This is a genomic window from Falsiroseomonas stagni DSM 19981, assembly GCF_900114315.1.
GTDB lineage: Bacteria > Pseudomonadota > Alphaproteobacteria > Acetobacterales > Acetobacteraceae > Falsiroseomonas > Falsiroseomonas stagni.
Genome location: NZ_FOSQ01000009.1, coordinates 1 through 56799, shown reverse-complemented (window position 1 = coordinate 56799; position 56799 = coordinate 1). Strand labels below are relative to the sequence as shown.

Sequence of the window (56799 nt, the reverse complement as noted above, 5' to 3'; positions counted from 1 at the left end):
AGAGCGATTTCATCGACGCCTCCGCCCGCGCGACCGCGATCCATCTGATGGGCGCGGCGGGCGATGACATCCTCTCCGCCGGCGATGGCGCGGATACGCTCGACGGCGGCACGGGCAGCGACCTGCTGCTGGGCGGCAAGGGCGCGGACCGGCTGCTGCTTGGTGACCTCGATGGCGGCGATGTCGTCGATGGCGGTGCCGGGGTCGACACCCTCGCGCTGGATATCGGCGGTCGTCGCGTGGCCGCGGGGCTGCTGTCCGGCGTGCAGGGGATCGAGGTGCTGGAACTCTCCATGCAGGGCGGGCGTGTCGCGCTGCCGGCCGGCATGCTGACGGGCAGCGAGGGGCTGGAGGTCCGGGTGCTGAGCGCCGCCGCCTCCGGCGGGGCGGTGAACGCGGCCGCCCTGGCCCGCGTCACGCTGCTGGGCGGGGAAGGGGCGGACAGCCTGCTGGGTGGCACCGGCGCCGACACCATCAATGGCGGCGCGGGCGCCGATACCCTCGCCGGTGGGCGCGGGGCCGATCAGCTCGACCTTCGCCTCGGCGGCGCGGACACGCTGCGCTATGGGGCCCCGGCCGAGGGCGGGCTGCTCAGTGGCGGCAGGACCATCGCCGCCGGCGATACGGTGATCGGCTTCGGGGGGGATGACGAGGTGGTCCTCCTGCGCAGCGGCTTCGCGGGGCTCGGCACGGGCGGCGCGCTCAATATCGTCCAGGGCTCGAGCGTGCTGCTGGGCGACGCCGTCCTGCTCGTCGATACCTTCGGCGCCATCAGCGATTTCCGCAGCCTGGCCGCCTTGAATGCCGGCTTCGGCGGGCAACTGCGGGCCAATGGCCAGACCGGCGACAGCGCCTTCATCCTGGCGCGCAACGAGGCGAGGGACAGCGCCGCGCTCTACTGGCTGCGCGACGGCAACGACAACGCGATCATCGATGCCGCGGACAGCCTGTCCCTGCTGGCCGTCTTCACAGCCGGTACGCTGCCGACCGCGGAGGATTTCCGCCTGATCTGACGGCGGGGCCCGGGGGGCGCCACGCCCCCCGGCGGGGGTGCGGGGGCAGCGCCCCCGCCAGGCGTCGCCCTACGCCGAGGCCAGCCGCGCCAGCAGCCGCGCATGGCTGCGCGTGCCCTGGTGGAAGCAGCGCATGTCGAACTTCTCGTTCGGGCTGTGCACCTGGTCATCCTCCAGCCCGAAGCCCATCAGCACGGTGTCGAGGCCGAGGACGTCCTTCAGGGAAGACACGACCGGGATCGACCCGCCGCAGCCGATCATGGCGGCGGGCTTGCCGTATTCATCGGCCAGGGCCACGCGGGCGGCGGTGACGAAGCCGCTGTCGGCCGGCACCTCGATCCCCGGGCTGGCGCTGCCGCCCTGGAAGCTGGCGGTGGCGTCGGCGGGCAGGCGGGCGTGGACGAATTGCTTGAAGGCGTCGAAGACCTTGTCGTGGTGCTGGCCGGGCACCAGGCGGAAGGTGATCTTGGCGTGCGCCTCGCTCGGGATCACGGTCTTGCTGCCGGGGCCGGTATAGCCGCCCCAGATGCCGTTGATGTCGGCTGTGGGACGTGCCCAGAGGCGCTCCAGCGCCCCGCGGCCCTTCTCCCCGACCGGGACCGAGAGCCCGATGGCGCCGAGGAAATCGTGTTCCGAGAAGCCGAGCGCCTGCCACTGCGCGCGCAATTCGGGGGAGACTTCCGGGATGCCGTCATAGAAGCCCGGCAGTTGCACGCGGCCTTCGGCATCATGCAGGTCGCCGAGGATCTTCGTGATGAGGTTGTTCGGGTTCAGCGCGCTGCCGCCATACATGCCGGAATGCAGGTCCCGGTTCGCCGCCTTGATGTCGAGCTGGACGAAGACCATGCCGCGCAGGCGGGTGGACAGCGCCGGCGTGTCGATGTCCCACATGCCCGTATCGCTGATGATGGCGACATCGGCCGCGAGCTCCGCGCTGTTCGCGGCCATGAAGGGGGCGAGGTTGGGGGAGCCGATCTCCTCCTCCCCCTCGATCACCGCGGTGATGGCGCAGGGCGGGCCGCCGGCGATGCTGTGCCAGGCGCGCATCGCCTCGATCCACATCAGCGTCTGGCCCTTGTCGTCCACCGCGCCGCGCGCGACCACGCGCTTGCCATGGGGGCCGTCCACGATCACGGGCTCGAAGGGCGGGCTGGTCCAGAGCTCCAGCGGGTCTGGCGGCTGCACGTCGTAATGGCCGTAGTAGAGCAGGTGCGGCGCCTTGGCGCCGGTCGCGGGGCCGGGGTGGTGCGCGACGACAACGGGGTGCTTCGGCGTCTGCCGCAGGGATGCGGTGAAGCCGATCGCCACCAGCTGGTCCCGCACCCATTCGGCCGCGCGGACGCAATCCGCGGCATGGTCGGGCTGGGCGCTGATGGAGGGGATGCGGAGCCATTCCACTAGGCGCCCCACGGCGGCGTCGTGGTCCGCGTCGATCGCGGCCAGCAGCTTGTCGGTCAGGTCCATGCTCACACTCCGGTCTTCAGTCGTCGGATCAGGGCGAAGGCGGCGGCGACGGTCGCGGCGCGGATGGCCGTGCGGTCGCCGGGAAAGACGTGGCGTTCGACCAGCGTCAGCGACGCGCTGGCGGCTCCGATATAGACCAGGCCCACCGGCTTCTCCGCCGAACCGCCGCCAGGCCCGGCGATGCCGGTGCAGGAGACGGCGATGGCGGCGCCGGACCGGGCGCGGGCGCCTTCCGCCATGGCATGGGCCACCGCCTCGCTCACCGCGCCCACCGCCGCGATGGTGGCGGGCGGCACGCCGAGCATGCTGGCCTTGGCCTCGTTCGAATAGGTCACGAAGCCCGCCAGCACGGTGGCGGAGGAACCCGGCACGGCGGTCAGCGCGGCGGCGATCAGCCCGCCGGTGCAGCTTTCGGCGGTGGCCAGCGTCTCCCCGGCCGATTGCAGGTCAGCGAGCAGCAGGGCCGCATCGGCTAGCGTCGTCTCGGGCAGCATCAATCGAGGATCCCCGGATAGAAGCGGGTGAAGGCCAGCAGACCGGCGGCGCCGATCAGCCCCGCCAGGATGTCATCCAGCATGACGCCCAGCGCGCCGGGCTGCGCATCGGCCCAGGAGATGGGCCAGGGCTTCACGATATCCAGCGCGCGGAACAGCGCGAAGGCCAGGAACACGCCGGGCAGCGTCGCGGCGGGCAGGGCGGCCAGCACCAGCAGCATCCCCGCGCCTTCGTCGGCCACGAACCAGCCTGGGTCCTCCGTCCGCTCATCCAGCACCTGGGTCGCGGCCCAATAGCCCGCGATGGCGATGACCAGCGCGGCGCCGAGGCACCAGACGGGGCCGGCCAGCGCCAGCGGCAGCACCACCAGGCTGCCCCAGGTGCCGGGGCCGGGCCGCAGCCGCCCGGCGCCGCCCAGCGTCGCCACCAGGGTTGCCACCCGCTGGGCCGGCGTCACGCGATGGAATCCAGGAAGCGGTCCAGCGCGGCGATGGCGAGTGGTTCCTCCAGCGTCGGGCAGTGGCCGGTGCCGGGGATGTTCACGAAATGCAGGTCGGGGCGTTCATCCTGCATGCGGCGGGCCGTTTCCACCGACAGCAGCTCCGACACTTCGCCCCGCAGCAGCAGCGTCGGCGCATGGGCCAGCGCGCCGAAGGGGCCCCAGAGGCTCGGCAGCGTGCCGCCGGCCGACATGGCCTGGGCGATGCGGATGTCCCAGCGCGGGTGCCAGCGCCCGTCATCGCCGCGCGCATAGGTGCCGGCGGCCATGCGGCGCCAGCCTTCCTCGTCGATCGTCAGCGGCGGCAGCACGCCCTTCAAATGCTCCACGCAGCGTTCCAGCGTCGGCAGCGCGGGATCGCGGGCGACGAAATTCTGCACGTGGTCGAGCCCCACGGGTTCCAGCACCGGCCCCACATCGTTCAGCACGGCACCGGCGATGGCGCCGGGCCGCAGCACCGCCATGATCATGGTCAGGATGCCGCCGAAGCTGGTGCCGACGAAGACCGCGCGGTGGCAATGCAGCGCCGCCATGGCGTCCAGCACGTCGCGCAGGCTTTCCTCGATGGCGTAGCGGGAAAGCTGGTCGGGCCGCGCGCTCTCCCCATGCCCCGCATGGTCGAGGCAGAGAACCCGACGCTTGCCGCCATGGCGCGCCGCCAGCGCGGCGAAATCGTCGGAGTTCCGCGTGATGCCGGACAGGCAGAGGATCGGCGTCCGCGCCGGGTCGCCCGGAAAATCCTGCGCGGAGAGCCTGAGCCCGTCCCGCGCACTGAAGAAAACCCTCACGGCCGGCCCTCCAGCAGCGCGGCCAGGGGGTGGGGCAGGGATGCCGTCTCCGGGTTCTTCGCGCGATACACCACGACATTCTCGATCACGCGCTGCACGTAGTTCCGCGTCTCCGTGAAGGGGATCTGCTCGATCCAGTCGCGGATATCGGGGCCGGAAGACACGCGCGGATCGCCATAGGTGCCGAGCCATTCATCGACGCGCCCCGGACCGGCATTGTAGGCCCCCGCCGCGAGCGGCATCGCACCGCCATAGCGGCCCAGCATGTCGCTGATATAGGCGCTGCCGAGCCGCATATTGTGCGCGGCATCCGTCGTCAGCATCCCGAGCTGGTGCGGGATGCCGAGCCTGCGCGCCACCTGCGCCGCGGTGGAGGGCAGCAGCTGCATCAGCCCGCGCGCATTGGCGGAGGACACGGCGGAGAGGTCGAAATTGCTCTCCTGCCGGGTGATGGCGTTCACCAGCGCGGCCTCCGCCCCATCCGGCGGCGCGGGGTAGGGGGCGGGCCAGCCATCGTCCAGCAGGATCACGCCATCGGCGCCGGCGCGGCGCGCCACCCACACCGCATGGTCGGGCCGCCGGATCGCCACGGCCAGCCGCGCGATCAGCCAGCGATCCGCCGCATCCGGCGCCAGATCCTCCATCCGCAGCAGGAAGACCCGCGCGCGGTCGGACTGGCCGAGATCGGCCAGGGTGATGACGGCCCGCGCCATCTCCCGCCCGATGAAATCCGTGGCCACCTGGGCGGATGGCGCGGGGGAGGGATGGCGCGCGATCCGCGCGCTCATCGCCGCCTGGGGCTCCCCCAGCGCCAGGCTGGCGAGTTGGCCGTAATAGGCGGTCGGCAGCGAAGCGGCCTCCGCCCATTGCGCCCGGGCCTCCGCGGTGCGGTTCTGCGCGGCCAAGGCGAGGCCCTGCCAATAGGCGCTCCGGGCGCGGGTGATGACGGAGACGCTGCCCTCCCCCACCCGCGCGAAATGCCGCTGCGCGCCGGCGGCGTCACCCAGCCGCCGCAGCGCGATGAAGCCGGCGAGGAACTCGCCCTCCTGCCGCGGCTCGCCCGGCTCCGCCTGGCCGTGCCCGGCGGCGACGCGATAGGCGTTCGTGGCATCGCCGAGGCGCAGCAGCTTGCGCGCCAGCACCTGGCGTTCCTGCCAGATGGCGCGCGCGGCCTCCGGCGCCAGGTCCCGCTGCAGGGGTTCCGCCGCGATCCAGACGGCGGCGGCCTCCGCATCCCGGTCCTTGCGGCGCAGCATCCGGGCGCGGTCATGCGCCACGCCGATATCGCGCGCCCGCGCATCGCCGTCGCGATCCGCGCGGAAGGCGAGGCGCGCCTCCGCGATGGCGCGGCGGGCGGGGTCCAGGCGCGGCATGGTGCGGCCGGCGGCGGTGGCCTGGTTCTCCCAGATCAGCCGGTCCACGCGGCGCCAATGGTCATCCGCGGTCAGGGTGGCGGCGTTGCGGTCCAGGAAGGCGGCCTCGGTCGGGGCATCGGCGGGGCCGTCGCGCCAGGCGGCGCGCAGCATCGGCACGGCCTGCGCGGCCTGCCCGCCATTCGACAGCGCATTGGCGAAGCGCCGCGCCCCATCCAGCGTGCGGGGCGGGCTGCGGGTGAAGTGGCGCAGCACGAGCGCGTCATCAGCCTCCGCCACCAGCAATTCCTCGGCACGGCGGGCGATGGTGTCGGGGAAGGGCCAGGCGGGGTTCTCCTCCAGCCAGGCCAGGACCTCCCGCGCGCTGGCGCCCGATCCCCGCGCCTGGATGCGCCACCAGGCGATGATCTTGCGCGCCAGCGGGTCCGCCGCCAGGGCCACGCTTTCGGCTTCCAGGAACCGGTTCTGCTGCGCCGCGGCCAGGGCCTGGCGGCCTGCGAGGCGCGCCCCCTCGGTCGCCCAGGGCTGTGCGGCGGCGGGAAGCGGGAGCAGCAGGGGCAGCAGGATCAGGATGCGGCGCATGGGGCCAGACCATAACCCGAAGCGGCGGGGATTCCCCATCCCCTACCCACGACCTTGCCCCGGCGCGGCCGCGCCACTAGTTTCCACGCCCCACACGAGGCACGGATAGAAGCAAGATGTTCAGGGGTTCGCTGGTCGCGCTGATCACGCCCATGCAGGCCGACGGGTCCCTGGACGCGAAAGCCTTCTCCGACTTTGTCGAATGGCAGATCGCCGAGGGCACGCAGGGCATCATCCCCTGCGGCACCACGGGCGAAAGCCCGACGCTGTCCCACGCCGAGCATCACCAGGTCGTGGACCTGGCCATCAAGGCATCCAACGGCCGCATCCCGGTCATCGCCGGCACGGGCAGCAACAGCACGGCGGAAGCCGTGGACCTGACGCGCCACGCCAAGGCGGCCGGTGCCGACGCCGCCCTGGTGGTCACGCCCTACTACAACAAGCCGACGCAGGAAGGGCTCTACCTGCACTTCATGGCGATCGCCGATGCCGTGGACCTGCCCATCATCATCTACAACATCCCCCCCCGCAGCGTGATCGACATGACGGTCGAGACGATGGCGCGGCTGGCGAAGCACCCGAACATCGTGGGCGTGAAGGACGCGACGGCGAACCTGACCCGCCCGCTGCACACCCGCGCCGCCTGCGGCCCTGATTTCTGCCAGCTGAGCGGGGAGGACCACACCGCGCTCGCCTACCTCGCCGCCGGCGGGCATGGCTGCATCAGCGTCACCGCCAACATCGCCCCGCGACTGTGCCGGGAGATGCATGACGCCTGGGCCGCCGGACGCGTGGCGGAAGCCATGGCCATCCAGGACCGGCTGGTGCCGGTGCATGACGCGATGTTCTGCGAAACCTCGCCCGGCCCGGTGAAGTACGCCGCCAGCCTGCTCGGGCGTGGCACGGACCATTGCCGCCTGCCCCTCGCGCCGACCGCCGATTCCACCAAGGCGCGCGTGCGCGCCGCGATGACGGGAGCAGGGCTGCTGAACTGAGCGCCCCGCGCCCAGTCGCCCGGACAGCATGGCGGAACCCCGCAAGAAAGGCCTGATCAGCCACGGCATCGCCTCGCAGAACCGCAAGGCGCGCTACGACTACAAGATCGGAGACACCGTCGAAGCCGGCCTGCTGCTGGTGGGGCCGGAGGTGAAAAGCCTCCGCGCCGGGCGCGCGACCCTGTCCGAGGCCTGGGCGGGGGAGCGGGAAGGGGAGATGTTCCTCTTCAACGCCTATATCCCGGAATGGCAGGCAGGCAGCTTCGTCGCGAATTTCGAACCGCGCCGCCCGCGCAAGCTGCTGCTGCACAAGAAGCAGATGGTGACCCTGGCCAGCGCCATCGCGCGGGACGGCATCACCCTGGTGCCCATGCAGATCCACTTCAACGACCGCGGCATGGCGAAAGTCCTGCTCGGCATCGGCGAAGGCAAGAAGAAGCACGACAAGCGCGCCGCCATCGCGGACCGCGACTGGCAGCGCGACAAGGCGCGGCTGATGCGGAACCGGGGGTAGCGCGGGCTGCGCTGGTGGCCCGGGGAAGAGGCTCCGCCCCTTCCCCGATACCCCAACCCCGCCAAGGGCCAGCGGGCCCTTGGAACCCATGTCATTGGAAGGCGAAGGGAGGGGCACAACGCTCGCTCCTGTTCGGCGCGCGCTCCGCGCCCCTCCCTTCGCCTCCCAAAATCCTCGCGGTCCAGGGGGCCGCTGCCCCCTGGCGCGGGAGAGGTGCGGAGAGGGGCGCGCAGCCCCTCTCTGCGGCCACCCGCCCAACCCCTCGACATCCCCGCCCCATCGGCGTCACGCTCCGCCCGCTGATCGGGGGCGTGCATGCGGCTGTCGGCTTTGTTTCTCCTGCTGGTGTTGGCTGGCTGCGCCGCGGCGCCGGCGGGGCGGGAGGAGGTTCATGCCGTCCCGGTTCCGGGCGCCTTCCAGTCCATCGTGGTGAAGCTGTGCCGGCCGGGCGTGCCGGGCGTGGTGCCGCTGGCCGTGATCAACCACGGATCGCCCGCCCAGGCGGCGGAGCGCGCCAGGGCGCGGGTGGCGGAGTGCGGGTCGGAGGCCGTGACATGGTTCACCCGCCGCGGCTTCGCCGTGCTGCTGCCGCTTCGCCGCGGCTATGGGGAGTCGGGGGGCGACTGGGCGGAGGGCTATGGCCGCTGCGCCGACCCCTTCTACGCCCCGGCGGGGCGGGAGACGGCGCGGGACATCCGCACGGCGATCGATTTCGCCATCGCCCTGCCGGACATCCGGCCTGAGGGGGTGCTGGTGGTGGGCCAATCCGCCGGGGGCTGGGGCGCCATCGCGCTGGCGGCGGAGGACCCGGCCATGGTCGGCGCGGTGATCAACATGGCGGGCGGGCGTGGCGGCTGGGCGCAGGGGCGGCCCAACACCAATTGCCGGCCGGAACGCCTGGTCTCCGCGGCCGGGGATTATGGGCGGACGGCGCGGCTGCCGATGCTCTGGGTCTACACGGCCAATGACAGTTTCTTCGATGCTGACCTGGCGCTGGCCATGCACCAGGCCTTCACCGCGGCGGGCGGGGCGGCGGAGCTGGAGATGCTCGGCCCCTTCGGCCGGGACGGACATTCCCTGTTCTTCGGCCCGGGCGGCAGCGCCACCTGGGGCCCGGTGGTGGAGGCTTTCCTGACTGCGAATGGCTACGCACCCCGTTCTGCAACACGCTGATGGCATCGGCCTTGCATCCGGCGGGCGCAACGACACCTAACGGCGCCGAGGAGCAACGACATGGCCGACGAGGACGACGTCCCGCTGACGGGAAAGGTCCGGGACAAGCTGGTGGAGGCCAAGCAGGGCTGGGCCCGTGACGGCCGGCTGCTGACCGGCACCACCAGCACGCTGGAGCGGGATCGCCTGCCCCCCGGCCAGCGCCTGGTGAATGATTTCCCGGTCCTTGACCTCGGCGTGCAGCCCGATGTGAACCGGGCGAATTTCCGGCTGCGGGTGGAGGGCCTCTGCGCCGCGCCGCTGCGCCTGACCCTCGATGAATTCATGGCCCTGCCGCAGCAGCAGAGGGTGAACGACATCCACTGCGTCACCCAGTGGTCGCGCTACGACAACCTCTGGCAGGGCGTGCCGGTGCTGGACCTGCTCGCCATGGCGCGCGTGAAGGATGAGGCGCGCTTCGTCTCCCTGACCAGCTATGACGGCTATACCACCAACCTGGCCATGGAGGATTTCGCCCGGCCGGAGAACCTCTTCGCCCATTCCTGGGCGGGCGCGCCGCTGGAACGCCAGCATGGCGGGCCGGTGAGGCTGGTGGTCCCGCACCTCTATTTCTGGAAGAGCCCGAAATGGATCACCCGGGTGGAATTGCTGCGGGAGGACCGGCCCGGCTTCTGGGAGGTTCGCGGCTACAACAACCGGGGCGACCCGTGGATGGAGGAGCGATATGCGTGAGGTTCCGAGACGTGTCCTGCTGGCGGCGCCGCTCCTGATGGCAACCGAGGCCAGCGCCCAGCCGGTGCAGTCCGCCTTCGACTTCACGATGGAGAGCCTGGAGGGCGGGCCCCTGAAGCTGGCCGATTTCCGCGGCCGGGCGATGCTGGTGGTGAACACCGCCAGCTTCTGCGGCTTCACGCCGCAATATACCGGCCTCCAGCGGCTGCATGACCGGTATGAGGCGCGGGGTTTCCTCGTACTCGGCGTGCCGTCCAACGACTTCAACCAGGAAAGCCGCGATGCCGCGCGCATCAAGGAATTCTGCGAGACGACCTACGGCATCACCTTCCCGATGGCGACGCTGACCAGCGTGCGCGGCCCGGCGGCGCATCCGCTGTTTGCCTGGCTGTCATCCCGCGCCGGCGGCCCGCCGCGCTGGAATTTCCATAAATACCTGGTGGGGCGCGATGGGCGGTCGGTGCGGGCGTTTCCGACCTCCACCGAGCCCGACAGCCCCGTCCTGACCCGCGCGGTGGAAGCGGCGCTGGAGGGGCGGCCGCTGGTTTGACGGCGGTGTCGCAACCTTCCGCGGGGACCGCCGTTGTTGCGGCATCACCCCGCGGAGCGAACCCCATGAACAGCATCGTCTACATCGTCGGCGCCGTCGTCATCGTCCTGGCCATCCTGAGTTTCCTCGGCATGCGCTAGCCTGGCGGGGCGGCGCGCCGGTCACCCTTTGCGCGACACGTCCCAGCGCCGCAGCGCCCAGGCGGCGCGCCACCGGGCGGCGACGACGCCGCCCAGCAGCGCGAAGGACATCACGATCCCTGCCGTGACGAAGGGCGATTCCTCCAGTAACCTCGCCACGGCTCCCTCGGCATCGATGATCGTCACCATCAGGAAGAGGCCGCCGACGCCGCCGGCGATGCCGCCGCTCACCAGGGCTTTCAGCGCTTCATGCAGCGCGCGGCGCCGGCGCGTCGGGCGGCGGGCCTGGGTGAAACCGAAGACGGCGCCCGCCATCGCGGGGATGCCGATGGCGACCGGCAGCGCCGTCCACAGCGTGCGCGACTGTTCCTCCGGCACGGATAGCGCGACCAGCAGGTAGGCGACGGCGGCCGCAGGCACGGCGAGCCCGCCCAGGATCAGCCCTTCCTTCGCCGCATCGAACCAATCGACGCGCCGCGCCGCCGCCAGATCCGCGGCCAGCGCCGCCAGGCCATCCCGCAGCGCCTCCGGCCGTTCCGGTGCGCCATCCGGCCGGCGCGGCCAGGCGCGGAGCATGGCCTCCGTCGCCCGCCGCTCCTCGGCCGGGGCCAGCGCATCGATCGCGCGGAGCAGCGTGTCGACCTCGGGCCCGAAGGGGGATGGGCGGCCCTGCCGCAGATCCTCGAACAAGCGCGCGGCTCCGGATCGGTTACGCGATGCGGGATATCACGTCGGCGGTTACCGCTTCGAACATCTCCGTCGTCAGGCGGCCGGTATTCGTGTTGTAGCGGCTGACATGGTAGCTGTCGGCCAGCAGGCGGCCATCCGGCAGGGTGTGCACCGCGCCATGGGCGAATTTCAGCCGCGCCATCGGCATCCCATAGGCCTTGAGCAGCGCGTTATGCGCCACGAGGCCGAGCGCGATGATCGCCCGCAGCCGCGTCAGCTGTGCCAGCTCCGCCCTCAGGAAGGCGTTGCAGGTGGTGATCTCGGCGGGCGTGGGCAGGTTCTGCGGCGGCACGCAGCGCACGCCATTCACGATGCGCACGCCCTTCAGCACCATGCCGTCGCGCGGATCCTCCCGGTACTCGCCCTCGGCCAGGCCGAATTTCAGCAGGGTGGCGTAGAGCAGCTTGCCCGCATGGTCGCCGGTGAAGGGCCGCCCGGTGCGGTTGGCGCCGCGCACCCCCGGGGCGAGGCCCAGCACCAGCAGCCTCGCATCCCGGCCACCCCAGCTCGGCACCGGGGCATTGTGCCAGCCGGGTTCCTTCGCCCGGTTCTCCAGCCGATAGGCCACCAGGCGGGGGCAGAGCGGGCAGTCCCGCGACGGCTCCGCCGCATCCCGCGGGGGCTCCGCCGCGTCAGGCGAAGGGCTCACTCCGGCAGGTCCGCCACCGGGTCGCGGAAGGGCTCGGCCGGCGTGGCGCGGGGGCGTTCGGGCGCGCGGGGCGCGGGCACCATGCGCGGGCGCGGGTCCAGCTGGCGGCGGGTGATGTCGGGGGCCAGGTCGGCCAGGTCGATGAACTGGTCCGCCTGGCGGCGCAGCTCATCCGCCACCATGCCGGGCTGGGTGCGGATGGTGGACAGGACGGAGACGCGCAGCCCCTGCTGCTGCACCGCCTCCACCATCCGTCGCAGGTCGCCATCCCCGGCCACGATCACGACATGGTCGAGCCGCGGCGCGAGGGTCATGACATCGACCACCATCTCGACCTCGATATTCCCCTTCACCCGGCGCCGTCCGGCGGCATCGGTGAATTCGCGGGCGGGCTTGGTGACGACGCTGTAGCCATTGTAGCCCAGCCAGTCGACGAGGGGCCGCAACGGCGAGTATTCGTCATTCTCCAGCAGCGCCGTGTAGTAGGACGCGCGCATCAGCCGGCCATGCCGCCTGAAGAAGCCGAGGAGGTTCTTGTAGTCGACGTCAAAGCCGAGGTTCCGGGAGGCGGCGTAGAGATGCGCCCCGTCGATGAACAGGCCAAGCCTCTCCTGAGAATCGAATTGCACCGTATGATCTTTCGCTCAAAGAGGGCGGAAAATAGCGGAAGCTGCTGGCAACGCTACCGGGGCGGTTCGGGAAACCCATGAAGTTGATCGTCATCGCCATCGGGGCGAACCTGCCGGGCCCGGATGGCGCCCCGGCGATCGAGACCTGCCGCCGCGCCGCCGCCGCGCTGGACCGCCTGCCGGGGTATCGCCTGGCCTCCCTGTCCCGCTGGTTCGCGACGGCGCCGGTGCCGCCCTCCCCATCCTCCCCTGACTATGTGAATGGCGTGGCACTGCTGCGGCCCGAAGGGGACGGGGATGTGGCGAATGCGCCGGCGGCGCTGCTGGCGGCCTTGCAGGCGGTGGAGGACCGGTTCGGCCGGGTGCGGCCCTATCTGAACGCGCCGCGGACCCTCGACCTCGATATCATCGCGATGGACGGGCTGGTGCGGGACGCGCCGGACCCGGTGCTGCCGCATCCGCGCGCCCATGAGCGCGCCTTCGTCCTTGCGCCGCTCTGCGATGTGGCGCCTGGCTGGGTGCATCCGCGCCTCGGCATCACCGCCGCGGCGCTGCTGGCGGCGGTGGGGGAGGCGGGGACGCGCGCCATCGGCTGAGGCCGCCTGCGGCCCGCCCCTTGCATGAACACCGCTTGCATCCGGCGCCCCGGATGGCTAGATCGGAGGTTCACCAGAGGCGGGGAGGGGTCCGTCCGTGCGCAGCCGCGCCCGGGCAGGCCCTGCACACCCCGCGGTTTACTGAACTGGAGCCGCCATGGCACGCGTCACGGTCGAGGATTGCATCCTTCGGGTGCCCAACCGCTTCGAACTGGTGCTGCATGCAGCCCAGCGCGCCCGCAACATCAGCCGGGGCGAGGAACTGACGGTCGAGCGGGACAATGACAAGAACCCGGTCGTCGCGCTGCGTGAGATCGCTGAGGAAACCGTGGATCTCGACCTGCTGAAGGCCGATCTGGTCAAGTCCCTGCAGCGCGCGCCGGAGCCGGAGCCCGCGGAGGAGGAGGTCCTCGACCTCATCGCGACCGACGAGAACATCTTCGGCGTGATGGACGTGAACGAGGAACAGGTCTCCGACGGCGCGGGCCTCGAGGATCTCTCGGCCGACGACATCGAGGCGGCGATCGCCGCCGAGCTCGGCGGGAAGCGCTGATCGCGGGCGCCTGCCGCGGGGGCACCGCCCCCGCGACCCCGGCAACGGCCTCGCGAGGCCGGGCATGAACGCGCCCGGCCCGCACCCCAATTTCGCGCCGGAGGGCCTCGCGACCGGCATCTCCGACAGCACGGGCGCCGACCTGGCCCGCGACGTCGTCGCCTATGACCCCCGCGCCGACGCGGCCACGATCGAGGCCGCCTACGCCACCGCCAAGGCCGCGCATGAGGGCCAGAAGCGGGACAATGGCGACCCCTACATCACCCATCCCGTCTCGGTCGCGCGCATCCTGGCGCAGTACCGCCTCGACAGCGCCTCCATCGTCACGGCGCTGCTGCATGACGTGGCGGAGGATACGAAGGTCGGCCTCGTCGACCTCGAACGCCGCTTCGGCAAGGAAGTCGCCCGGCTGGTGGATGGCGTCACCAAGCTGACGCGCCTCGAACTGCAATCCGAACGCACCAAGCAGGCCGAGAATTTTCGGAAATTGGTCCTCGCGATGAGCGAGGATATCCGCGTTCTCCTGGTGAAGCTGGCGGATCGCCTCCACAACATGCGGACGCTGCATTTCGTCCCGCAGGAAGCCCGCCGCCGGAAGACGGCGCGGGAGACGATGGACATCTTCGCCCCGCTCGCGGAGCGCATCGGCATGGATGCGCTGAAGACGGAGCTGGAGACGCTGTCCTTCCGGGAACTCGATCCCGACGCCTTCCAGACCATCGCCGCCCGCCGCGCCTTCCTCTACGGCCAGGGCGCGGACCTGATCGACGAGATCCGCGACGACCTGACCCATGTGTTCAAGGAAGCGGGCGTCGAGGTGGAGGAACTGACGGGGCGGGAGAAGTCGCCCTACTCCATCTGGCTGAAGATGCACGGCAAGAAGGTGGAGTTCGAACAGCTTTCGGACATCATGGCCTTCCGCGTCATCGTGCCGGACAAGGGCGCCTGCTACGCGGCACTCGGCGCCGTCCATTCCGCCTATCGCGTCGTACCCGGGCGGTTCAAGGACTACATCTCCACCCCCAAGCCCAATGGGTACCAGTCCATCCACACCGGCGTGACGGTGCCGGACAAGCGCAATGCCAAGATCGAGGTGCAGATCCGGACGCGGGAGATGCATGAGGTCGCGGAATACGGCGTGGCCGCGCACTGGATCTACAAGCAGGGCGGCCAGGTCGCGCGCGACAGCGGCAAGTTCCCCTGGGTGAAGGCGCTGCTGGACATCCTGGAACAGGCGGCGGAGCCGCAGGAATTCCTCGATGCCACGCGGCTCGAACTCCACCGGGACCAGGTCTTCTGCTTCTCGCCGAAGGGTGACCTCATCGCCCTGCCGCGCGGTTCCACCTGCGTCGATTTCGCCTACCAGGTGCACAGCCAGGTCGGCGACCAATGCGTGGGCGCCAAGATCAACGGCCAGATCAAGCCGCTGCGCACGCCGCTGGAGAATGGCGACCAGGTCGAGATCATCACGGCGCGCGGCGGCACCCCGAACCCGCAATGGGAACGCTTCGTCGTCACCGGCAAGGCGCGGGCGCGCATCCGGCGCTTCATGCACGCCGAACAGCGCCAGGCGCAGCAGCAGGAAGGCCGCGCGGCGATCGCCAAGGCCTTCCGCCAGGAAGGCGTGGAGTTCAGCGAGAAGCACCTGGAGCCCGCGCTCAAGGCGCTGAAGCAGGCGAGCTTCGAGGAGCTGTGCATCGTCGTCGCCTCCGGCGGCGCCAGCGCCAAGGATGTGGTGCTGGCCGTCTATCCGGAGCTGCGCGGCCCGCCCCGGCCGCAGGACGTGCTGCCCATCGCGCGGTCCCGCCCCCGCGCCGTGCCGCTGCCCCCGCCGGGCAAGGGCAGCCGGCGCGACGTGGCCATGGGCGTCACCGGCCTGGTCGCCGGCATGCAGGTGAATTTCGCGGGCTGCTGCCACCCGCTGCCGGGGGACCGCATCCTCAGCATCGTCACCACGGGCAAGGGCGTGACGGTCCACAAGACGGATTGCCCCAACCTCTCGGGCTTCGCGGACAGCCCCGAACGCTTCCTCGACATCGACTGGGACTATGCCGGCGGCGCGGGCAGCGGCCATGTCGGGCGGATCGACGTGGTGACGGCGAATGACCGCGGCGCGCTTTCCGCCGTGACGGACGCCATCGCGCGGCAGGATGGCGCGATCGAGAACATGCGCATCGTCCACCGCGGATCGGATTTCCAGGAGATCGCGATCGATGTGGAGGTGAAGGACCTCCGCCACCTCGGCAACATCATCGCGGCCCTGCGGGGCCTGACGGCGGTGGCGCAGGCCGAACGCGCCAAGGGATAGGACATGATCATCGGCCTCGGCAGCGACATCCTGGACATCAGGCGGATCGAGAAGACGATCGCCCGCTACGGCGACCGCTTCCTGAACCGCATCTTCACCCCCGCCGAGCGCGCGAAGGCCGAAAGGCGGACGGAAAAGATCCGCGCCGCGACCTACGCCAAGCGCTATGCGGCGAAGGAGGCAGCCTCCAAGGCGCTGGGCACCGGGTTCCGGCAGGGCGTCTTCTGGCGCGACCTCGGCGTGGTGAACCTGTCCTCCGGCCAGCCGACGCTGCGGATGACGGGCGGCGCGGCGGCACGCCTGGCGCAGATCACGCCGCCCGGCCTCGTCTCCCACGTCGCGCTGACCATGACGGATGAGTTTCCCTACGCGCAGGCGATGGTCATCATCACCGCCGTGCCGCTGCCCCGCATGGCCATGCCATCGGCACCCGGGATCGCGGTTCCTTGACAGGGCAGGGGTGGGCAGGCTCTATCCGGACCCGCAGCGACGGCCCCGAAACCGGGGGAGTCCCATAGGATGCCGGCGAAAACTCCCTCCATGGTCAAGAAGCAGACGGGCGGCTGGCTCGAATCCACCAAGACCGTGGTCTATGCGGGGCTGATCGCCATCGGCATCCGCACCGTCGCGTTCGAACCCTTCAACATCCCCTCCGGCAGCATGATCCCGACGCTGCTGGTGGGCGACTACCTCTTCGTGTCCAAGTACAGCTACGGCTATTCGCGGCATTCCATGCCCTTCAGCCCGAACCTGTTCCAGGGCCGCATCTTCGGCAGCCTGCCCGCGCGCGGCGACGTGGCCGTGTTCAAGCTGCCGCGTGACAATTCGACCGACTACATCAAGCGCATCGTCGGCCTGCCGGGCGACCGCGTGCAGGTCCGCAACGGCGTGCTGCACCTGAACGGCCAGCCCGTGCGCCGCGAACTCATCGGCCCCTACACGGTGGAGGGCGATGGCCCCCGCATCGTGGTGCGCGAATACCGTGAGTTCCTGCCGCCGCAGCCCGGCGTCGAGCCGCATGTCCACAACATCCTCGAGATGTCGGACGACCAGATCTACGACAACACCCCTGAGTTCCGGGTGCCCGAGGGCCATGTCTTCGCCATGGGCGACAACCGGGACAACAGCCTGGACAGCCGCGAACAGCGCAACGGCGTCGGCTTCGTGCCGGTCGAGAACCTGGTCGGCCGGGCGGAATTCATCTTCTTCTCCGTCGATGGCTCCGCCCGCTTCTGGGAGTTCTGGGCCTGGCCGACCGCCATCCGCTGGAGCCGTCTGTTCAGCGCCGTCCGGTGACTTTCTCGAGTGATGACCCCGTCGCGGCGCTGGCGGCACGGCTGCCGCACCGCTTCGACAAGCCCGAGCTTCTGCTGCACGCCCTGACGCATCGCTCCGCCGCCGATCCGAAGCGGTCGATGCTGGATTCGAATGAGCGGCTGGAGTTCGTGGGGGACCGCGTGCTGGCCCTCGTCATGGCCGAATGGCTGGCGGAGCGCTTCCCGAAGGAACGGGAAGGGGACCTCGGCAAGCGCCTGGCCGTGCTGGTGGCGCAGGATGCGCTGGCGCGCGTGGCCGTCACGCTCGGCGTGGCCGCGGCGCTGCGGGTGACCCCGAATGAGGAGAAGTCCGGCGTCCGCCACCGCCCCTCCGTCCTTTCGGATGCGCTGGAGGCGGTGCTGGGGGCCATCTACCTCGATGGCGGGCTGGAACCGGCGCGGGCGCTGATCCGCCGCGAATGGGATGCGGCGCTGGAAGCCCCGGTTAAGCCGCCCTCCTCACCCAAGTCGCGCCTGCAGGAATGGACGCTGGGGCGCGGGCTCGGCCTGCCGGAATACCTGGCCGTGTCATCGTCCGGCCCGTCACACCACCCGGTCTTCACCGTGCGCGCGATCGCGGCGGGGAAGGAGGCCGAGGGCCAGGGCGAGAACAAGCGCGCGGCCGAACAGGCCGCCGCCGAGCGGCTTCTGCAACTGCTGGGGGCCAGATGAGCAATACGACCGAACTACCCCCGACCCGCTGCGGCCTGGTCGCCATCGTCGGCGCGCCCAATGCCGGCAAATCGACCCTGGTGAACGCGCTGGCGGGCACCAAGGTCACCATCGTCTCCCCCAAGCCGCAGACCACGCGCTTCCGCATCCGCGCCGTGGTGATGGAAGGCCGGGCGCAGATCATCCTGGTGGACACGCCCGGCATCTTCGCGCCGCGCCGGCGGCTGGACCGCGCGATGGTCGCCGCCGCCTGGGGCGGCGCGCAGGATGCCGACCTGTCGGTCCTCATCGTCGATGCCCGCGCCGGGCTGACGGATGAGGTCCGCGCCATCGCGGAGAAGCTGAAGGGCGGCGGCCGCAAGCTGATGCTGCTGCTCAACAAGGCTGATCTGGTTGACCCCCCTCGGTTGCTGCCGCTGTCGAAGGAATTGAACGACATCGTCCCCTTCGCGGAGACCTTCATGGTCAGCGCGCTGAAGGGCAGGGGGCTCGATCGCGTGAAGGCGGTGCTGGCGAACAACCTGCCGGAAGGCCCCTACCTGTTCCCGGAGGACGACCTCTCCGACCTGCCGCAGCGCATGCTGGCCGCCGAGATCGTGCGGGAGCAGGTGCTGCGCCAGACGCATGAGGAAGTGCCCCACCACGCCACGGTCGAGACCGAGACCTGGCAGGAACGCAAGGATGGCAGCGCGCGGATCGAGGTGACGATCTACGTCACCCGCGCCACCCAGAAGGGCATCCTGATCGGCGATGGCGGGGCCAAGGTGAAGTCGATCGGCCAATCCGCGCGGCGGGAGCTGGAGGCGCTGCTGGAACGGCGCATCCACCTCTTCATCAACGTCAAGGAACGCGCGGGCTGGGACGAGGAAGGCGGCCGCATCCGGGCGCTGGGGCTCGACGACCAGGGGTGATTTCCCGCCGCCGTGTCGGATCGGCCACTAAAACCACTAAGCGGCTTTAGCCGATTATGCCGATTAGGTGCATTTAGTCGCGGTTCGCGCGGGGCGATTTGGGACAAATTCACGTCCCCGCCGCGGTGCGGGGCGCAGGGCGCAAAGGGGGTTCGTGGCCCAGGGAACATAGGCGAAACATGGGCCGCCGGTCCACTCTTTTCCGCCGTCAGCGCCGCCCGCCGGGGTTGCGCCACGCCGCCGCGATCCGCCCGATCCGGTCCTCCACCGGCGCCGGAATCCCGCCGCCCGGCGCATCCCCGTTCCAGGCCCGCACCGGGCCGCTGTCCAGGTGCACGAAGCCGCGCCGGGGATAGAGGCCGACGCCACCACGCCCGAGGCCCAGCGCCAGCCCACCCACCTGCTGGATGCGCGCGGACGCGACTTCCAGATCGATCGCGCCGGCGCGGAGGTGCTGGCTGTCCCCGGCCCCATGCACCGCCGCGTTGATCGCCGGCGTCCGGTAGCCAGACCGCACCACCAGCGGGCCCGACAGCCCCGCCGCCTCCGCCACATCGGCCAGGATGCCGAGCGCGGCGGCATCGAAGGGGCGCGGACGGATGGCGGCGCTGTCCGCCAGCACGGCCGAGAGTTCGACCATCGCCCCGGGATCGGGATCGGCGCCGTCATGCCAGGGGCCGTCGAATCGCGCCCCGGTATGGGAATGGCGCAGCGCCAGGCGGCGGGGCGAGCCAGCGCGCAGGCGCGGGGCGGCCAGGGTGAACACCCCGGCCAGCAGGATCAGGCGTCTCTTCATGCCGGGGATAAGCGCGGGGGCGGCGGATCGCGCCGCCCGATCACGCCCATGGCACCGGCTGGCCGCTCACGATGCGCGGCGCGGTCCACGCTTGCCCCGGCCTCCGCGATGTGGAACCCCATCCCTCATGGAATGGGATGCCCCCGCCGTGATCCTCGACGTCCGCCCCCATGGGGAGGGCGGCGCCATCGTCTCCGTCATGACGGAGCAGCACGGCCGCCACGCGGGCCTGGCCAAGGGCGGCACCTCCCGCGGCCAGGCGGCGCTGTGGCAGCCGGGGAACCTGGTGGAGGCCCGCTGGGTCGGGCGGCTGGCCGACCAGCTCGGCGCGATGAGCGCGGAGATGGTCCACCCCGCCGCGGCGCTGGCCATGGAGGACCCGCTGGCGCTGGCCGCGCTGCGCGCCGCCTGCGCCGTGGCGGAAGGCGCGCTGCCGGAACGGGAGGCCCATCCCCGCATCTTCCACGGCCTGGTGGCCTTCGTCGCGACGCTCGCCCGCGACACCGCCCTCGCCCTTCCCGACCTGGTGCGGTGGGAGGCCGACCTGCTCACCGAACTCGGCTACGGCCTGGACCTCGCGCGCTGCGCCGTCACCGGGGGCACGGAGGACCTGGCCTTCGTCTCGCCCCGCAGCGGCCGGGCGGTGTCGGAGCCCGCCGCCGGCGAATGGCGGGACCGGCTGCTGCCGCTGCCGCGATTCCTGCTGGGGCAGGGGCCGTCCTCCGCCGCCGACTGGGCGGCGGGGCTGAAGCTCACGGGGCATTTCCTGGCGCGCGACGTCTTCGGCGTGCAGCACAAGGGCCTGCCCGCGGCGCGCGACCTGCTGCTGGATCGCGTCGCCGCCGGCTGAGTCATGCGGTATGTGCTGCCCGGGGAAGCCCCCGGCGCAATGCCTCCCGCCTTGTGGAACATCCTTCCCCGGGCGACCCTTCCGCGATGCGAAGCATCCCCCGCGCGGCCATCCCCATCCTGATCGCGGCGGCACTCGCCCTCGCGCTCGCCAACGGCATGCGCCAGAGCCTCGGCCTGTTCCTGCAACCCGTGACCAAGGACCTCGGCATCGCGGTCGCCGACTTCACGCTCGCCATCGCCGCGCAGAACCTGGCCTGGGGCATCGCCCAGCCCTTCGCCGGCGCCGTCGCCTCCCGCTTCGGATTCCGGCCGACCATGCTGGCCGGGGGCGTCACCTACGCCACGGGACTGGCGATCTTCGCGCAGGCCGAGGGCACCTTCGCCATCATGGTCGGCGCGGGGCTGCTGATCGGCATCGCACTCGCAGCCACGGCCTCCGGCATGGCGATGGCCGTCGCCTCCCGCCCCGTGCCCAACGCGGCGCGCAGCACGGTGCTCGGCCTGGTCTCCGCCCTCGGCTCCACCGGGCCACTGATGGCCGCGCCGATCGCGCAAGGGCTGATGGACGCCTTCGACTGGCGCGCGGGCCTCATCGGCCTGGTGCTGCTCTCACTCTGCCTGCTGCCGGCCGCCTGGATCGCGGGGCGGGTGGATTCCATGCCCGTGCCCCCGGCGCGAGGCGGCAACACCTCCGCCCTCGTCGCCGCGCGCGCCGCCTTCCGCAACGGACCCTTCCTGGTGATGGCCGGCGCCTATTTCGTCTGCGGCCTGCAACTGGTCTTCCTGACCACGCACCTGCCCTCCTACCTCGTGATCTGCGGGATGGACCCGATGCTCGGCGCCACCGCGCTCGGCGTCATCGCCGCTTTCAACGTGGTCGGCAGCCTGTTCTTCGGATGGGCCGGCGGGCGCTGGTCCAAACCCCTCCTCCTCGGCCTGATCTACGTCACCCGATCCCTCGTGCTGGGCTGGTACTTCGCCATCCCACCCAGCCCCACCTCCACCCTCGTCTTCGCCGCCATCATGGGATTCCTGTGGCTCGGCGTCGCACCGCTGATCTCCGGCGCGGTGGTCGAGATGTTCGGCCTGCAATGGCAAGCCATGATCCAAGGCTTCGCCTTCGCCAGCCACCAACTCGGCAGCTTCACCGGAGCACTCGGCGGCGGCCTGATCTTCGACGCCATGGGATCCTACACCCTGGCCTGGCAAGCCGGCGTCGCCATGGGCCTCACCGCCGGCACCCTGCAAATCCTGGCGGCCATCCCCCGCGGCCCGAAGGCGAACCCCGCGCCGGCGTGACGCCGGGGGGGGGGCGCGGCGGTGGCCCCTGGGGAAAGGGCTCCGCCCCTTCCCCAGACCCCTTCCCCGCCAAGGGGCAGCGGCCCCTTGGAATCCATGAGATCGGGGGATGGAGGGAGGGGCACGGCGCGACCGCTTGGCCGGATCGCGCGCTGTGCCCCTCCCTCCATCCCCCGATAACCTCGCGGTCCAGGGTCCCGCTGGACCCTGGCGCGGGAGAGGTCCGGAGAGGGGCGCGCAGCCCCTCTCCGGGGTTACCCACCCGCGCCCACCCCCGGGCGTCACACCCCTGCGAAGGGTTCGTCCACGCTCCGCGCGGGTTCGGTCAGCCAGGAGGCGCCGGTGGGGGTGATGGCGATGTGGTCTTCCAGGCGGATGCCGAATTCGCCGTAGATGGCCATGGTGGGCTCGATGGAGCCGGTGTTGCCGGGGGCGAGGGGTTGGGTGTTGCCGCCGACGAAGTAGGGGGCTTCGTGGACGTCCATGCCGATGCCGTGTCCGGTGCGGTGGGGCAGGCCGGGGACCTTGTAGCCGGGGCCGAAGCCGGCGGCGGTGATCACGCCGCGGCAGGCGTCGTCGATGGCGGCGCAGGGGGCGCCGGGTTTCGCGGCGGCGAAGCCGGCGGCCTGGGCGCGCTTGGTCAGGTCCCAGATCTCGCGTTGGCGGGGGGTGGGGGTGCCGAAGACGTAGCTGCGGGTGATGTCGGAGACGTAGCCATGGAGGGGCGCGCCGACGTCCACGAGGACGACGTCGCCGTCCTTGAGCGTTTGCGGATAGGGCACGCCGTGCGGGTAGGCGGAGGGTTCGCCGAACAGCACGATGGAGAAGGAGGGGCCGGCGTCGAAGCCGGCCTTGGCGTGGGCGGCGGCGAGGAAGGCGGCGACGTCGGTGGTGGTGACGCCGGGTTGCAGGGCGCGGGCGGCGGCGGCCTGGATGCGGAGTGTCATCCCCATGGCCTGGCGCAGCAGCGCGATCTCGTGGTCCGATTTCTGTTCGCGCAGGTGGCTTGTGACGGGCTTGCTGGCGATGAAGTGGTGGTTCGGCAGGGCCGCGCGCATCCCTTCCGCGACGAAGACGCGCGCCATGTCATCGAGTGCGACCGTGCCGCCGGTGATGTCGGCGCCGCGCAGGATGTCGCTGAACAGCGCGTAGGGGTCCTGGTCTTCCTCCCAGCCCAGCACCTCACCGGGCAGGAGGAGCATGGTCTTGAGGCGCTCGACCTCGAATTCCGGGCAGAGATAGGTGAGGGGGCCGCGGACGGGGAGGACGGCGCCGACGGGGCGTTCGGACTGGCCGTGCTTGAGGCCCGTCAGCCAGGTGAGGTTCGTGGTGCCGTCGAGCCAGAGGGCGCTGATGCCGAGTTCGGCCATGCGCGCCTGCGCGAGGGCCACGCGCTTCGCGTGATCCTCCGCGCCGATCGGGGGCACGGCGTCCCGTTCGTTCCTGATGGTGGCCAGTTCGGTGGCGAAATCCGATCCGCCGACGCCGATGGTCATGCCTGGTTCTCCAGTTCCTCGCGCAGCATTTCCAGCCGCAGCCATTCCTCTTCCGCCGCGTCGCGTTCCGCCTGCTTCTTCGCGAGGAGGTTGGTGCGGGCGGCGAAGCCGGCGGGGTCGCGCGTGTAGAGTTGCGGGTCCGCCAGCGCCTTCTGCAACGCCGCCATTTCCCGTTCCAGCAGGGCGATACGGTCGGGCAGCGTTTCCAGCGCGTGCTTGTCCTTGAAGGACATTTTCGCCTTGGCCACCGCGCGCGGCGCTTCGGTGGTGCCGTTTTCGCGCGCCGTTGCCGCGGCCACGGCCGCCGCGCGGGCCTGCACGCCGCGGCCGCGCTGCGCGACCATGTCGGAATAGCCGCCGGCATAGTCCTGCCAGCGGCCATCGCCCTCATAGGCGATGACATTGGTGGCGACGCGGTCGAGGAAGTCTCGGTCGTGGCTGACGACGATCACGGTGCCGCCGTAATCCGCGAGCAGTTCCTGGAGCAGGTCGAGGGTTTCGAGGTCGAGGTCGTTGGTGGGTTCGTCGAGGACGAGAAGGTTCGATGGCGTCGCCAGTGCGCGCGCGAGCAGCAGGCGGCCCCGTTCTCCGCCGGACAGCGCGCCGACGGGGGTACGCGCCTGTTCGGGCAGGAAGAGGAAGTCCTTCATGTAGCCGATGACGTGCTTCGCCTCGCCGCCGATGCGGATCACGTCGCCCGATCCGCCCGTCAGCGCGGATTGCAGGGTTGTCGTCGGGTCCAGGCTTTCGCGCTTCTGGTCCATCGTCACCATCTGCAGCGCGGTGCCGAGCTTGATGGTCCCGCTATCCGGGGCCAGCACGCCGGTCAGCATGTTGAGCAGCGTGGTCTTGCCCGCGCCATTGGGGCCGACGATGCCGACGCGGTCGCCGCGCATGATGCGGGTGGAGAAATCCACCACCACCGGCTTCTGGTCGCCAAACTTCTTGTTCACGCCCTCGGCCGAGGCGACGAGCGTGCCGGAGCCTTCGCCCTCCGCCGCCGCCATCTTCACCTGGCCGGGCGCGGTGACGCGTTCCTTGCGACGCTTGCGGAGTTCATGGAGGCCGGCCAGGCGCTTCACATTGCGCTTGCGCCGCGCGGTGACGCCGTAGCGCAGCCAGTGTTCCTCCCGCACGATCTTGCGGGAGAGCTTGTGCGCCTGCTGTTCCTCATCCTCCAGCACCTGGTCGCGCCAGGCCTCGAACTGGGAGAATCCCTGTTCCAGGCGGCGGGTGGTGCCGCGGTCCAGCCAGACCATGGCGCGGGACAGGCGTTCCAGGAATCGCCGGTCGTGGCTGATGAGGACGAGGGCGCTGCGGAGCTGGCCGAGCTCCCCTTCCAGCCATTCGATGGCGGGCAGGTCCAAATGGTTGGTGGGTTCGTCCAGCAGCAGGATGTCGGGCTCCGGCGCCAGCGCGCGGGCCAGCGCCGCACGGCGGGCCTCGCCGCCGGACAGCCGGCCGGGCTCCTCCTCCCCGGTCAGGCCGAGGCCCTCCATCAGCATCCGCGCGCGGTGCGGGTCATCGCCCGGGCCGAGGCCGGACATGACATAGGCGCCGGTGGTGGCATGGCCGCCGAGGTCGGGTTCCTGCGGCAGGTAGCGGATGGTCGAACCCGGCTGGATGAAGCGCGTGCCGGCATCGCAATCGATGATCCCTGCCGCGATCTTCAGCAGGGTGGATTTCCCGGACCCGTTCCGCCCGACCAGCGCCACGCGATCCCCCGGCGCGACGGCGATCTCCGCGCCATCCAGCAGCTGGGTGGAACCGAGGCGGAGCTTGACGTCGCGGAGGTGCAGCAGGGGGGGAAGGGCCATGGGCGTGGGATGGGGGCGGCGGGTGGCGCCGTCAAGCGTGCGGGCTTGCCCACGCGGCATCGCGGTGGTGCGGAAGTTGCTTGACCTTGATCGGCCGGCGCGATGCGTGTCGGATCAGGAACGACGCCGCCTGACGTTGCGCCGACCCCGGAAGGACCTCCCCCATGCGCCGCCGCAGCCTTCTCGCCGCCCCCCTGGCCACCCTCGCCACCCCCGCTTTCGCGCAAGGCGCCTGGCCCTCGCGCCCCGTCCGCATCATCTCCTCCTCGCCGCCGGCCGGGGCTTCCGACATCCTCTCCCGCACTATCGCGGCGGCGCTGCAGGAACAGACCGGCCAGTCCTTCCCGGTGGAGAACCGGCCGGGGGCAGGGGGGGTGATCGGGTCCGACTTCGTCGCGAAATCGGCCCCCGATGGCTACACCTGGCTGACGACGAATGTCGGCCCGCAGGCCATCTTCCGCGAACTCGTGCGCAACATGCCCTACGACACGCGCAACGATTTCCGCCACGTCACCATCATCGGCACGCTGCCCGTCGTGCTCATCATCAACAAGGACCTGCCCTTCCGGACGCTCGCGGATTACGTCGCGGCGGCGAAGGCGCGGCCGGGCGCGATCAATTTCGGCTCCGGCGGCAACGGCACGCTGCATCACCTGACGGCGGAGCTGCTGAAATCCGCCGCCGGCATCGACATCACCCATGTGCCTTATCGCGGCGCGCAGGCGGCGACGGCCGATGTGCTGGGCGGGCGGATCGAGGGGATGATCGACAGCCTCCCCTCCGCCGCCGTGCATATCCGCAGCGGCAATGTCCGCGCGCTGGCGGTGTCCTCCGCGAACCGCAACAGCGCCTTCCCGGAGATCCCGACCTTCGCCGAATCCGGCTACCCCAGCGTCGTCACCACGAACTGGTTCAGCATCGCGGGGCCGGCGCGGGTGCCGGAGGAGATCATCCAGGCCATGTACGCCCAGCTCAAGCGGGCGCTGGACAGCGCGCCGGTGCGCGAACGCCTGGCCAGCATCGGCGTCGATCCGGGCGGCGACACCCCCGAGGTGACCCAGCGCTACATCCATGGTGAAATCGACCGATGGGGTGAGGTCGTTCGCCGCACCGGCGTGACAATGGATTGAACACGGCAATGACGACGTCCGCGGAACAGGCGGTGATGAACACCGCCGTGATCGACCATGCCTGGTCGCTGGTGGAGTGTTTCTCCGCCATGCGGCGGCAGGACCCGGGGGAGGCCGCGGCGGCGGGGGAGGAGATCGCGCGGCGGCTGGCGGCGCTGGGCCTGCCCGTCACGGTGCACCGGCCGCGTCTGTATCTCGCGGTGCCGAGGGACGCGCATGTGACGCTCGGCGGGCAGCGCTTCCGCGCGCGGCCGGCGCAGCTGGCGCAGACGGCGCCCGGCGGGCTGGCGGCGAAGCTGGTCTTCGTGGAGAACCCGATCGGCCCGCCGGCGGGCTGGACACCAGGGACGGCGGCGCTGTTCGGGGACGGATACGATCCCGCGCCGGGCGTGCCCGACGTGACGGGGAAGATCGTGCTGTTCCGCGGCATGATCCTGGCGGAGAAGATCCTGCATTTCGCGGCGCTCGGCGCCGCCGGTGTCATCGCGGTGAATCCCGGCCCCGACATGCACTGGGGCAGCGGCAGCGCCATCTGGGGCACGCCCGACCTGGATGACCTGCCCGCCCGCACCCCCATCCCCGGCTGCGCCGTCAGCAAACCCGATGGCGATGCGCTGATCGCCGCGGCGTCGCGCGGCGACTCCGCCACGCTGACCACGGTGGTGGAGGAAGGCTGGTTCGACCAGGTGCTGCCGGAGGTGCGCATCCCCGGGCAGGAGCCCGATTTCGCGCTGCTGCACGGGCATTACGACAGCTGGGATGTCGGCGTTGGCGACAACGCCACGGGCGATGCCTGCATGCTGGAAGTGGCGCGCGTGATCCATGCCAACCGCCAGCATCTGAAGCGCGGCGTGCGCATCTGCTGGTGGCCGGGCCATTCCACTGGGAAGTTCGCCGGCAGCACCTGGTATGCCGATGAATTCGCGCGCGACCTGGCGCGGCATTGCGTCGCCCACATGAACTGCGACAGCCCCGGCTGCCGCGACGCGACGGACTATCCCACCATTCCCTGGATGGCGGAGAACCGCGCCTTCGTCACCGATGCGGTGCGGGATGCGACGGGCAAGGTCGCGGGCGGCAAGCGGCCGACGCAATCAAGCGATTTCTCCTTCAACAACCTCGGCATCTCCGGCTGCTTCTCCGCCTCCTCCCGCATCCCGAAGGAGGAGGTGGAGCGGCGCGGCTGGTATTTCGTCATGGGCAATGGCGGCAACACCGCCTGGCACACGGATCGCGACCAGATGGAGGTCGCGGACCCCGGCGTGCTGCTGACCGATATCCGCCTCTATGCGCTGGCGCTGTTCCGGCTGGCGACGCTGCCGGCGGTGCCGCTCGACCCCGGCGCGCTGGTGGCGGATCTGCAAGGGCATCTCGCGCGCTATGCGAAGGCGGCGGGGGATCGCTTCGACCTCTCCCCGGCCGCCCGCGCCTTCGACGGGCTGGCCGCGAAGCTCGCGGCCTTCGAGGCCACGAACACCGATCCCGCCCTCGCGACCCGCACGCGGCTCGCGGTGCTGCGCCAGTTCGTGCCGCTCGACTACGTCAGGGGCACGCGCTACCGCCGCGACATCGGCCTGCCGGCGCCGCCGCTGACGCACCTGGCCGTGGCGGCGGAGCTGGATCGCTACCCGCCCGCGGCGCTGGGCTTCGCCACCACCAGCCTGAAGCGGGGCCTCAACCACGTGCTGGCCGCGGTGGAGGCGGCGGCGGAGGCCATTCCGTGACCGAGACCTACGGCGCCCACGCCAATCGCGACCTGCTGCTGCGCATACCCCTGGATGCGCGGCTGGTGCTGGATGTCGGCGCCGGCGCCGGCGCGCTCGGTGCCGCCTATCGTCGCCGCAACCCCACCGCGCGCCTGGTGGCGATCGAGCCGGATGAGGCGCTGGCCGCGGAGGCCGCGCGCCACTACGACGCGGTGCATCGCCTGGATATCGAGGCCGCGCCGCCGCCCATCGAGCCCGGCACGCTGGATGCGCTGGTGATGGGCGATGTGCTGGAACATCTGCGCGACCCCTGGGCCGTGCTGAAGCGGGATGCCGGGCTGCTGGCGCCCGATGGCGTGCTGCTGGCCTGCATCCCCAATGTCGAGCACTGGTCCTTCGCCGCCCGCCTGCTGACGGGCCAGTGGCGCTATGACCAGACCGGCCTGTTCGACCGCACCCATCTCCGCTGGTTCACGCGCAGCGGGATGAAGGAGGCGCTGGAAGGTGCGGGGCTGGTGCCGCTGGAAGCGGCGCCGCGCAGCTTCGCGACGGAACAGGCGGAAGCCTTCGCGAAGCAGATGGAGCCCGCGCTGCGGGCGCTCGGCGTCGATCCCGCGGATTGGCTGCGCCGCAGCGCGCCCTTGCAGTATGTCTGGCGCGCGGTGCGGGTGGCGCCGAAGCCGATGGTGGTGGTGGCGCGCACCCTGAAGCCGGTCGGCGGCGTCAATGATGTGCGCGTGCTGGAACCCTTCGCCGCCATCGCGACGCGCCCCGGCATCGTCACCCGCGCGGGCATGGAGGCCACGGTCCCGAAGCTCGATCCCGGCATCCCGCGCATCCTGATCCTCCAGCGCCGGCTGCTCGATAACCCGGAGGCGCCGGCCTATCTCCGCGCGCTGCGCGCGACGGGCGCCGTGCTGGTGCAGGAATTCGATGACGATCCCGCGCATTGGCCCTCCATCGCCGCCTCCGGCAGCGTCGCCTTCCGCGGCGTCCATGCGGTGCAGACCTCGACGGTGCCGCTCGCCGCGCTGCTGCGCGACCTCAACCCGGAAGTCGCGATCTTCCCCAATGCGCTGACCGCGCTGCCGGAGCCCTGCAACTTCACGAACCCCGCGCGGATGACGTTGTTCTTCGGCGCCATCAACCGCGAAGCCGATGTCGCCCCCTTCATCCCCGCGCTGAACCAGGCGCTGGCGGAGGCCGAGGGTCGCCTCTCCATCGCGGTGATGCATGACCGCCGGACCTATGAGGCGCTGGACACGCCGCACAAGGCCTTCGCGCCGCTCGCCAGCTACGCCGATTACCGGACCGCCATGGGGCGCTGCGAGCTGGCCTTCCTGCCGCTGGCCGATACCCGCTTCAACCGGATGAAGTCGGATCTGAAGGCGGTGGAGGCCGGGGGCCATCGCCTCTGCTGCCTCGCCAGCCCGACGGTCTATGAGGGCAGCGTCCGGGATGGGGAGACGGGGCTGATCGTCCGGTCGCCGGACAACCTGCTGCGGTCGCTGCGTGCGCTGGTCGCCGACCCTGACCGTGCGCGGGCCATGGCGGATGCCGCGCATGGCTGGGTGAAGCGGGAACGCCTGCATGCCCACCAGGTCGCCACCCGGATTGCCTGGTACCGGAGCCTGTGGGATCGCCGCGCGGAACTGGATGCCGCGCTGCTGGAGAGGGTGCCGGCGGTGGGTTAGGGGGCTACCGCCCCCACTGCCATTCCATCGACACGCCGACGCGCTCCCCCGCCTCCCGGTCCCCGGTTTCCGCCTCCAGCCGGATGCGGGGCGTCAGGTCCACGCGGACGCCGACGCGGGATGATCCGCTATCCGTGCCCTGCCGCACGCCGACATAGACGCCGTCCGCGATGTAGCGCCCGGCTTCCAGCGTCGGGCCGTTGCGCTCCTCCGCATTCGTTGTCCGCGATGCGCTCTCTCCCCCGCCGCCGACGGCCAGACGGTCCAGCGCGAAGGTGCGGCGCAGGCGGTCCAGCACGCCGCTGGCACCCCCGCCCGCCACGCCGGTGGCGCCGACGATGGCCTGGGCGAGTTGCGCGCCCTCGAAGGGGCTGAGGTCGCTGACCGGGCGGTCGAAGAGCAGCCTGGCGAGCACCTCGTCCTGCGGCAGTTCCGGGGTGGAATTGAAGCCGATCACCGGCGCGTTGGGCGGCCCCGTCACCGTCGCGCGCACCGTGGTGCCCCCGGCCTGGCTGCTGCCCTCGAAATCCAGTTCCGGCAGCAGCCCGCCCTGGAAGTCGAGCCTGCCCCGCGTCAGCGTCAGCCGCCGCGCCAGCACGCTGATCTCGCCCCGGCGCAGCGCGATCTCGCCTGCGATGTCGGGCGCGTCCACCCGGCCGCCGACCTGCAAGGTGCCGCCGAGTTCCGCATCCACGCCGCGGCCGCGGACGAAGATGTTGCGCGGGGCTTCGACCCGCAGCGCCAGGGTGATGGGCGCGCCCGGTTCTTCCGGCGCGCGCCGTTCCCGGCGCGGCGGTGCGGGGCGGCCCGGCACGCGCCCCACCTCCGTTACGCTGCCCAGGCTGCGCACCGATCCCGGCAGCTGGTCCGGGATGCGGATGTCCATCCGCGCCACCCGGATCGGCCCCGCGATCTCCAGCCCCGTGCCGACCGCGCCGCGCAGCGTCACCTCGGCATCGAGCGTGGCGCGCACCAGGTCGCTGGCGACGGGCTGCGCCGCCTGTGCCCGCAGCACCAGGTCGACCGGGATGCCATCGGCCAGCGGATCGACGCTGCCCGCCAGCGTGAGGCGCCCCTGACCCGCCGTCCGCCCGGCCAGGTCCAACCGCAGCCGGCTGCCATCGGCGCGGATCGTGCCGCCGAGGTCGGTGAAGGCCACCCCCATCACGGCGTTGCGCCAGGACCCCGCCGCCAGCCGCGCCTCCCCGCCCAGCACGGGGGCGGCGAGCGTGCCGGAGGCCCGCAGCGCCACGGTCGCGCGACCGGCCACGCGATCCGCGCCCGCGGCCAGCAGCGGCCCCGCCAGCCCGCCGATATCGATGGTGCCGTCCAGCGCGCCCTCGATCCCGCCATTCGCCGCCAGCCGCCCCGTCGCGGTCAGGCGCGTCTGCGGGCCGAGGCTCGCGGTGCCGCGCAGCGTCGCCAGACCCGCCGCATCCCGCCGGATATCGGCTGTGACGTCGCCGGCCGGCAGCCCGCGCGTGGCCGCCGCCCGCAGCCCGGTGCCGCGCAGCGTCGCGGTGAGTTCGGGGGAAGCGACGCGGCCGGTGATGCGCGCTTCCGCCGTGACGCGCCCGGCGGGCTCCACGCCCGGGGCGAGGGGCGCCAGCGCGGCCAGGTCCGGCACGGCCAGCGTGGCCCGGATATCCGCGCGTTCCGGTCCCCAGCTTCCTTCCGCCCGCAGCGTCGCGCCCCGGCTGGCCGCCAGCGACAGCGCGCCGATCTCCACGCCGCCATCCGCCCGCAGGCCGATCCGCGCGGGGGCCGCCAGGCGGATCGTCTCCCCCCCCGTGGTGGCGCGCAGCACCGACAGCTCGATCCGCCTGGCACCTTCCGCCAGCGCCGTCAGCCGGCCGCGCAGCTCCGCGTCGATCTCCATGGCCCGGCCGGACAGGCGGAATTCGGCATCCGCGGCGGTGCCCGTGACCGTCGCGGCCAGGTCGCGGGCCTCCACGCCGGCGGCCAGCAGGCGCGGCGCGGTCAGCCGCGCTTCCAGGTGCTGCGCGCCGTCCCGGGCGGTGCCGATCGCCTCCAGCCGGATCGCCCCCGCCAGGGGCTGCCCGGCCGGGGCCGAGAGCGGCGCCAGGTCCGGCGCGGCGAGCGTCGCCTGGCCTTCGAAGACCGGCCCTGCGAGGGTCAGCCTGCCGGCGGCCTCCAGCGTCATCGGCCCGAGCCGGGCGGTGGCGGCGCGCAGCCGCAGCGCACCGTCGCCGTCCGGGCTGCCTTGCAGGTTGAGCGCCAGGGGCAGGCCCTGGAAGCGGCCTTCCAGCGTTGCCGCCACGCTGGGCAGGGTGGCGGGCGTCGCGACCCGTGCCTCCAGCGTCAGCGCTTCCAGCACCTGCCCCGCGGCTTCCAGCCGGTCGGAGGCCGCGGTCACGGCCAGGGTGGGGTTCGCAGCCTCCCCGGTCGCGGTGCCGGACAGCCGCAGCGCACCGGCCACGCCCGGCACGGCGCCCTCCGCCGCCGCCACATCGGCGGCGAAGCGCAGGTCGAGCATGGTGCCGGCCAGGCCCGAGACTTCCGCCCGCAGGGCCGCGCCCGTCACCGTCAGCAGCGCGATCCGGTCGGGCAGCGTGGCGCGCAGCGAGGCGCGCGGCGCCGGGCCAAGCAGGGCGGAAACGGGCGCGATGCTGGAGGAAAATCCCTCCGGCGCCAGGGTCACGTCGAGGGTCGGCGCGGCCATCGGGCCTTCCGCCTTCACGGTGGCCTCCAGCGCGGACCAGCCGATGGGCGCGCCGGCCAGGAGAGGGGCGAAGACCTCGCTGCCGGCCAGGGCGATCCGCGCCTCCGCGCTGATGGTGCGGCCATCGGCCAGGATGCGGCCCGCGGCCTCCGCCACCCCGGCCCGGCCCGCGATGCGCAGCGCCGCCAGGTCCGTGGCCCCATCGGGCATCCGCGCGCCGCGCAAGGCGATGTCGAGCGGCCCGGCCAGAGGCGACTCCAGCAGGCCGGAGGCATCCAGCCGCCCGGTGATGTCGAGGCCGAGCCGTGTGGTGTCCGGCGCGCGGATCGTGCCGTCCAGCACCGCCGACAGGCCCGGCCCGGCATCGGCCCGCAGCGACAGCGCCGCGCCCTCCGCCGGGCCATCCAGCGTCAGGTCCAGCGACGGCGCGCGGCCCACGAGGCCCGCGAGGCGCGCCACCGGCCCGCCCGCCGCGCCGCGCAGGGTGACGCGGGCCGACAAGCGCCCGCTGCCGGGGCGGAGCGAGGCTTCGAGCCCGACCGTATCCTCCGCGCCGATCGCGTTCACATCCAGCGCGGCTGTAAGCCCCCGGGGATCGAGCCGCGCATTGCCCGCGAGGCGCAGCGCGGCCGCTTCCCCCGCGAGGGCGGGGCCGATCTCGATCCGCGCGACCTCCAGCCGGTCCAGCCGGATGCCGAGAGGCAGTTCCGGCAATTCGGGAATCAACGGGCCGGGCGGTTCCGGGGGCGCGGGATCGGGCCCCGCTTCCGGCAGGCGGTGCAGCGCGACGCGATCCGCGGCCAGCAGCGTGACATGCGCCTGCCGCCCCAGCAGGGCCAGCGGGTCCCAGGCCAGGCGCGCGCCCTCGACCTCCAGCCACACGCCCTGGGAATCCGCCATCGTCACGCGGGCCAGCGCCAGGCGGCCGGGCAGGGGGCCTTCCAGCCCTTCCAGCGCCAGCCCCGGCACCTGCGCGGCGACCAGCGCCGCGATGCGCGCGCGGCCGCCTTCGCTGTTGGCGTAGAGCAGCGCGCCGCCCACGGCCACCAGCGGCAGCAGCAGCAGCGCCAGCAGCACGCCGCCCGCGCGGCGCAGCCAGCGCAGGCGGCGGCGGGGCGGGGCGGCGGTGGCCTTGACCTCAGAAGGCCTGGCCAAGACCGACATAGATGCCGTAGCCGGCATCCCCTTCCTGCTTGTTCAGCGGCACCGCCACATCCAGCCGCACCGGGCCGATCGCCGTCGCGTAGCGCACGCCCAGCCCGGCGCCGAGCCGCACCTCGCTGAAGGATGGCGTCTCCCGCTGCCCGACGCTGCCGGCATCCAGGAAGGCCACCATGCCGAGATTGCCGCGCAGGCGCTGGCGCAGCTCGACCGATCCCTCCACCAGCGAAGACCCGCCATCCGGCCGGTTGCGCGAATCCCGCGGGCCGATGGACTGGTAGCTGTAGCCGCGGACGGACCCGCCGCCGCCGGCATGGAAGCGCTTGTCCAGCGGCACCGCCCGGTCCGCCCCCACCAGGCTGCCTAGCGTGCCGCGTAGCGCCACCACGGACCCGCCATCGCGGGTGAAATCGTAGTAGGTCCGCAGCGTGCCGAGTGCCCGGATGAAGCCGCCGCCCTCCGCCACGTCGGCATAGGGCGTCATCGTCGCGCTGGCCCGGAAGCCCTGGCGGGGGTCCAGCAGATTGTCCGTGCCGTCATACCGCGCGCCGAGCACCCAGCCCGCCAGCTGGAATTCCTGCCAGTTGCCGTCGCGCCCGATCCGCCCCGTCTCCAGGCTCGGCCCGGTCTGCAGCACCCAGCGTTCGCCGAAGGGGCGTTCCAGCAGGGCGGAGGCCACCAGCGCATCGCGGTCATAGGCTTCCAGCCTTTCCCGCACCGCGGCCACTTCCGCCACCAGCGTGGTGCGGCCATCCATCAGCCCGGGGCGCCGCAGATTGGCGGCGATGCGGCTGTTCACATCCTCCGTGCCGCCCCCGGCGCCGAGGCGGGAGACCGTCGCCTCCAGCCGCAGCCGCTCCGCATTGCCGAAGGCGTTGCGGCGTTCGTAGTAGACGCTGCCGGAGGGGCCGTAATTCGTCTCATAGCTCAGGTTGAAGCCGGCCGCGTTGCGCGGGCGGTCGTTCAGCGTGAAGGTCACGGGCAGGGCGCCGGTTTCGTCCAGCCGCTGCGCCGCGCGCACCCGCACGCTGTCGAAGGCCCCGAGCGCCATCAATTCGCGCCTGGTGCGTTCCTGCGTGGCGGGGGCGTAGGGCTGGCCGGCCAGGCGCCCGGCGATGCGGCCCGTCAGGGCGCGGGAGACGGCACTGTCGCCTGCGATCAGGGGCGGCGCGAAGCGGGCGGCGGGGCCGGGGGCGAGGGTCCAGGTGACGTCCATGGCCTGCGCCTCATGGTCCACCACCACGTCGCGTTCCACCACCGCGGCCAGCGGGTGGCCGGCCCGGCGCAGGCGGTCGATCAGGTCGGATTCGGCATCCAGCACCGGGGCGGATCGCGCGGGATCGCCGGCGGAGAGGCCCTGGGGTTCGCCCAGCGCCGCCACGGCGGGCGCTTCCGCCGCCGTCGCGGGGCGCAGCGCGATGCGGCGCAGCGTGTAGCGCGGGCCGGGGGCGGGGCGGACCTCCACGGGTACGGGATCGCCGGCGGGGCGCGCGGCCAGGCGTTCCGCGAGGCCCGGGGTCGTGGCGGGCTGGCCATCGACCAGCACCGTGGCCTCCGCCGCCCAATAACCCTCGGACCGGAAGACATCGTCCAGCAAACGCGGTTCCGCCAGGGCGCGGGCCACCAGGCCGAAGCCATCCACCGGCGCTTCCTCCGCCAGGCGACGCAGGCGGGAGGCATCGGCCAGGGCACCGTCCAGCCCCTCCACGCCGCTCGGCGCGATGGTGGTGGCATAGGGGATGCCGGCCTGGTCCTGCGCCGCCGCCGGCCCGGTGAAAAGCAGCATCGACAGCAGGAGGGCGACCGGGGTGTGGTGTCTCACGATGTCCTAGCGCCGCGGAGGGCTGGTGGTTCGGGCCGGGCAGGCCGGGATGTCGCTTGTGCCCAAGATGGATGCATCGGGGGTGGAGCCTGGCATGCGAAGCGGCTACCACTATGACATGGACACCGCATTCGCCGACACGCTCACGGCCTGGCGCCGCCACCTCCATGCCCATCCGGGGCTGACGCTGCAGGAAGGCGACACCGCCGCCTTCGTCGTGGCGAAGCTGCGGGAGATGGGGGTGGAGGAGATTACCGCCGGTTTCGCGGGCCATGGCGTGGTGGCGACCTTGCGGCGGGGCGGCGGAACCGGGGGCGGCAATCGCAGCGTGGGCCTGCGCGGCGACATGGACGCGCTGCCGATCCAGGAGATGAATGACGGCCTGCCCCATCGCAGCACCATCCCCGGGGTGATGCATGCCTGCGGGCATGACGGGCACACCACGGCGCTGCTGGGCGCGGCCAGGCTGCTGCTGGCGGACCCGGGCTGGTCGGGCACCGTCCACCTGGTGTTCCAGCCCGCGGAGGAAGGCGGCGGCGGCGCCATCGGCATGGTGCAGGAAGGGCTGTTCCAGCGCTTCCCGATGGACCGGATCTTCGGCTGGCACAATTGGCCGGGCCTGCCCGCGGGCACCATCGCGGTGCATGACAAGGCCGTGATGGCGGCCGGCGCGCGCTTCGACATCGTCTTCGACGGCCACGCCGCCCATGCCGCGCTGCCGCACCTGTCCCGCGACCCGATGGTGGCGGCGGGGCATTGCATCGTCGCCCTGCAATCCGTGGTCGGCCGCAACGTGGACCCGCTGGCCGGCGGGGTGGTGAGCGTGACGATCGTGGAAGGTGGCGAGGCGCAGAACCAGATCCCCGCCCGCGTGACGCTGCGCGGCACCGCCCGCTGGCTGGCCGACAGCGCCGGCGTGACGATCAAGGACGGCCTGCACCGCGTGGCGCATGGCATCGCCGCGACCTGCGGCGTGGAGGCCGCGGTGAACTGGCGCCAGGGCGTGGAGGTCACGGCCAACCACCCGGCGGAACGGGACCTGGCCGCCGCCGCCGCCGCCGCCGTGGCGCCGCTGCGGCGCGACGTGCCGCCGGCCATGACCGGGGAGGATTTCTCCTGGTTCCTGAAGGAGGTGCCCGGCGCCTTCGTCTGGATCGGCAACGGCCCCGCCGAGAATGGGCGGGAGCTGCACAACCCCCGCTACGACTTCAACGACGAGGTCCTGCCGGTGGCGAGCGGCTTCCTGGCCGAGGTCGCGAAGCGGGCCCTGGCCGGCGGCTGATCGCGCCGGCACGGCCTGGAAGCCGTTTCGGCCCTCTGGCGTGAGAGGCGGCCGACCGGTCTGGCCGGCCCTGTCCGTCAGCCCCCCAGCACGCGCCCGAGCCAGGCGCCGCCCTCGCTCGCTGCCCGCCGCGCCGCCGCGACATGGTTCAGCGACCGCAGGAAGCCATGCGCCGTGCCGGGGAAGACCGTCTGCTCCACCGCCACCCCCGCGGCGCGGAGCGCATCGCCCATGGCGTAATTCTCCGACGCCAGCACATCGAGTTCGCTGATGTGCAGCAGGCAATCCGGCAGGCCGCGGAGGTCGGCGCGCAGCGGGCTCGCCAGCGGGTTCAGCCGGTCGGCGGCGCGGGGCAGGTAGCAGTCGAAGTAGAACCGCATCTTCTCCCGCGTCAGGAAATAGCCCTCCGCGAATTCCCGGTAGGAGGGCGTGTCGAGATCGGCGTCGAAGACCCCGTAGTTCAGCAGCAGGCCGCGGAGCTTCAGGGCCGGATCCGTCTCCCGCAGCAGCAGCGCGACGCCCATGGCGAGGTTGGCGCCCGCGCTGTCCCCGCCGATGACGATGCGGGCGGGGTCGAGGCCCCATTCGGCCCCGTGCTTCGCCACCCAGCGCACCACCGCCGCGCATTCCTCCAGCGCCTGCGGGAAGGCGGCTTCGGGGGAGAGCGCGTAGTCCGGCCCGATCACGGCGCAGCCGCCGCCGGCGGCGTATTCGCGCATCAGCCGGTCATGCGTGTCGATGCTGTTCCAGACGAAGCCGCCGCCATGGATGTAGACCAGCACGGGCAGGCCCGCCGCGGCGGTCGGCTTGTGGAGGCGGCATTGCAGGCGGCGGCCGCGCACCGGCAGCCAGCGGTCGCCCGATTCCGCCATGGCGGGGCCGCCGGCGGCGAGGGGAATGTTCAGCGCCTCCGTGATCGCCCGCGCCTCGTCCAGCGGCAGCGTCAGGGTGATGGGCGGCAGCTTCGCGCCCTCGGCCTCCATCAGCGACTGGAAGGCGAGCATTTCGGGGTCCCAGCGCGGGTCCGGTGCGGGCATGATGGCGTCCTGGTTTCCTCTGTGCCGTCATCGGAAGCGTTAACGCGCCATGCCGCAAGCCCCCGTCAGGCCCCCGACATCGTCGGTTGTGCCGGGCCCCCGGCCATGGCCATGCTGCGCCGCACCATGAGCCTCTCTACCACCCTGATCCGCCGCCCCGCCGGGCGATTCCATGAGGAAGCGCTGTACCGCCCGCGCTGCGTGGCGCTGGTGGCGGACCCCGCGCTGGCGATCTCCGCCGTGCTCGCCGCCAACCTGGCCGCGGGCGGCTTCAAGGGCAGCCTCTTCGCGGTCGGCATGGCGGCGGAGGGCCTGATGCCGGCGGGCTCCATCGCGGAATTGCCGGAGGTTCCGGACCTCGCCGTGCTGTCCCTGGCCCCGGAGGCGCTGGAAGGCGCCATGCTGGCGCTGGCGGCGCGGGGCTGCCACGCCGCCATCGTGCCGGGCCAGGCGCCGGACCTCATGGCGCTGTCGAAGCGGACGGGGGTGCGGGCGCTGGGGCAGGGCAGCTTCGGCGTCTGCGTGCCGGCGATCGGGCTGAATGCCTCGCTCTCGCATCTCACGCCCCGCTTGGGGAAGCTGGCGCTGGTCTGCCAATCCTCCGCCCTGGCCCGCGCCGTGCTGGATTGGGCGGAGGCCGAAAGCGTGGGCTTCAGCCATGTGATCGGCATCGGCGGCAATGCCGATCTCGGCTTTGCCCATGCGCTGGATTGGCTGTCGCGGGACCCCGGCACGGCGGCCATCCTGCTCGACCTCCGGCGCATCAAGAATCGCCGCGTCTTCATCTCCGCCGCCCGCGCGGCGGCGCGGAGCCGCCCGGTGGTGGCGATCCGCGCGGGCGGGCGGATGGACGATCCCTCCGGCGTCACCGATGCGGTGATGGAGGCCGCCTTGCGCCGCGCCGGCGTGCTGCGCGTCGCGGGGCTCGATGACCTGCTCTCGGCGGCGGAGACGCTGGCGCGCGTCAAGCTGAACCCCGCCGGCGGGCCGGGGGACCGGATCGCGGTGGTGGGGAACGCCACGGGACTCGGGCTGATGGCGGCCGATGCGGTGCTGGCCGGGGGCGCGCGGCTGGCGGAGTTGCCGGAGGCGGCGCTCTCGGCGCTTCGCATCGGCATCGGTGGCGGCTGGACGGGGCGGAACCCCATCACCCTCGGCCCCCGCGCCGGCACCACGCTGGGGGAGGCCGCTTCGATGCTGGCGGGGCTGCCGGAGGTCGATGCCGTCATCGCCGTCCATGCCCCTGTGCCGGGGGAGGATCCGGTGACGGTCGGCGCCGCGCTGTCCGCCGCCGCCCGCGCCACGCGGCGCGCGCCGGTGCTGGTGTGCTGGGCCGGGCAGCAGACGGCCGGCGCCCAGCGCGCGGCGCTGGCGGCCGCGGGCCTGGCGGTCTTCCCCACCCCCGAAGCGGCGGTGCGCGGCGCGCTGCACCTGCTGCATGACCGGCAGAACAGGGCGGCGGCGGCGGAATTGCCGGGCCGCCAGGTGCTGGCGCTGCGGCCCGACCGGGCCAGCGTCACCGCGCTCTTCGCCCGGGTGCGGGCGGAAGGGCGGCTTTCTCTGACGGAGGACGAGGCGCTGTCCGTCCTGGCGGCCTATGGCCTGCCGGTGGTGCAGGGGCGCGTGGCGCAGACGGTGGACCAGGCCGTCGCGGCCGCGGCGGGGCTGGGCTTTCCCGTCGTGCTCAAGCTCCGCAGCGCGGAGGTGGCGCGCAAGACGGAGATCGGCGGCGTCGCCCTTGGCCTGCGCAGCACCATCGCGGTGCGGGAAGCGGCGATGGCGATGATCGCGCGGGTGAAGGCGGAACGGCCGGGCGCGCGGCTTTCGGGCTTCCTGGTGCAGCGCCAGGCGATGCGGGCGCAGGAATTGCGGCTTCGACTCGGCGATGACCCGATGTTCGGCCCGCATATCGGCTTCGGCATGGGCGGCACCGCGGCCGATCTGCTGGAGGATGAAGGCTTCGACCTGCCGCCCCTGAACCACACTTTGGCCCGCGCCTTGATCGGCCGGACCCGGGCGGCCCGGCTGCTGGCGGGCTACCGGGACCACAAGCCGGTGGCGATGGAGGCGGTGGTGGAGGCGCTGGTCCGCCTGTCCCAGATCGCCATCGACTATCCGGAGGTCGCGACCATCGGCATCAACCCGCTGTTCGCCGATGCGGAGGGCGTGCTGGCGGTGGATGCGGCGCTCGATCTGCGCCCGGCGGGGGAGCGGGCGCTGCTGGCCGTGCCGCCCTATCCCGAGGAGTGGATGGCGCCCTGGCGCAGCCGGGGTGGGGAGGAATTGCTGGTCCGCCCGATACGGCCGGAGGATGCGGAAGCCCATGCCGCCTTCTTCCGGCGGCTGACGCCGGAGGACATCCGCTACCGCTTCTTCAGCCAGTTGCGGGAATTGCCGCGGGTGCAGATCGCCCGCATGACGCAGATCGACTACGACCGGGAGATGGCCTTTGTCGCCATCCGCCCCCTGGCCGATGGGGGGGAGGAGATGCTCGGCGTCTCCCGCCTCATCCGCGAGCCGGATGGGGAGACGGGGGAATTCGCCGTCGTCGTCGATGGCAGCATGAAGGGGCAGGGACTCGGCCGGGCGCTGATGCAGCGCCTGTTCGACTGGGCGCCGGAAGCCGGCATCCGCACCGTGGTCGGCAGCGTGCTGGCCGACAATGCGCCGATGCTGGCCTTCGTGAAATCGCTGGGATTCAGCGTGAAGCGCAGTCCCGAGGATGAGGATGTGGTGGAGGCGCGGCGCGCCGTGTGACGGTCTGCCGGATCATCCCGATACTGTTCAAGTTCTGGTGATATCGCGGCGCGACGACAGGGCCTCATTCTTCACCAGAGGCTATCATGACAGTCGTTATTGGCCCGGGCGGGGTTGCGGCGGCGGCGCCGTCCGGCATTACGCTCCGCGGGTCCCGCTACAACGACACGTTGACGGGCACGATCGGCGACGACGTCCTCTACGGCAATGCGGGCAATGACAGCCTGATCGCCGGAATCGGTGCGGATACGCTGGATGGTGGCGCGGGCAACGACACCTTCGTGATCAGCGGCACGACGGCGAGGATCATCGAAGCCGCGGGCGGCGGCATCGACAACGTCCTCTCCTCCGGCACCTTCGACCTCGGCGCCGCCGACAATGTCGAGAACCTGGTGCTGACCGGCCGTGCCGCCGCGGACGGCAGGGGCAACGCCCTGGCGAACCGCATCACCGGCAATGTCGCGGCCAATGACATCGATGGCGGCGCGGGCGCGGACACGATGGCGGGCGGCCTCGGTTCCGATACCTACCATGTGGACGATGCCGGCGACCGCGTCATCGAGGTGGATGGCAACGGCACGGATATCGTCTTCTCCAGCGTCGACTTCACGCTCGGCCGCTACATCGAGAAGCTGGCCCTGGAAGGGGCCGCCATCCGTGGCGCCGGCAACGAACTGGCGAACGAGATCACCGGCACGATCGGCGACAACCGGCTGGATGGCGGCGGCGGCGCCGATACGCTGATCGGCGGCGACGGGAACGACACCTACATCGTCGACCATGCGCGCGACCTGGTCGTGGAAGCGGATGGGGAGGGGACGGCTGATGTCGTCCGGGCCACCATCTCCTTCACCCTGGCGGCGCATGTGGAGAAGCTGGTGCTGACGGCGGCCACCGCCATCCGCGGCATCGGCAACGACCTCGACAACCTCATCACCGGCAGCACGGCGGCGAACTGGCTGGATGGCGGGCTCGGCGCGGATACGCTGGAAGGCGGCCAGGGCAACGATACCTACGTCCTCGACAGCACCAGCGACGTGGTGGTGGAGACGGCGCGCGGCGGCATCGACACGGTGCGTATCGGCGCCGATTATGTGCTGACCGACAACATCGAGAACCTGGTGCTGACCGGCAGCGCCGACGTGGCTGGCACCGGCACCCCGCTGTCAAACGCCATCGAGGGCAATGCCGGGGCGAATACGCTGGATGGCGGCGCGGGCGCCGACCTGCTGAAGGGTGGCGCGGGTGACGACCTCTACATGGTCGACAACGCGAAGGACCAGGTGATCGAGGCGCTGGGTGGCGGGCGTGACGGCGTGATCGCGACGCTGTCCTTCAGCCTGGCGGCCAATGTGGAGGACCTGACCCTGCTGGGCGCGCGCGCCGTGGTCGGCATCGGCAATGATGCGGGCAACGTGATGATCGGCAGCGTGGCCGCGAACCGGCTGGAGGGGCGCAGCGGCAACGACACCCTGGCGGGTGGCGAGGGGCGCGACGTGCTTGTCGGCGGCAGCGGGTCCGACATGTTCCGCTTCGCGGTGCTTTCCGATTCCACCTCCGCCACCGCCGATGCGGCGGGTGCCTATTACGATGCGGATCTGGAGCTGGTGGCGAAGGAGGCGGACCTGATCGCCGATTTCAGCCGCGTGTCCGGCGACCGGATCGACCTTTCGGGCCTCGCCGCCGTGGCGGGGGTCCCGACGCTCGACTTCATCGGCAATCTCGGCTTCGGCGCCGCCGGCCAGGTCCGCTACGAATATTCGTTCCGCGACAAGGCCGGGCTGCTGTGGGTGAACACGGATGGCGATTTCGCCACCGCGGAGTTCGTCGTCGCCATCCAGGGCGTGCCGAGGATCAACGCCAGCGACCTGATCCTGTAGCCGGCGGGGCGCCGTTCAGCCGCCCGTGGCCTTGATGAGGTCGCGGACGCGCTGGGCTGCGGCCGCGCCCTTCAGCGCATCGCGCCAGGCGACTTCCGCCACGCGCTGGTGCGCCGCCACCGCTTCATCCGCCGCGGTGATGGACCCGACGCCGAGCCCGCCATTGGGGGGCGTGTCGGCGGGGAAGGGGCCGGCCACGACATGGGCACGTTCCCGCCCGCGCATGACCATGAAGCCGCCCGAGGGCTCCGCCCCTGTCGCGATGCCGAGCTGTACGCCGATGGGCACGCTTTCCATCATGGCGGCGATGGCTTCCGCTTCCTGCCGCGCCGCGGCGAGGCAGCGCTGGCGGGTGCGTTCCGGCACGGTGAGGCCGGCGGCGACGCCTTCCGACAGGAAGCGCTTCAGCGCGGCCTCGCTCAGGATGGCGATGATGGTGGGGCGGCGGGAAGCATGGAGGCGCTTGCGGGCGGCGAGGAGGCCGAGCGCCTGGTCGGCGCTGGCGCGCGCCTGCATCCGCTCCGGCGCCGCATCCGCGGCTTCCGTCCAGGCTTCGCCCACGGCGCCGTCGAAGGCATCGCTGGTGACCTGGTAGCAATAGGCGCCGCCGACGATGAGGATCTGGTCGGCCTGTTCCTCCACCTGGCGGAGGCGTTCCTGGAAGGCGAGGGGGCGCGCGAAGTATTCGACCCCGATGCCGAGCAGCGAGAGCGGCGAGATCTTCAACAGTTCCGCCAGGCGCCGGATCGTATCCAGCTTGATGACCTCGCCCTTCTCGTACCGATAGAGCGCGGCGCGGGAGACGCCGAGGCGTGCGGCGATCTCCTCCGCCCGCAGGCCGGATTCCAGGCGATAGGCCCTCAGCTGCTGCCCGATATCAGCGAAGCGCATGCAATCCCCCGTAGGTCGCACCAGCAAGACACAACCACGCGCAGGAGACAGAATCTCACAGGCGTCGTCCGGACGCGAAAATGCGGGACATTTACGCCGGATGCAACGTGAAAAACGCGGAAAAATTGTATCGGCATATGGGAGAATGCCGCTCTAGGTTGTGTACTACCGGCGAGTTTGCACGGCGGGATGGACCTGACCGCGGCGTTCTTCTGGACCCAATGGATGGAGTGATCCGGATCAATCATGGGATTGATCCGGATTTAGGCGGGTTGAAGGGCGTCCGGCCTCAGGCGTCCGGGGCGACCTTGTGGGCGGCCATCGTCTCCAGCGCCTTCACCAGGCCGGAATGGTCCCAGGCGCCGCCGCCCATCGCGGCGCAGGACGCCATGAGCTGGGCGGTGGAGGCCGTGTTGGGCAGCGCGACGCCGAGTTCCTTGCCGGCGGAGAGCGCCAGCGCCAGGTCCTTCTGGTGCAGTTCGATCCGGAAGCCGGGGGCGAAGGTGCGCTTGATCATCCGCTCCCCGTGCAGTTCCAGGATGCGGGAGGTGGCGAGGCCGCCCATCAGCGCCTGGCGCACCTTGGCGGGATCGGCGCCCGCCTTGGAGGCGAAGACGAGGGCCTCGCCCACCGCCTCGATCGTGAGCGCCACGATGATCTGGTTGGCGACCTTGCAGGTCTGGCCGGCGCCGTTCTCCGTGCCGACGAGGGTGATGTTCTTGCCCATCTTCTCGAAGACCGGCAGCGCGCGGTCGAAGCTGGCCTGGGCGCCGCCGACCATGATGGTCAGCGCGGCGTTCTTCGCGCCGACCTCGCCGCCGGAGACCGGGGCATCGAGGTATTCGCCGCCCAGCGCCTTGATCCTCTCCGCGAAGATTTTCGTCGCCGTGGGGCTGATGGACGACATGTCGATGACGAGGGTGCCGGGCTTGAGGCCGGCGGCAACGCCGTTCGCACCGAACAGCACAGCTTCGACATCAGGGGTGTCGGGGACCATCAGGATGACGATCTCGGCGCCCGCGGCGACGGCGGCGGCGGTCGGCGCCACGGCGAAATTCGCGCGGTCCTCGGCGGTGAGCGAGCGGCGCTCCACCACCGTCACGTCATGGCCGGCGGCCTTGAGGTGGCCCGCCATGGGGCGGCCCATGATGCCGAGGCCGAGGAATCCGATGTTCATGCGTTCTCTCCGTGAAGCGTGTCGGCGGTGGTGAAGCGGATGCCCTGGGCTTCCAGCCGGGCGCGGCTGGCATCCAGGGCGTCGTCGGGGCCGAGGCGGGCACAGGCATCCTCGACCACCCAGGTCTCGAACCGCGCGGCGGCGGCGTCCTCCGCCGTCCAGTCCACGCAATAGGGGCGGGTGATGCCGGCGATGAACAGGCGCCTGGCGCCGACCGCGCGCAGCCATTCCGCGAGGCCCGTGCCGGTCTGCCGGTCGTTCTCCCGGAAGCCGGAATAGCTGTCGATGGCCTGGCGAAAACCCTTGCGGAGGATCATCACGACCTTGGCCTGGTCGAGGGCGGGGTGGATGGCGGCGCCGGGTGTGGCGCGCACGCCGTGGTCCGGCCACAGCACCTGGGTGCCATAGGGCAGGTCCACCGTCTCCAGCGGCCGCTTGCCGGGATGCTGGCTGGCGAAGGAGAGGTGCCGCGGGTGGTGCCAGTCCTGCGTGACAACGGCGCGGGCGATGGGGCCGGCCAGGATGCGGTTGATGACGGGGATCACCGCCTCCGCCCCCGGCACCGGCAGTTCATCGGGGCAGAGCGCCATGAAGGTGGGCTGCGGGTCCACGACCAGCAGCACATCCTCCTCCGCATGCAGGGCCGGGCGCACCGTCAGCCCTTGTAGGGGGCGAACCAGCCGAGGCCGGCCACCGTCTCCGCCGCCGGCCTGTATTCGCAGCCGATCCAGCCGCGGAAGCCGAGTTCGTCGATCTTCTTGAAGACGAAGGGCCAGTTCACCTCGCCGGTGCCGGGCTCGTTCCGGCCGGGATTGTCGGCAACCTGCATATGGGCGGTGATGGGCAGGTACTTCTCCACCCGCTTCACCAGGTCACCTTCGGTGATCTGGCAGTGGTAGAGGTCGAATTGCAGGCCGACCTTGTCGGGGCCCACGGCCTCGATCACCGCGGCGCCCTGGGCCAGGGTGTTGAGGAAGAAGCCGGGGATGTCGCGGTGGTTGATCGGCTCGATCACCGGCTTCACGCCGGCGGGGTTCGCCTGTTCGGCGGCCCAGGCCAGGTTGGCGGCGAGCGTGCCGGTCATGCTGTCATGCGCCACGCCGGCGGGGGCCAGGCCGGACATGACATGGATGCGGGGGCAGGACAGCGCGGCGGCGTAGTCGAGGGCGCGCTTGAATCCTTCCCGGAACTCGGCCTGACGGCCGGGCAGGGCGGCCTGGCCACGCTCCCCCTTCGTCCAGTCGCCAGGGGGGGCGTTGAACAGAACCTGCTGCAGGCCGTTGTCCTTCAGGCGGGCGGCAATGTCGGCGGCGGCGAAATCATAGGGAAAGAGGAACTCGACCGCCTTGAAGCCGGCCTTGGCCGCGGCCTCGAACCGGTCGAGGAAGGGCACTTCGTTGAACATCATCGAGAGGTTGGCGGCGAAGCGCGGCATGGTCTGTCTCCTGTCCCTGGGGTTGTGATGCCCCGGGGGGCTGGGCCGGGCAAGCCCGGCGGCGGGTGGCGGGGTTGCTGCTGCACTCGGACGGTGGTTCCGCTATGGCTGTCATGTCCCGCCTCGGAGTGACCATGGACCAGGATACGATCCGACCCGCCCGGCTGCTGGGGCTGTTCGCGCTGGCCCTGCTGGGGGCGGGCTGCTTCCTGGTGCTGCGGCCCTTCGTGTCCGCCCTGCTCTGGGCGATGATCCTGGCCTTCACGACCTGGCCCGCCTTCCGGCTGCTGCGCGAACGCACCGGCCTGTCGCCCGGCAAGGCCGCCATGGTGATGGTGACGCTGGAATTCATCCTGATCGGCCTGCCGCTGGTCTTCGCCACGCCGACCAGCCGGGAGGAGATCGAGGGCCTGCGGACCAGTGTGGAACAACTGCTGCTGGAAGGACTGCCGAACTTCGTCACCTGGCTCGGCACCCTGCCCTATGTGGGGGAGACGGCGCGCAGCTACCTGGAGGGCTGGGATTCCACCTTCGCCGGGCTGTTCGATGCGGTGAAGCCCTTCGCGGGAACCATCGCGACCAACGCGCTGTCGCTGCTGCTGGCGGTGCTGTCGGGGCTGGCGGAGCTGCTGCTCGCGATCTTCCTGGCCTTCTTCTTCTACCGCGACGGGCCCGCCATGGCGGCGCAGGCGGAGCGGGTGATGGAGAAGCTGGCCGGCCCGCGGACCCGGCGCCTGATGCAGCTGACGGGGGATGTGACCCGCGGCGTGGTCTATGGGCTGCTCGGCACGGCCGTGGTGCAGGGGGCCATGACGACCTTCGGGCTGTGGCTGGCGGGGGTGCCACAGCCGGTGCTGCTGGGCGTGGTGGCGGGGGTGATCTCCATCCTGCCGATCGGGGCACCGGTGGTCTGGATTCCGGCGACCATCTGGCTGTTCACCCAGGGGCAGACGGGGTGGGGGTTCTTCATGCTGGTCTATGGGGCGGGGGGGATTTCGTCGGTGGACAACTTCATCCGCCCCTGGATGATCAGCCGGGGCGCCGACCTGCCGCTGCTGCTGACGCTGCTGGGCGCGATCGGGGGCGTGCTGGCCTTCGGCATCCTGGGGCTGTTCCTGGGGCCCGTCCTGCTCGCCGTGGGCTATACGCTGCTGAAGGATTGGGCAACGGCCGGCGCGCCGGCCACCCCGCCCGGCCGGGCAGGCTGAACATCGGGCTTCCCCCTGCCATCGCGCCGGGATAATGACCGGGGCTTCACAGACGCGGACGCACGATCCGCGATGCGAAGGGGGAGTTTCCGGGTGATGCGAAGGATGTTGTTGGCTGCCGCCGCGGTGCTGGGCGCCGGGCTCGGCCTGGGCGTGATGGCCGGGGATGCGCAGGCGCAGAACCGCACCGTGCGATGGTCGGCGAGCGGGGATGCGAACACGCTGGACCCGCACAGCCAGAACATCGGCACGGTCGCGATGATCCTGCAGCAGATGTACGACACGCTGATAACTCGCAACGCGGACCTCACGCTGCGCCCCGGCCTGGCCACGGCCTGGACGGCGGTGGAGCCGACGCGCTGGCGCCTGACGCTCCGCCAGGGCGTGCGGTTCCATGAGGGCGAGGCCTTCACGGCCGATGACGTGGTGTTCAGCATCCAGCGGGCGCTGATGCCGACCTCCAATTTCGGCATCTTCGTCGATACGGTGGAGCGCGCGGAGAAGGTCGATGACTTCACCGTCGACATCGTCCTGAAGCTCCCGGACCCGATCCTGCCGAACAAGCTGGCTTCCGTATACATCGCGTCCCGCTCATGGCTGGAGAAGCACAACGCGACGCGCCCGCAGAACACAAGGGCGCGGGAGGAGATGCACACCGTCCGCAACGCCAACGGCACGGGCGCCTTCCGCCTGGTGTCGCGCGAAGGCGATGTGCGGACCGTGATGCGCCGGAACGAGGATTGGTATGGCTGGCGGGAGCCGGACAACCTGACCTCCAACATCCAGGAACTGGTGTTCCGCCCGATCGCCTCCGACGCCACGCGAATCGCGGGGCTGCTGTCGGGGGAGGTCGATTTCGTCCTCGACCCGCCACTGCAGGACCTGGCGCGGCTGCGCAACGCGCCGAACATCCGCGTGGTGGAGGGGCCGGAGATCCGGACCATCTTCCTCGCGATGGACACCTATCGCGATGAGTTGCTGTACAGCGATGTCCGCGGTCGCAACCCGATGAAGGATCTGCGGGTGCGCCAGGCGCTGTATCACGCCATCGACATCCAGGCGATCCATCGCACCACGATGCGCGGCTTCAGCGTGCCGACCGGCACCTTCTTCCCGCCGCAGGTGAATGGCTACACGGCGGCCGAGGATGTGCGCCTGCCCTTCGACCCCGCCCGCGCCCGCGCGCTGCTGGCGGAGGCCGGCTACCCCCAGGGCTTCGGCATCACGCTGGACTGCCCGAACAACCGCTACATCAATGACGAGCAGATCTGCCAGGCGATCGCGGCGATGTGGGCGCGGATCGGCGTGCGGACCAGCGTTCGCGCGCAGCCGCTGGCGCCCTTCTTCGCGCAGATCCAGCGCGATGACGTCAGTGTTTATCTGCTCGGCTGGGGCGTGCCGGCGCTGGATGCGCTGTATTCCTTCCAGTCCCTGGTCGCGACCCGCAACGGCGCGCAGGGCGATGGCATCTGGAACTATGGCCGCTATTCCAACCCGCGCATGGACGCCCTGATCCAGCGCATGAAGACCGAGACCGGGGAAAGCCGCACCGCCGCCATCCACGAGGCGCTGCGCCTGTACCGGGAGGACGTGCCCCACATCCCGCTGCACCACCAGATGATCCCCTGGGCGATGCGCGGCAACGTCCACGTCCCCCACGCCGCGAACAACCAGCCCTTCTTCCGCTTCGCGCGCGTCGATTGATCCTGCCCCGGGGCGCGCACGGCATGGCCGCGCGCGCCCCGGATCACTTGAAGGAACCCACCGCCCTTGTTCGCCTTCATCGTCAGCCGCGTGCTGCAGGCGCTACCCGTCATGCTGACGGTGGCGCTGCTGTCCTTCGCGATGTTCGCCTATGTCGGCGATCCCGTCGCCATCATGCTCGGCCAGGACTACACGGAAGCGCAGCGCACGCAGCTGATCGCCGACCTGGGTCTGGACCAGCCCTTCTTCGTGCAGTTCTTCAAATTCGTCGTGAATGCGGCGCAGGGCGAATTCGGCCTGTCCTACCGCCTGTCACGGCCGGTCGCGGATCTGATCGCGGAACGCGCGCCGGCGACGCTGGAACTGGCGCTCTGCGCCGCCGCGCTGGCGCTGGCCATCGGCGTGCCGATGGGGGTCTATACCGGCCTCTATCGCAATTCCTGGCTGTCCCGCTTCTTCCTGACCTTCAGCCTGATCGGCGTATCCCTGCCGACCTTCCTGATCGGCATCCTGCTGATCCTGACCTTCAGCGTCTGGCTGGGCTGGCTGCCGAGCTTCGGCCGCGGCGACACGATCCGCTGGGGCTGGTGGAGTACGGGTCTTGGCACCTGGTCGGGGCTGAAGGCGCTGATCCTGCCCTCCATCACGCTCGGCCTGTTCCAGCTGACGCTCATCATGCGCCTGGTGCGGGCGGAGATGCTTGAAGTGCTGCGCACCGACTACATCAAATTCGCCCGCGCGCGGGGGCTGACGAACCGCGCCGTGCATTTCGGCCATGCGCTGAAGAACACGCTGGTGCCGGTCATCACCATCACGGGCCTCCAGCTCGGCGCCATCATCGCCTTCGCCATCGTGACGGAGACGGTGTTCCAGTGGCCCGGCATGGGCCTGCTGTTCATCCAGTCCGTGGGTGCGGCCGATATTCCCGTGATGTCCGCCTACCTGCTGCTGATCGCGCTGATGTTCGTCACCATCAACCTGATCGTGGACCTGCTTTACTACGCCGTGGACCCCCGGTTGCGCATCGGCGGCGGCAAGGGGGGGCACTGAACCATGGCTACCCAAGGCGCCGTGGCGCGCTTCTTCGACAGCGACATCTGGTATTCCTTCACCCGGTCGCCGATCACGGTGGCTTCCGCCATCGTCGCCTTCATCTGCATCGGCGGCGCGGTGCTGGCGCCCTGGATCGCGCCGCACAACCCCTTCGACCTGGCCTCGCTGCAGCTGATGGATGCCTTCAAGCCGCCGGCCTGGACGGATGAAGGCGACCCCGTCTACCTGCTCGGCACCGACGACCAGGGGCGCGACGTGCTCTCCGCCATCATGTATGGCGCGCGGGTGTCGCTGCTGGTGGGTTTCTGCGCGGTGCTGCTTTCCGTCTCCGTCGGCATCACGGTCGGCCTGGCGGCGGGGTATATCGGCGGCACCGTCGATGCGGTGCTGATGCGCATCGCCGACATCAAGCTGACCTTCCCGACGATTCTCGTCGCGCTGCTGATCGATGGCGTCGTCCGCGCGGCATTGCCGCGTGAGGTGCATGACCAGATCGCGCTCTATGTCGTGATCTTCGCCATCGGCATCTCCAACTGGCCGTCCTTCGCCCGCACCGTGCGCGGATCGACGCTGGTAGAGCGCAACAAGGAATATGTGCAGGCGGCGCGGGTGATCGGCCTGTCGCGGTCCCGCATCATGATCACGCATGTGCTGCCGAACGTGCTCGGCCCCGTGCTGGTCATCGCGACGCTGAACCTCGGCTTCGCGGTGCTGGCGGAGGCGACGCTCTCCTTCCTCGGCGTCGGCGTGCCGCCGACCCAACCCTCCCTCGGCACGCTCATCAGGATCGGCAACGACTTCCTGTTCAGCGGCGAGTGGTGGATCACCATCTTCCCCGGGATCGCGCTGATCGTGCTGGTGCTGTCCGTCAACCTGCTGGGCGACTGGTTGCGCGACGCCCTGAACCCGAAGCTCCGGTGATGTCAGACGTGAAGCCCATTCTCGAAGTCCGCAACCTGCGGGTCGAGTTCCCGACGCGGCGCGGCACGCTGGTCGCGCTGAACGACGTGTCCTTTTCCATCGCGCCGGGCGAGGTGCTCGGCGTGGTCGGTGAATCCGGCGCCGGCAAGTCCATGACCGGTGCCGCGATCATCGGGCTGCTGGAACCGCCCGGCCGCATCGCCGGCGGGCAGATCCTGCTGGAGGGGCGCCGGATCGATAACTTGCCCTATCAGGAGTTGAGAAAAATCCGGGGAAGGCAGATCGGCGCGATCTTCCAGGACCCGCTGACCACGCTGAACCCGCTCTACACCGTCGGCGCGCAGCTGATCGAGACGATGGTGACCCACCTGCCGCTGAACCCGGCGCAGGCGCGGGCCAAGGCGATCGAGTGGCTGGAACTCGTCGGCATCCCCGCCGCCGCGCAGCGCATCGACAGCTACCCGCATGAATTCTCCGGTGGCATGCGGCAGCGCGTGGTCATCGCCCTCGCGCTCTGCGCGGAGCCGAAGCTGATCGTGGCGGATGAACCGACCACGGCGCTCGACGTCTCCATCCAGGCGCAGGTCATCGCCCTGCTCAAGCGCCTGGCGCGGGAGAAGGGGACGGCGATGATGCTCGTCACCCACGACATGGGCGTGATCGCGGAAACGGCGGATCGCGTCGCGGTGATGTATGCCGGCCGCATCGTGGAGATCGGCGCGGTGCGCAACGTGGTGAAGCACGCGGCGCATCCCTATTCGTCGGGCCTCATGGGGTCGATCCCGCCGGTCAGCCGGCGGCTGGAACGGATGCAGCAGATCGATGGCGCCATGCCGCGGCTCTCCGCCATCCCGAAGGGCTGCCCCTACAACCCCCGCTGCCCGAAGGTGTTCGATCGCTGCATGGTGGAACGGCCCGAACTGATGCCGGCGGAGGGTAACCTGGCGGCCTGCTGGCTTTACGCCGATACCGCGCGCCCTGGGCGCGACGCGGAGGGTGCCGCCCATGGCTGACGCGACCCCCATGCTCGAAACCATCGACGTCGCCCGCTTCTTCGACGTCTCCCGCCCGCCGATCCAGCGCCTGCTGGCCGGGGAGGGCAAGCGCATGCTGCGCGCCGTGGATGGCGTGTCCTTCGCGATCCAGAAGGGCACGACGCTGTCGCTGGTGGGCGAAAGCGGCTGCGGCAAGTCGACCATGGCGCGGCTCGTCGTCGGCCTCTACAGCCCGACGCGCGGCAGCGTGATCTTCGACGGCAAGGATCTGGCGGAGGCGCGGGCGGACAGCACCCAGCGCCGCCGCATGCAGATGATCTTCCAGGACCCCTATGCGAGCCTGAACCCTCGCTGGCGGGTGAAGGATATCATCGCGGAGCCGATCCGCGCCTTCGGCCTGACCAAGGACAAGGCGGAGATCGAGGCGCGGGTCGGGCAGTTGCTGACGCAGGTCGGCCTCTCCCCGCTGGATGGCGCGAAATTCCCGCATGAATTCTCGGGCGGCCAGCGGCAGCGCATCTCCATCGCCCGCGCGCTGTCCTCCAACCCGGAATTCCTGGTCTGCGATGAGCCGACCTCGGCGCTCGACGTCTCGGTCCAGGCGCAGATACTGAACCTGATGAAGGACCTCCAGCAGCGGCTGGGGCTCACCTACCTCTTCATCAGCCATAACCTGGCCGTGGTGCGGCAGGTCAGCGACCGCGTCGGCGTGATGTATCTGGGCCGGCTGGTCGAGCTGGCGCCGGCGGAGACGCTGTTCGAGACGCCGCGCCACCCCTACACGCGCGCGCTGATGGAGGCGATTCCGGACCTGGAGATGACGGGCCGGCAGCGCATCCCGGTGGGGGGCGAGGTGCCGAGCCCGATCAACCCGCCCTCCGGCTGCCCCTTCCACCCGCGCTGCCCGCTGGCGAATGACCGCTGCAAGGCGGAGATGCCGACGATGATCGCGGCACGGGGGACCGAGCAGACGCTGGTGGCGTGCCACGCCGTGGAGGAAGGGCGGGACCGCATGGGCGCGCCGCTGGTGGAGGCGGTGGGGTAGGGGGGCACCTATCCGGCGGTGCTGGTCGGTCCAAGGGGGAGCGCTGCTCCCCCTTCAACCCCCTCGCCAGGGTCCGGGGGGACCCTGGACCGCCGGGTTTTTCAGCAATCCCCGCATCACCATCCCGGGGAAGAGGGCGATCAGCGCACCGGCACCACCGCCACGGCGTTGTAGGGGCTGCCATCGATCAGCCGGGTGCTCCAGGCCAGGTAGACCACGGTGTTCCGCTCCTCATCGATGAAACGGTGCACGCGGGTCTCCTTGAAGAACAGGCTGGTGTTGCTCTCGAACACCACCTCCCCCCGGTCGCCGCGCCTGGCGCCGGGCTGGATCTCCACCGCGCCCGTCGCGGCGCAGTTCAGCGCGAAGCGGGCCGGGTCCTCCGCGACGCCGAGCATCCCGGACAGGCCCCCGGTGCGCGCCTGGCTGATCCAGCAGGAGACGTTGCGCACCTCCGGATCGTCGAAGCGCTCCACCACCACGCGGTGGCTGCGCGTCAGGCCGAGATTGGTGATGGCCGTGTTCACATGGCCGATCTCCCGCGTCTCCTGCGCCAGGGATGGCAGGGGCAGCAGCAGCAGGGCAGCCAGCAGGGGGGCGCGCATTCTCGTTCTCTCCTTCAATCGCCCGCCTTCAGTCACCGATCGCGACGCCTTCCCGGCGGGGGTCGGCGGCGCCGAGCAGGCCGTTCGGCGTGATGCGGATGGCGGTCAGGCCGGATTCGATGACGCGCACATCGGGGCGATGGCCGCGGGCTTCCAGGGCAGGGGCCAGCGCCGCCGCAGGGGTGCCGGCCTCCAGCTCCGTCAGCGCCGTGCCGACCACGCCGATGCGCGGAAGCGCCAGCGCCTCCGCCGGCGGAAGGTTCCAGTCCAGCATGGCGATCAGGGACTGCGCGACATGGCCGATGATGCGCGCACCCCCCGCCGATCCCACCGCCAGCACCGCGCGGCCGCCGGAATCCAGCACGATGGTGGGGGACATGGAGGAGCGGGGCCGCTTGCCGGGCTCCACGCGGTTGGCGACGGGGCGGCCATCCGCTTCGGGGATGAAGCTGAAGTCGGTGAGTTCGTTGTTCAGCAGGAAGCCGCGGATGAAGATGCGGGCGCCCATCACGGCCTCGATCGTCGTGGTCATGGAGACGATGTCGCCCCAGCCATCGACGATGGTGATGTGGCTGGTCCCGGCTTCGTAGTCGTTCACCTGCGGCGCCAGCGCCGCGTCGCGCCAGGGCGGGTTGCCGGCCCGCGGCGGGGCCATGGCGCGGTCGCGGTCGATCATCTGGGCGCGGCCCGTGATGTAGGCGGGGTCGAGCAGCCCGCGCACCGGCACGCGCACGAAATCATCATCCGCGAGGTAGAGGTTGCGGTCGGCGAAGGCCAGGCGCCCGGCCTCCCCGATCAGATGCGCGGCGTCGAGGCTGCCGGGGGCGAGGCCGCGGAGGTCGAAATGCTCCAGCAGGCCGAGGATCTGCCCGACCGCGACCGCGCCGGAACTGGGCGGGCCCATGCCGCAGAGGCGGTAGATGCGATAGGGCGCGCAGACGGGATCGCGGCGCCGGGCCTGGTAGGCGGCAAGGTCGGCCTCCGTCATGCCCCCGGGGTTGGCGTGGCCCTGGACGGCCACCGCGATGTCCTGCGCGATGGGGCCGCGATGCAGGGCATCCGCGCCCTCCGCCGCCACGGCACGGAGCGTCGCGGCCAGGGCGGGGTTGCGGAGGATGGTGCCGGGGGCGTGCGCGTTGCCATCCGCGTCGAAGAAATAGGCCCGCGCGCCGGGGTCGCGGCGCAGGCTCTCGGCATTGGCGGCCGCGGCGGCCGACAGGCGGCGGGGGACGGGGAAGCCCTGCTCGGCCAGGCGGATGGTGGGGGCCATCAGCTGGGCCCAGGGCAGCTTGCCATGTTCGCGATGGGCGGCTTCCAGCATCCGCAGCAGGCCCGGGACGCCGACGCTGCGGCCGCCCTCCATGGCCTGGGCGAAGGGCATGGGCGTGCCATCGGGGCGGAGGAACAGGCCGGGGGTCGCGGCGGCGGGCGCGGTCTCCCGCCCATCCCAGGCGGTCACGGCCTGGCTTTCGCTGTCGTAGTGCAGCATCAGCCCGCCGCCGCCGATCCCGGCGGCCTGGGGTTCCGTGAGCGTCAGCATGACGGCGGCGGCGATGGCGGCATCGGTCGCGCTGCCGCCGGCGCGCAGGATCTCAAGCGCCGCCTCCGTCGCGGGCGGGCTGGCGGTGGCGGCCATGTGGCGGCGGGCCGGGGATTGCGCCTGGGCGGGGATCGCCAGGGCCAGGACGAACAGCAGGACGAATCGCATGTGGTTCACCGCGTGTGGCGGCGATAGCCTAGGACAGGATGCGCGACCCCGTCATGCGCCGGGCCTCGGAAGGACGGGGCCGGCACGCCGAAAGCCAGGCCAGCGCCGCGCTGGCCGCCGAGGGTTTTTGCGAAGTCGCGCGGCGCGTGCGCACCGGGGTCGGGGAGATCGACCTGGTCGTGGAGCGCGACGGGCTGCTGGTCTTCGTCGAGGTGAAGGCGCGTGCGACGCTGGGGGAGGCCGCGGTGGCGCTTGGCCCGCGCCAGCAGGCGCGGTTGCTGGCGGCGGGGGAGGCCTGGATGGCGGCCAATCCGGGCCATGGGGCGCAGGGCGTGCGCTTCGACCTGCTGCTGGTCGATCAGGCCGGGCGGGTGCGGCGGATCGCCGATGTGATCCGAGCCTGGTGAGGTGACGGGCCGATGCGCGGCATCGCGGCCGCGCGTTGTGGGACCGATACGCCCGCGATATATGCAGGCACGATGTGCCGCTTCCTCGCCTATATGGGCGAACCGATCTTCCTGGCCGATCTTGTCTGCGCGCCTGCGCATTCGCTGGTCCACCAGGCCATGCATGCCGATGAGGGCAAGACGCCCACGAATGGCGATGGCTTCGGGCTGGGCTGGTACGCCGAGCGGCCGGAGCCCGGCCTCTACCGCGAAATCCGGCCGGCTTGGTCGGATGAGAATCTGCGCTCGCTCTGCGAGCAGGTGCGCTCCCGCCTCTTCTTCGCGCATGTGCGGGCTTCGACGGGCACGGCGACGACGCGGGCCAATTGCCATCCCTTCGGGCATGGCCAGCACATGTTCATGCATAACGGCCAGGTCGGCGACTACCACCGCATCAAGCGGCGCATCGAGGAGCTGATCCCGGACGACCTCTATGGCAGCCGCCTCGGCACCGGGGATACGGAGGCGATCTTCCTGGCCGCCCTTGCCGATGGGCTGGAACGCGATCCGGTGGGCGCCATCGGGCGGACCCTGGCGCGGGTGCTGGCGCTGATGGTCGCGGCGGGCAGCAGGCAACCGCTGCGCTTCGCCGCCGCCTACAGCGACGGGGAGCGGCTGATCTGCTTCCGCTGGTCTTCCGACGCTAGGCCGCCCTCCCTGTACTGGCGGCAGCACCAGGGCAACGTGATCGTGGTGTCGGAGCCCGTGGATGCCCGGCCTGAGGAATGGCGCGCGATCGCGCCGAACCACGTGCTCATCGCCTCCCGCCATGCGGCGGCGGAACTGCGCGCCTTCGTGGTGCCGCAGGCCGAACCGCAGCCGGCCTGACCGGGCGCTTCCCTCAGCCGGGGGCGGCCAGTGCCACGTTGTCCAGCAGCCGCACATCGCCGAGCCGCGCCGCGGCCAGCAGGCGGCCGGGGCCGGATTGCCAGGGGGCCAGCGTCTCGGGCTGCACCAGCGCGAGGTAGTCCGGCGCGAAGCCGGCGGCGCGGAGCTGGTCCTGCGCATCCGTCAGCACGGGGTCGGGCGGCGCGCCATTCGCGATGCGGTCCAGGGCATCGCGCATCAGCTTCGGCAGCAGGGGGGCCAGCGCGCGCTCCGCCGGGCTGAGGCGGATGTTGCGGGATGACATGGCCAGGCCATCGGCCTCCCGCACCGTCTCATACCAACGCCCTCAACGGTTGACCTGTGCGTAGTCGCGGGTGGCGATGGAGGTGATGCGGCTTGGATCGTTGATGAGGGCGTTCCAGGCATCGCAGCACGCATCGACGATAGCGTCGTAGGTTTCGTAGACCCGGTTGCTGAGCTGGTTCTGGCGCAGGAACTGCCAGACGTTCTCGACCGGGTTCAACTCGGGCGAGTAGGGCGGCAATGGTAGCAGGCTGATGTTCTCCGGGACCTGGAGCTTGCCGCCGGTCTGGTGCCAGCCCGCGCCATCGAGAGTGATGACGGCATGGGCGCCTGGAGCGACATGACGGCTGATTTCTTCGAGGTGTAGCGACATGGCGGCACCGTTCG

Annotated in this window: 52 protein-coding genes (1 of these 52 only partly in view); 30 read left to right on the top strand and 22 right to left on the bottom strand. The window is 71.3% G+C overall.

Going from position 1 to position 56799, the window contains the following annotated elements; all coding sequences use genetic code 11:
• A protein-coding gene (locus BM041_RS20415) for a beta strand repeat-containing protein (protein WP_092961749.1) crosses the window boundary here: on the top strand, positions 1-1013 show its 3' portion. It extends 2620 nt beyond the left edge of the window; only the last 1013 of its 3633 coding nucleotides appear in the window; its start codon lies beyond the left edge, outside the window; the stop codon is at positions 1011-1013.
• A gap of 69 nt (positions 1014-1082) precedes the next feature.
• Here BM041_RS20415 and BM041_RS20410 read toward each other — a convergent pair whose 3' ends face one another.
• Genes BM041_RS20410 through BM041_RS20390 form a run of 5 tightly spaced genes read right to left on the bottom strand, consistent with a single transcriptional unit; the run spans position 1083 to position 6214 of the window.
• Positions 1083-2477: a dipeptidase gene (locus BM041_RS20410; RefSeq protein ID WP_092961748.1), complete on the bottom strand. Its 1395-nt coding sequence runs from the start codon at positions 2475-2477 to the stop codon at positions 1083-1085.
• A gap of 2 nt (positions 2478-2479) precedes the next feature.
• Entirely contained in the window at positions 2480-2971 is a 492-nt protein-coding gene (locus BM041_RS20405; RefSeq protein WP_092961747.1) for a CinA family protein, read from the bottom strand.
• The gene (locus tag BM041_RS20400; RefSeq protein ID WP_245762189.1) at positions 2971-3429 is read right to left on the bottom strand and encodes a phosphatidylglycerophosphatase A family protein; all 459 of its coding nucleotides are present in this window, start codon (positions 3427-3429) and stop codon (positions 2971-2973) included. Before BM041_RS20400 ends, BM041_RS20405 begins: the two co-directional genes overlap by 1 nt.
• Positions 3426-4259 carry an alpha/beta fold hydrolase gene (locus tag BM041_RS20395; protein ID WP_175534055.1) on the bottom strand — a complete coding sequence of 278 codons (834 nt, stop codon included), beginning with the start codon at positions 4257-4259 and terminating at the stop codon, positions 3426-3428. The genes BM041_RS20400 and BM041_RS20395 overlap by 4 nt, the downstream gene beginning before the upstream one ends.
• Positions 4256-6214: a lytic transglycosylase domain-containing protein gene (locus BM041_RS20390; RefSeq protein WP_092961745.1), complete on the bottom strand. Its 1959-nt coding sequence runs from the start codon at positions 6212-6214 to the stop codon at positions 4256-4258. The genes BM041_RS20395 and BM041_RS20390 overlap by 4 nt, the downstream gene beginning before the upstream one ends.
• 116 nt (positions 6215-6330) lie before the next feature.
• Between BM041_RS20390 and dapA the strand changes: the two genes are divergently transcribed.
• The 6 genes from dapA to BM041_RS31895 all read left to right on the top strand — a co-directional run bounded on the left by dapA (position 6331) and on the right by BM041_RS31895 (position 10318).
• On the top strand, positions 6331-7209 hold the full coding sequence (gene dapA / locus BM041_RS20385; RefSeq protein ID WP_092961744.1) for a 4-hydroxy-tetrahydrodipicolinate synthase: 879 nt from the start codon (positions 6331-6333) through the stop codon (positions 7207-7209).
• A gap of 28 nt (positions 7210-7237) precedes the next feature.
• Positions 7238-7723, top strand: coding sequence for an SsrA-binding protein SmpB (smpB, locus tag BM041_RS20380; protein WP_092961743.1), 486 nt, complete (start codon positions 7238-7240; stop codon positions 7721-7723).
• Between the two features lie 315 nt (positions 7724-8038).
• A complete protein-coding gene (locus tag BM041_RS20375) occupies positions 8039-8896 on the top strand; it encodes an alpha/beta hydrolase family protein (RefSeq protein ID WP_139226114.1) in 858 nt (285 codons plus the stop codon).
• A gap of 60 nt (positions 8897-8956) precedes the next feature.
• On the top strand, positions 8957-9628 hold the full coding sequence (locus BM041_RS20370; RefSeq protein WP_092961742.1) for a sulfite oxidase-like oxidoreductase: 672 nt from the start codon (positions 8957-8959) through the stop codon (positions 9626-9628).
• Positions 9621-10178: a glutathione peroxidase gene (locus BM041_RS20365; RefSeq protein ID WP_092961741.1), complete on the top strand. Its 558-nt coding sequence runs from the start codon at positions 9621-9623 to the stop codon at positions 10176-10178. The genes BM041_RS20370 and BM041_RS20365 overlap by 8 nt, the downstream gene beginning before the upstream one ends.
• Before the next feature lie 5 nt (positions 10179-10183).
• Positions 10184-10318: a hypothetical protein gene (locus BM041_RS31895; RefSeq protein ID WP_281244647.1), complete on the top strand. Its 135-nt coding sequence runs from the start codon at positions 10184-10186 to the stop codon at positions 10316-10318.
• Between the two features lie 21 nt (positions 10319-10339).
• Here BM041_RS31895 and BM041_RS20360 read toward each other — a convergent pair whose 3' ends face one another.
• Genes BM041_RS20360 through BM041_RS20350 form a run of 3 tightly spaced genes read right to left on the bottom strand, consistent with a single transcriptional unit; the run spans position 10340 to position 12325 of the window.
• The gene (locus BM041_RS20360) at positions 10340-11008 is read right to left on the bottom strand and encodes a hypothetical protein (RefSeq protein WP_092961740.1); all 669 of its coding nucleotides are present in this window, start codon (positions 11006-11008) and stop codon (positions 10340-10342) included.
• A gap of 19 nt (positions 11009-11027) precedes the next feature.
• Entirely contained in the window at positions 11028-11696 is a 669-nt protein-coding gene (locus tag BM041_RS20355; protein WP_092961739.1) for a uracil-DNA glycosylase, read from the bottom strand.
• Entirely contained in the window at positions 11693-12325 is a 633-nt protein-coding gene (locus BM041_RS20350) for a LabA-like NYN domain-containing protein (protein ID WP_092961738.1), read from the bottom strand. The genes BM041_RS20355 and BM041_RS20350 overlap by 4 nt, the downstream gene beginning before the upstream one ends.
• A gap of 77 nt (positions 12326-12402) precedes the next feature.
• On the opposite strand from BM041_RS20350, the gene folK reads away from it, so the two are divergent.
• From folK to era, 7 genes are all read left to right on the top strand, one after another.
• Positions 12403-12921, top strand: coding sequence for a 2-amino-4-hydroxy-6-hydroxymethyldihydropteridine diphosphokinase (gene folK, locus BM041_RS20345; RefSeq protein ID WP_245762188.1), 519 nt, complete (start codon positions 12403-12405; stop codon positions 12919-12921).
• A 157-nt stretch (positions 12922-13078) separates the two neighbouring features.
• On the top strand, positions 13079-13474 hold the full coding sequence (rpoZ, locus tag BM041_RS20340; protein WP_092961737.1) for a DNA-directed RNA polymerase subunit omega: 396 nt from the start codon (positions 13079-13081) through the stop codon (positions 13472-13474).
• Between the two features lie 64 nt (positions 13475-13538).
• Positions 13539-15782 (top strand): RelA/SpoT family protein, encoded by a 2244-nt coding sequence (locus tag BM041_RS20335; RefSeq protein WP_092961736.1) that lies wholly within the window; start codon positions 13539-13541, stop codon positions 15780-15782.
• Positions 15783-15785: 3 nt separating this feature from the next.
• The gene (gene acpS / locus BM041_RS20330; RefSeq protein ID WP_092961735.1) at positions 15786-16232 is read left to right on the top strand and encodes a holo-ACP synthase; all 447 of its coding nucleotides are present in this window, start codon (positions 15786-15788) and stop codon (positions 16230-16232) included.
• A gap of 90 nt (positions 16233-16322) precedes the next feature.
• A complete protein-coding gene (gene lepB / locus BM041_RS20325) occupies positions 16323-17078 on the top strand; it encodes a signal peptidase I (RefSeq protein WP_092961734.1) in 756 nt (251 codons plus the stop codon).
• Positions 17075-17770 (top strand): ribonuclease III, encoded by a 696-nt coding sequence (rnc, locus tag BM041_RS31450; RefSeq protein ID WP_092961733.1) that lies wholly within the window; start codon positions 17075-17077, stop codon positions 17768-17770. Before lepB ends, rnc begins: the two co-directional genes overlap by 4 nt.
• Positions 17767-18681: a GTPase Era gene (gene era / locus BM041_RS20315; protein ID WP_245762187.1), complete on the top strand. Its 915-nt coding sequence runs from the start codon at positions 17767-17769 to the stop codon at positions 18679-18681. Before rnc ends, era begins: the two co-directional genes overlap by 4 nt.
• 208 nt (positions 18682-18889) lie before the next feature.
• Here the strand turns inward: era and BM041_RS20310 are convergent, their stop codons facing one another.
• Positions 18890-19477, bottom strand: coding sequence for a DUF882 domain-containing protein (locus tag BM041_RS20310; protein ID WP_092961731.1), 588 nt, complete (start codon positions 19475-19477; stop codon positions 18890-18892).
• Between the two features lie 127 nt (positions 19478-19604).
• Here BM041_RS20310 and recO point away from each other — a divergent pair, with 127 nt between their 5' ends.
• Positions 19605-20327, top strand: a complete 723-nt coding sequence (gene recO / locus BM041_RS20305; RefSeq protein WP_092961730.1) for a DNA repair protein RecO — start codon at positions 19605-19607, stop codon at positions 20325-20327.
• Positions 20328-20413: 86 nt separating this feature from the next.
• Complete coding sequence (locus tag BM041_RS20300) at positions 20414-21628, top strand: MFS transporter (protein WP_092961729.1); 1215 nt, start codon at positions 20414-20416, stop codon at positions 21626-21628.
• 281 nt (positions 21629-21909) lie between these two features.
• Here BM041_RS20300 and BM041_RS20295 read toward each other — a convergent pair whose 3' ends face one another.
• Together BM041_RS20295 and BM041_RS20290 are read right to left on the bottom strand one after the other, a co-directional pair.
• Complete coding sequence (locus tag BM041_RS20295; RefSeq protein WP_092961728.1) at positions 21910-23124, bottom strand: M24 family metallopeptidase; 1215 nt, start codon at positions 23122-23124, stop codon at positions 21910-21912.
• The gene (locus tag BM041_RS20290) at positions 23121-24941 is read right to left on the bottom strand and encodes an ABC-F family ATP-binding cassette domain-containing protein (RefSeq protein WP_092961891.1); all 1821 of its coding nucleotides are present in this window, start codon (positions 24939-24941) and stop codon (positions 23121-23123) included. The genes BM041_RS20295 and BM041_RS20290 overlap by 4 nt, the downstream gene beginning before the upstream one ends.
• A 164-nt stretch (positions 24942-25105) precedes the next feature.
• On the opposite strand from BM041_RS20290, the gene BM041_RS20285 reads away from it, so the two are divergent.
• Genes BM041_RS20285 through BM041_RS20275 form a run of 3 tightly spaced genes read left to right on the top strand, consistent with a single transcriptional unit; the run spans position 25106 to position 29471 of the window.
• Complete coding sequence (locus tag BM041_RS20285) at positions 25106-26071, top strand: Bug family tripartite tricarboxylate transporter substrate binding protein (RefSeq protein WP_092961727.1); 966 nt, start codon at positions 25106-25108, stop codon at positions 26069-26071.
• Positions 26072-26079: 8 nt separating this feature from the next.
• Positions 26080-27795, top strand: coding sequence for a M28 family peptidase (locus BM041_RS20280; protein ID WP_092961726.1), 1716 nt, complete (start codon positions 26080-26082; stop codon positions 27793-27795).
• Complete coding sequence (locus tag BM041_RS20275) at positions 27792-29471, top strand: class I SAM-dependent methyltransferase (protein WP_092961725.1); 1680 nt, start codon at positions 27792-27794, stop codon at positions 29469-29471. Before BM041_RS20280 ends, BM041_RS20275 begins: the two co-directional genes overlap by 4 nt.
• Before the next feature lie 4 nt (positions 29472-29475).
• On the opposite strand, the gene BM041_RS20270 is transcribed toward BM041_RS20275, so the two are convergent.
• Both BM041_RS20270 and BM041_RS20265 read right to left on the bottom strand, forming a co-directional pair.
• Positions 29476-33309 (bottom strand): translocation/assembly module TamB domain-containing protein, encoded by a 3834-nt coding sequence (locus tag BM041_RS20270; protein WP_139226113.1) that lies wholly within the window; start codon positions 33307-33309, stop codon positions 29476-29478.
• Positions 33293-35101: an autotransporter assembly complex protein TamA gene (locus BM041_RS20265; RefSeq protein ID WP_092961723.1), complete on the bottom strand. Its 1809-nt coding sequence runs from the start codon at positions 35099-35101 to the stop codon at positions 33293-33295. The genes BM041_RS20270 and BM041_RS20265 overlap by 17 nt, the downstream gene beginning before the upstream one ends.
• Before the next feature lie 154 nt (positions 35102-35255).
• On the opposite strand from BM041_RS20265, the gene BM041_RS20260 reads away from it, so the two are divergent.
• Entirely contained in the window at positions 35256-36419 is a 1164-nt protein-coding gene (locus BM041_RS20260; protein ID WP_092961890.1) for an amidohydrolase, read from the top strand.
• 77 nt (positions 36420-36496) lie between these two features.
• On the opposite strand, the gene BM041_RS20255 is transcribed toward BM041_RS20260, so the two are convergent.
• Positions 36497-37456: an alpha/beta hydrolase gene (locus BM041_RS20255; protein WP_092961722.1), complete on the bottom strand. Its 960-nt coding sequence runs from the start codon at positions 37454-37456 to the stop codon at positions 36497-36499.
• A gap of 126 nt (positions 37457-37582) precedes the next feature.
• Here BM041_RS20255 and BM041_RS20250 point away from each other — a divergent pair, with 126 nt between their 5' ends.
• Complete coding sequence (locus tag BM041_RS20250; RefSeq protein ID WP_092961889.1) at positions 37583-40213, top strand: bifunctional acetate--CoA ligase family protein/GNAT family N-acetyltransferase; 2631 nt, start codon at positions 37583-37585, stop codon at positions 40211-40213.
• A gap of 86 nt (positions 40214-40299) precedes the next feature.
• Complete coding sequence (locus BM041_RS20245) at positions 40300-42093, top strand: calcium-binding protein (protein ID WP_092961721.1); 1794 nt, start codon at positions 40300-40302, stop codon at positions 42091-42093.
• 15 nt (positions 42094-42108) lie between these two features.
• Here the strand turns inward: BM041_RS20245 and BM041_RS20240 are convergent, their stop codons facing one another.
• The 4 genes from BM041_RS20240 to otnI all read right to left on the bottom strand — a co-directional run bounded on the left by BM041_RS20240 (position 42109) and on the right by otnI (position 45596).
• A complete protein-coding gene (locus BM041_RS20240; RefSeq protein ID WP_092961720.1) occupies positions 42109-42984 on the bottom strand; it encodes a helix-turn-helix domain-containing protein in 876 nt (291 codons plus the stop codon).
• 289 nt (positions 42985-43273) lie between these two features.
• On the bottom strand, positions 43274-44161 hold the full coding sequence (locus tag BM041_RS20235) for a 2-hydroxy-3-oxopropionate reductase (RefSeq protein ID WP_092961719.1): 888 nt from the start codon (positions 44159-44161) through the stop codon (positions 43274-43276).
• A complete protein-coding gene (locus tag BM041_RS20230; RefSeq protein ID WP_245762186.1) occupies positions 44158-44814 on the bottom strand; it encodes a nicotinamidase in 657 nt (218 codons plus the stop codon). The genes BM041_RS20235 and BM041_RS20230 overlap by 4 nt, the downstream gene beginning before the upstream one ends.
• 2 nt (positions 44815-44816) lie before the next feature.
• Complete coding sequence (gene otnI / locus BM041_RS20225) at positions 44817-45596, bottom strand: 2-oxo-tetronate isomerase (RefSeq protein ID WP_092961717.1); 780 nt, start codon at positions 45594-45596, stop codon at positions 44817-44819.
• A 113-nt stretch (positions 45597-45709) separates the two neighbouring features.
• Between otnI and BM041_RS20220 the strand changes: the two genes are divergently transcribed.
• The 6 genes from BM041_RS20220 (at position 45710) to BM041_RS20195 (ending at position 52522) form a co-directional block, all read left to right on the top strand.
• Entirely contained in the window at positions 45710-46804 is a 1095-nt protein-coding gene (locus tag BM041_RS20220) for an AI-2E family transporter (protein ID WP_092961888.1), read from the top strand.
• Positions 46805-46909: 105 nt separating this feature from the next.
• The gene (locus BM041_RS20215; RefSeq protein WP_408735414.1) at positions 46910-48508 is read left to right on the top strand and encodes an ABC transporter substrate-binding protein; all 1599 of its coding nucleotides are present in this window, start codon (positions 46910-46912) and stop codon (positions 48506-48508) included.
• Positions 48509-48574: 66 nt separating this feature from the next.
• A complete protein-coding gene (locus tag BM041_RS20210) occupies positions 48575-49558 on the top strand; it encodes an ABC transporter permease (protein WP_092961715.1) in 984 nt (327 codons plus the stop codon).
• 3 nt (positions 49559-49561) lie between these two features.
• A complete protein-coding gene (locus tag BM041_RS20205) occupies positions 49562-50482 on the top strand; it encodes an ABC transporter permease (RefSeq protein WP_092961714.1) in 921 nt (306 codons plus the stop codon).
• The gene (locus tag BM041_RS20200; RefSeq protein WP_092961713.1) at positions 50482-51495 is read left to right on the top strand and encodes an ABC transporter ATP-binding protein; all 1014 of its coding nucleotides are present in this window, start codon (positions 50482-50484) and stop codon (positions 51493-51495) included. Before BM041_RS20205 ends, BM041_RS20200 begins: the two co-directional genes overlap by 1 nt.
• Complete coding sequence (locus BM041_RS20195; protein WP_092961712.1) at positions 51488-52522, top strand: ABC transporter ATP-binding protein; 1035 nt, start codon at positions 51488-51490, stop codon at positions 52520-52522. Before BM041_RS20200 ends, BM041_RS20195 begins: the two co-directional genes overlap by 8 nt.
• 140 nt (positions 52523-52662) lie before the next feature.
• On the opposite strand, the gene BM041_RS20190 is transcribed toward BM041_RS20195, so the two are convergent.
• On the bottom strand, positions 52663-53127 hold the full coding sequence (locus BM041_RS20190; RefSeq protein WP_092961711.1) for a CreA family protein: 465 nt from the start codon (positions 53125-53127) through the stop codon (positions 52663-52665).
• Positions 53128-53155: 28 nt separating this feature from the next.
• A complete protein-coding gene (gene ggt / locus BM041_RS20185) occupies positions 53156-54835 on the bottom strand; it encodes a gamma-glutamyltransferase (RefSeq protein WP_092961710.1) in 1680 nt (559 codons plus the stop codon).
• Positions 54836-54888: 53 nt separating this feature from the next.
• Here ggt and BM041_RS20180 point away from each other — a divergent pair, with 53 nt between their 5' ends.
• Together BM041_RS20180 and BM041_RS20175 are read left to right on the top strand one after the other, a co-directional pair.
• Entirely contained in the window at positions 54889-55242 is a 354-nt protein-coding gene (locus BM041_RS20180) for a YraN family protein (RefSeq protein ID WP_245762184.1), read from the top strand.
• 72 nt (positions 55243-55314) lie between these two features.
• Positions 55315-56109, top strand: coding sequence for a class II glutamine amidotransferase (locus BM041_RS20175; protein ID WP_092961708.1), 795 nt, complete (start codon positions 55315-55317; stop codon positions 56107-56109).
• Between the two features lie 13 nt (positions 56110-56122).
• Here the strand turns inward: BM041_RS20175 and BM041_RS20170 are convergent, their stop codons facing one another.
• Together BM041_RS20170 and BM041_RS20165 are read right to left on the bottom strand one after the other, a co-directional pair.
• On the bottom strand, positions 56123-56413 hold the full coding sequence (locus BM041_RS20170) for a pantoate--beta-alanine ligase (RefSeq protein WP_092961887.1): 291 nt from the start codon (positions 56411-56413) through the stop codon (positions 56123-56125).
• Positions 56414-56455: 42 nt separating this feature from the next.
• Positions 56456-56799: transposase (locus BM041_RS20165; protein WP_175534054.1), on the bottom strand; the 344-nt coding region annotated here is incomplete at its 5' end.

Excerpts from the sequence above, each read along its gene's own strand:
- BM041_RS20215 (WP_408735414.1), top strand. The coding sequence starts at position 46,910 with ATGTTGTTGGCTGCCGCCGCGGTGCTGGGCGCCGGGCTCGGCCTGGGC.
- BM041_RS20300 (WP_092961729.1), top strand. The coding sequence starts at position 20,414 with ATGCGAAGCATCCCCCGCGCGGCCATCCCCATCCTGATCGCGGCGGCA.
- BM041_RS20235 (WP_092961719.1), bottom strand. The coding sequence starts at position 44,161 with ATGAACATCGGATTCCTCGGCCTCGGCATCATGGGCCGCCCCATGGCG.
- ggt (WP_092961710.1), bottom strand. The coding sequence starts at position 54,835 with ATGCGATTCGTCCTGCTGTTCGTCCTGGCCCTGGCGATCCCCGCCCAG.
- smpB (WP_092961743.1), top strand. The coding sequence starts at position 7,238 with ATGGCGGAACCCCGCAAGAAAGGCCTGATCAGCCACGGCATCGCCTCG.
- BM041_RS20310 (WP_092961731.1), bottom strand. The coding sequence starts at position 19,477 with ATGAAGAGACGCCTGATCCTGCTGGCCGGGGTGTTCACCCTGGCCGCC.
- BM041_RS20240 (WP_092961720.1), bottom strand. The coding sequence starts at position 42,984 with ATGCGCTTCGCTGATATCGGGCAGCAGCTGAGGGCCTATCGCCTGGAA.
- BM041_RS20265 (WP_092961723.1), bottom strand. The coding sequence starts at position 35,101 with ATGCTGCTTTTCACCGGGCCGGCGGCGGCGCAGGACCAGGCCGGCATC.
- BM041_RS20285 (WP_092961727.1), top strand. The coding sequence starts at position 25,106 with ATGCGCCGCCGCAGCCTTCTCGCCGCCCCCCTGGCCACCCTCGCCACC.
- dapA (WP_092961744.1), top strand. The coding sequence starts at position 6,331 with ATGTTCAGGGGTTCGCTGGTCGCGCTGATCACGCCCATGCAGGCCGAC.
- BM041_RS20390 (WP_092961745.1), bottom strand. The coding sequence starts at position 6,214 with ATGCGCCGCATCCTGATCCTGCTGCCCCTGCTGCTCCCGCTTCCCGCC.
- BM041_RS20280 (WP_092961726.1), top strand. The coding sequence starts at position 26,080 with ATGACGACGTCCGCGGAACAGGCGGTGATGAACACCGCCGTGATCGAC.
- BM041_RS20375 (WP_139226114.1), top strand. The coding sequence starts at position 8,039 with ATGCGGCTGTCGGCTTTGTTTCTCCTGCTGGTGTTGGCTGGCTGCGCC.
- recO (WP_092961730.1), top strand. The coding sequence starts at position 19,605 with ATGGAATGGGATGCCCCCGCCGTGATCCTCGACGTCCGCCCCCATGGG.
- BM041_RS20180 (WP_245762184.1), top strand. The coding sequence starts at position 54,889 with ATGCGCCGGGCCTCGGAAGGACGGGGCCGGCACGCCGAAAGCCAGGCC.
- rpoZ (WP_092961737.1), top strand. The coding sequence starts at position 13,079 with ATGGCACGCGTCACGGTCGAGGATTGCATCCTTCGGGTGCCCAACCGC.
- BM041_RS20255 (WP_092961722.1), bottom strand. The coding sequence starts at position 37,456 with ATGCCCGCACCGGACCCGCGCTGGGACCCCGAAATGCTCGCCTTCCAG.
- BM041_RS20200 (WP_092961713.1), top strand. The coding sequence starts at position 50,482 with ATGTCAGACGTGAAGCCCATTCTCGAAGTCCGCAACCTGCGGGTCGAG.
- BM041_RS20365 (WP_092961741.1), top strand. The coding sequence starts at position 9,621 with ATGCGTGAGGTTCCGAGACGTGTCCTGCTGGCGGCGCCGCTCCTGATG.
- BM041_RS20195 (WP_092961712.1), top strand. The coding sequence starts at position 51,488 with ATGGCTGACGCGACCCCCATGCTCGAAACCATCGACGTCGCCCGCTTC.
- BM041_RS20295 (WP_092961728.1), bottom strand. The coding sequence starts at position 23,124 with ATGACCATCGGCGTCGGCGGATCGGATTTCGCCACCGAACTGGCCACC.
- BM041_RS20175 (WP_092961708.1), top strand. The coding sequence starts at position 55,315 with ATGTGCCGCTTCCTCGCCTATATGGGCGAACCGATCTTCCTGGCCGAT.
- lepB (WP_092961734.1), top strand. The coding sequence starts at position 16,323 with ATGGTCAAGAAGCAGACGGGCGGCTGGCTCGAATCCACCAAGACCGTG.
- BM041_RS20290 (WP_092961891.1), bottom strand. The coding sequence starts at position 24,941 with ATGGCCCTTCCCCCCCTGCTGCACCTCCGCGACGTCAAGCTCCGCCTC.
- BM041_RS20170 (WP_092961887.1), bottom strand. The coding sequence starts at position 56,413 with ATGTCATCCCGCAACATCCGCCTCAGCCCGGCGGAGCGCGCGCTGGCC.
- BM041_RS20335 (WP_092961736.1), top strand. The coding sequence starts at position 13,539 with ATGAACGCGCCCGGCCCGCACCCCAATTTCGCGCCGGAGGGCCTCGCG.
- BM041_RS20370 (WP_092961742.1), top strand. The coding sequence starts at position 8,957 with ATGGCCGACGAGGACGACGTCCCGCTGACGGGAAAGGTCCGGGACAAG.
- BM041_RS20410 (WP_092961748.1), bottom strand. The coding sequence starts at position 2,477 with ATGGACCTGACCGACAAGCTGCTGGCCGCGATCGACGCGGACCACGAC.
- BM041_RS20205 (WP_092961714.1), top strand. The coding sequence starts at position 49,562 with ATGGCTACCCAAGGCGCCGTGGCGCGCTTCTTCGACAGCGACATCTGG.
- acpS (WP_092961735.1), top strand. The coding sequence starts at position 15,786 with ATGATCATCGGCCTCGGCAGCGACATCCTGGACATCAGGCGGATCGAG.
- BM041_RS20220 (WP_092961888.1), top strand. The coding sequence starts at position 45,710 with ATGTCCCGCCTCGGAGTGACCATGGACCAGGATACGATCCGACCCGCC.
- BM041_RS20260 (WP_092961890.1), top strand. The coding sequence starts at position 35,256 with ATGGACACCGCATTCGCCGACACGCTCACGGCCTGGCGCCGCCACCTC.
- folK (WP_245762188.1), top strand. The coding sequence starts at position 12,403 with ATGAAGTTGATCGTCATCGCCATCGGGGCGAACCTGCCGGGCCCGGAT.
- BM041_RS20190 (WP_092961711.1), bottom strand. The coding sequence starts at position 53,127 with ATGCGCGCCCCCCTGCTGGCTGCCCTGCTGCTGCTGCCCCTGCCATCC.
- era (WP_245762187.1), top strand. The coding sequence starts at position 17,767 with ATGAGCAATACGACCGAACTACCCCCGACCCGCTGCGGCCTGGTCGCC.
- BM041_RS20405 (WP_092961747.1), bottom strand. The coding sequence starts at position 2,971 with ATGCTGCCCGAGACGACGCTAGCCGATGCGGCCCTGCTGCTCGCTGAC.
- otnI (WP_092961717.1), bottom strand. The coding sequence starts at position 45,596 with ATGCCGCGCTTCGCCGCCAACCTCTCGATGATGTTCAACGAAGTGCCC.
- BM041_RS20250 (WP_092961889.1), top strand. The coding sequence starts at position 37,583 with ATGAGCCTCTCTACCACCCTGATCCGCCGCCCCGCCGGGCGATTCCAT.
- BM041_RS20245 (WP_092961721.1), top strand. The coding sequence starts at position 40,300 with ATGACAGTCGTTATTGGCCCGGGCGGGGTTGCGGCGGCGGCGCCGTCC.